The organism is Marinobacter daqiaonensis (assembly GCF_900115285.1).
Taxonomy (GTDB): domain Bacteria; phylum Pseudomonadota; class Gammaproteobacteria; order Pseudomonadales; family Oleiphilaceae; genus Marinobacter; species Marinobacter daqiaonensis.
The window spans coordinates 115,344-172,017 of sequence record NZ_FOYW01000003.1; the positions used below are offsets into that span (position 1 = coordinate 115,344).

50 protein-coding genes (1 of these 50 running past the window's edge) are annotated in these 56,674 nt (G+C 61.8%); 24 read left to right on the plus strand and 26 right to left on the minus strand.

The genetic code is table 11. The annotated features are described in order from the left end of the window. Positions 1–633 carry the 5' portion of a c-type cytochrome gene (locus tag BM346_RS15645; RefSeq protein WP_092015348.1) on the minus strand. 42 nt of this gene lie to the left of the window's left edge, so only the first 633 of its 675 coding nucleotides appear in the window; it begins with the start codon at positions 631–633; the stop codon falls past the left edge of the window. Between the two features lie 165 nt (positions 634–798). After that, positions 799–1,821: an ACR3 family arsenite efflux transporter gene (arsB, locus tag BM346_RS15650; RefSeq protein ID WP_092016021.1), complete on the minus strand. Its 1,023-nt coding sequence runs from the start codon at positions 1,819–1,821 to the stop codon at positions 799–801. Between the two features lie 173 nt (positions 1,822–1,994). Between arsB and BM346_RS15655 the strand changes: the two genes are divergently transcribed. The 3 genes from BM346_RS15655 to arsJ are packed head-to-tail and all read left to right on the plus strand — an operon-like array spanning position 1,995 to position 5,007. Further along, positions 1,995–2,759 (plus strand): metalloregulator ArsR/SmtB family transcription factor, encoded by a 765-nt coding sequence (locus tag BM346_RS15655; RefSeq protein ID WP_092015351.1) that lies wholly within the window; start codon positions 1,995–1,997, stop codon positions 2,757–2,759. 45 nt (positions 2,760–2,804) lie between these two features. Beyond that, entirely contained in the window at positions 2,805–3,809 is a 1,005-nt protein-coding gene (locus BM346_RS15660) for an ArsJ-associated glyceraldehyde-3-phosphate dehydrogenase (RefSeq protein ID WP_092015354.1), read from the plus strand. 1 nt (position 3,810) lies between these two features. After that, positions 3,811–5,007 (plus strand): organoarsenical effux MFS transporter ArsJ, encoded by a 1,197-nt coding sequence (gene arsJ, locus BM346_RS15665; RefSeq protein WP_092015357.1) that lies wholly within the window; start codon positions 3,811–3,813, stop codon positions 5,005–5,007. Between the two features lie 19 nt (positions 5,008–5,026). Here the strand turns inward: arsJ and BM346_RS15670 are convergent, their stop codons facing one another. The 3 genes from BM346_RS15670 to BM346_RS15680 form a co-directional block, all read right to left on the minus strand. Beyond that, a complete protein-coding gene (locus BM346_RS15670) occupies positions 5,027–5,362 on the minus strand; it encodes a TraR/DksA family transcriptional regulator (RefSeq protein ID WP_092015360.1) in 336 nt (111 codons plus the stop codon). 38 nt (positions 5,363–5,400) lie between these two features. Then, positions 5,401–6,369 (minus strand): arsenic resistance protein, encoded by a 969-nt coding sequence (locus BM346_RS15675; RefSeq protein WP_092015363.1) that lies wholly within the window; start codon positions 6,367–6,369, stop codon positions 5,401–5,403. A 76-nt stretch (positions 6,370–6,445) separates the two neighbouring features. Then, a complete protein-coding gene (locus tag BM346_RS15680; RefSeq protein ID WP_092015366.1) occupies positions 6,446–6,850 on the minus strand; it encodes an acyl-CoA thioesterase in 405 nt (134 codons plus the stop codon). Between the two features lie 191 nt (positions 6,851–7,041). On the opposite strand from BM346_RS15680, the gene BM346_RS15685 reads away from it, so the two are divergent. The 5 genes from BM346_RS15685 to phoU all read left to right on the plus strand — a co-directional run bounded on the left by BM346_RS15685 (position 7,042) and on the right by phoU (position 12,545). Next, a complete protein-coding gene (locus BM346_RS15685) occupies positions 7,042–8,094 on the plus strand; it encodes a substrate-binding domain-containing protein (RefSeq protein WP_092015369.1) in 1,053 nt (350 codons plus the stop codon). A gap of 138 nt (positions 8,095–8,232) precedes the next feature. After that, the gene (pstC, locus tag BM346_RS15690; RefSeq protein WP_092015372.1) at positions 8,233–9,621 is read left to right on the plus strand and encodes a phosphate ABC transporter permease subunit PstC; all 1,389 of its coding nucleotides are present in this window, start codon (positions 8,233–8,235) and stop codon (positions 9,619–9,621) included. Next, positions 9,614–10,888 carry a phosphate ABC transporter permease PstA gene (gene pstA, locus BM346_RS15695; protein ID WP_092015375.1) on the plus strand — a complete coding sequence of 425 codons (1,275 nt, stop codon included), beginning with the start codon at positions 9,614–9,616 and terminating at the stop codon, positions 10,886–10,888. The genes pstC and pstA overlap by 8 nt, the downstream gene beginning before the upstream one ends. Before the next feature lie 19 nt (positions 10,889–10,907). After that, positions 10,908–11,795 (plus strand): phosphate ABC transporter ATP-binding protein PstB, encoded by an 888-nt coding sequence (gene pstB, locus BM346_RS15700; protein ID WP_092016024.1) that lies wholly within the window; start codon positions 10,908–10,910, stop codon positions 11,793–11,795. A 27-nt stretch (positions 11,796–11,822) separates the two neighbouring features. After that, the gene (phoU, locus tag BM346_RS15705; RefSeq protein ID WP_092015378.1) at positions 11,823–12,545 is read left to right on the plus strand and encodes a phosphate signaling complex protein PhoU; all 723 of its coding nucleotides are present in this window, start codon (positions 11,823–11,825) and stop codon (positions 12,543–12,545) included. Positions 12,546–12,763: 218 nt separating this feature from the next. On the opposite strand, the gene BM346_RS15710 is transcribed toward phoU, so the two are convergent. The 5 genes from BM346_RS15710 to mnmH all read right to left on the minus strand — a co-directional run bounded on the left by BM346_RS15710 (position 12,764) and on the right by mnmH (position 17,287). Beyond that, positions 12,764–13,129 (minus strand): histidine triad nucleotide-binding protein, encoded by a 366-nt coding sequence (locus tag BM346_RS15710; RefSeq protein WP_092015382.1) that lies wholly within the window; start codon positions 13,127–13,129, stop codon positions 12,764–12,766. A 46-nt stretch (positions 13,130–13,175) separates the two neighbouring features. Then, positions 13,176–14,480 (minus strand): FAD-dependent monooxygenase, encoded by a 1,305-nt coding sequence (locus BM346_RS15715; RefSeq protein WP_092015386.1) that lies wholly within the window; start codon positions 14,478–14,480, stop codon positions 13,176–13,178. Between the two features lie 63 nt (positions 14,481–14,543). Beyond that, positions 14,544–15,107 (minus strand): aminoacyl-tRNA deacylase, encoded by a 564-nt coding sequence (locus BM346_RS15720; RefSeq protein WP_092015389.1) that lies wholly within the window; start codon positions 15,105–15,107, stop codon positions 14,544–14,546. Between the two features lie 185 nt (positions 15,108–15,292). Continuing rightward, the gene (locus tag BM346_RS15725; protein WP_092015392.1) at positions 15,293–16,141 is read right to left on the minus strand and encodes a mechanosensitive ion channel family protein; all 849 of its coding nucleotides are present in this window, start codon (positions 16,139–16,141) and stop codon (positions 15,293–15,295) included. A 54-nt stretch (positions 16,142–16,195) separates the two neighbouring features. After that, a complete protein-coding gene (mnmH, locus tag BM346_RS15730) occupies positions 16,196–17,287 on the minus strand; it encodes a tRNA 2-selenouridine(34) synthase MnmH (protein WP_092015395.1) in 1,092 nt (363 codons plus the stop codon). Between the two features lie 159 nt (positions 17,288–17,446). Between mnmH and BM346_RS15735 the strand changes: the two genes are divergently transcribed. Next, entirely contained in the window at positions 17,447–18,109 is a 663-nt protein-coding gene (locus BM346_RS15735; RefSeq protein ID WP_227662793.1) for a 50S ribosomal protein L11 methyltransferase, read from the plus strand. 474 nt (positions 18,110–18,583) lie between these two features. On the opposite strand, the gene BM346_RS15745 is transcribed toward BM346_RS15735, so the two are convergent. Then, positions 18,584–18,967: a VanZ family protein gene (locus BM346_RS15745; protein ID WP_139229948.1), complete on the minus strand. Its 384-nt coding sequence runs from the start codon at positions 18,965–18,967 to the stop codon at positions 18,584–18,586. A 79-nt stretch (positions 18,968–19,046) separates the two neighbouring features. On the opposite strand from BM346_RS15745, the gene cysZ reads away from it, so the two are divergent. The 4 genes from cysZ (at position 19,047) to crcB (ending at position 25,696) form a co-directional block, all read left to right on the plus strand. Further along, on the plus strand, positions 19,047–19,805 hold the full coding sequence (gene cysZ / locus BM346_RS15750) for a sulfate transporter CysZ (protein ID WP_092015401.1): 759 nt from the start codon (positions 19,047–19,049) through the stop codon (positions 19,803–19,805). A 63-nt stretch (positions 19,806–19,868) separates the two neighbouring features. Continuing rightward, complete coding sequence (gene rapA, locus BM346_RS15755) at positions 19,869–22,718, plus strand: RNA polymerase-associated protein RapA (RefSeq protein WP_092015404.1); 2,850 nt, start codon at positions 19,869–19,871, stop codon at positions 22,716–22,718. Between the two features lie 144 nt (positions 22,719–22,862). Continuing rightward, a complete protein-coding gene (locus tag BM346_RS15760; RefSeq protein ID WP_092015407.1) occupies positions 22,863–25,313 on the plus strand; it encodes an acyl-CoA dehydrogenase in 2,451 nt (816 codons plus the stop codon). After that, the gene (gene crcB / locus BM346_RS15765) at positions 25,313–25,696 is read left to right on the plus strand and encodes a fluoride efflux transporter CrcB (protein WP_092015410.1); all 384 of its coding nucleotides are present in this window, start codon (positions 25,313–25,315) and stop codon (positions 25,694–25,696) included. Before BM346_RS15760 ends, crcB begins: the two co-directional genes overlap by 1 nt. A gap of 99 nt (positions 25,697–25,795) precedes the next feature. Here crcB and BM346_RS15770 read toward each other — a convergent pair whose 3' ends face one another. Beyond that, the gene (locus tag BM346_RS15770; protein ID WP_092015412.1) at positions 25,796–26,002 is read right to left on the minus strand and encodes a cold-shock protein; all 207 of its coding nucleotides are present in this window, start codon (positions 26,000–26,002) and stop codon (positions 25,796–25,798) included. A 294-nt stretch (positions 26,003–26,296) separates the two neighbouring features. Beyond that, positions 26,297–27,097, minus strand: a complete 801-nt coding sequence (locus BM346_RS15775; RefSeq protein WP_092015415.1) for a dienelactone hydrolase family protein — start codon at positions 27,095–27,097, stop codon at positions 26,297–26,299. Between the two features lie 207 nt (positions 27,098–27,304). Between BM346_RS15775 and ald the strand changes: the two genes are divergently transcribed. Then, the gene (gene ald, locus BM346_RS15780) at positions 27,305–28,423 is read left to right on the plus strand and encodes an alanine dehydrogenase (RefSeq protein ID WP_092015418.1); all 1,119 of its coding nucleotides are present in this window, start codon (positions 27,305–27,307) and stop codon (positions 28,421–28,423) included. A 464-nt stretch (positions 28,424–28,887) separates the two neighbouring features. Then, on the plus strand, positions 28,888–29,460 hold the full coding sequence (locus tag BM346_RS15785) for a glutathione S-transferase family protein (RefSeq protein WP_092015420.1): 573 nt from the start codon (positions 28,888–28,890) through the stop codon (positions 29,458–29,460). 26 nt (positions 29,461–29,486) lie between these two features. Here the strand turns inward: BM346_RS15785 and BM346_RS15790 are convergent, their stop codons facing one another. Next, positions 29,487–30,482, minus strand: a complete 996-nt coding sequence (locus tag BM346_RS15790; RefSeq protein WP_092015422.1) for an LLM class flavin-dependent oxidoreductase — start codon at positions 30,480–30,482, stop codon at positions 29,487–29,489. 122 nt (positions 30,483–30,604) lie between these two features. On the opposite strand from BM346_RS15790, the gene BM346_RS15795 reads away from it, so the two are divergent. Both BM346_RS15795 and BM346_RS15800 read left to right on the plus strand, forming a co-directional pair. Then, on the plus strand, positions 30,605–32,521 hold the full coding sequence (locus tag BM346_RS15795) for a putative bifunctional diguanylate cyclase/phosphodiesterase (protein ID WP_092015425.1): 1,917 nt from the start codon (positions 30,605–30,607) through the stop codon (positions 32,519–32,521). Between the two features lie 115 nt (positions 32,522–32,636). Continuing rightward, complete coding sequence (locus tag BM346_RS15800) at positions 32,637–35,393, plus strand: HAD-IC family P-type ATPase (protein ID WP_092015428.1); 2,757 nt, start codon at positions 32,637–32,639, stop codon at positions 35,391–35,393. Here BM346_RS15800 and BM346_RS15805 read toward each other — a convergent pair. Continuing rightward, positions 35,382–37,793 carry a phosphoketolase family protein gene (locus BM346_RS15805; protein WP_092015430.1) on the minus strand — a complete coding sequence of 804 codons (2,412 nt, stop codon included), beginning with the start codon at positions 37,791–37,793 and terminating at the stop codon, positions 35,382–35,384. The two genes, BM346_RS15800 and BM346_RS15805, sit on opposite strands and share 12 nt — an antisense overlap. A 237-nt stretch (positions 37,794–38,030) precedes the next feature. Between BM346_RS15805 and BM346_RS15810 the strand changes: the two genes are divergently transcribed. Beyond that, on the plus strand, positions 38,031–38,510 hold the full coding sequence (locus BM346_RS15810) for an asparaginase domain-containing protein (protein ID WP_092015433.1): 480 nt from the start codon (positions 38,031–38,033) through the stop codon (positions 38,508–38,510). 11 nt (positions 38,511–38,521) lie between these two features. On the opposite strand, the gene BM346_RS15815 is transcribed toward BM346_RS15810, so the two are convergent. The 3 genes from BM346_RS15815 to BM346_RS15825 all read right to left on the minus strand — a co-directional run bounded on the left by BM346_RS15815 (position 38,522) and on the right by BM346_RS15825 (position 41,612). After that, entirely contained in the window at positions 38,522–39,223 is a 702-nt protein-coding gene (locus BM346_RS15815; protein ID WP_092015436.1) for a pseudouridine synthase, read from the minus strand. A 3-nt stretch (positions 39,224–39,226) separates the two neighbouring features. Then, positions 39,227–40,258 (minus strand): metal-dependent hydrolase, encoded by a 1,032-nt coding sequence (locus BM346_RS15820; RefSeq protein ID WP_092015439.1) that lies wholly within the window; start codon positions 40,256–40,258, stop codon positions 39,227–39,229. A gap of 127 nt (positions 40,259–40,385) precedes the next feature. Continuing rightward, on the minus strand, positions 40,386–41,612 hold the full coding sequence (locus BM346_RS15825) for a lytic murein transglycosylase (RefSeq protein WP_092015442.1): 1,227 nt from the start codon (positions 41,610–41,612) through the stop codon (positions 40,386–40,388). Between the two features lie 157 nt (positions 41,613–41,769). Between BM346_RS15825 and BM346_RS15830 the strand changes: the two genes are divergently transcribed. Next, entirely contained in the window at positions 41,770–42,585 is an 816-nt protein-coding gene (locus BM346_RS15830; RefSeq protein WP_092015444.1) for a response regulator, read from the plus strand. Here the strand turns inward: BM346_RS15830 and phoR are convergent. The 5 genes from phoR to BM346_RS15855 all read right to left on the minus strand — a co-directional run bounded on the left by phoR (position 42,556) and on the right by BM346_RS15855 (position 46,879). Next, positions 42,556–43,896 carry a phosphate regulon sensor histidine kinase PhoR gene (gene phoR, locus BM346_RS15835; RefSeq protein WP_092015447.1) on the minus strand — a complete coding sequence of 447 codons (1,341 nt, stop codon included), beginning with the start codon at positions 43,894–43,896 and terminating at the stop codon, positions 42,556–42,558. The two genes, BM346_RS15830 and phoR, sit on opposite strands and share 30 nt — an antisense overlap. Positions 43,897–43,956: 60 nt before the next feature. After that, on the minus strand, positions 43,957–44,649 hold the full coding sequence (gene phoB, locus BM346_RS15840) for a phosphate regulon transcriptional regulator PhoB (protein WP_092015449.1): 693 nt from the start codon (positions 44,647–44,649) through the stop codon (positions 43,957–43,959). 133 nt (positions 44,650–44,782) lie between these two features. Beyond that, positions 44,783–45,670 carry a 4-hydroxybenzoate octaprenyltransferase gene (gene ubiA / locus BM346_RS15845; RefSeq protein ID WP_092015452.1) on the minus strand — a complete coding sequence of 296 codons (888 nt, stop codon included), beginning with the start codon at positions 45,668–45,670 and terminating at the stop codon, positions 44,783–44,785. A 98-nt stretch (positions 45,671–45,768) separates the two neighbouring features. Beyond that, positions 45,769–46,341, minus strand: coding sequence for a chorismate--pyruvate lyase family protein (locus BM346_RS15850; protein ID WP_092015455.1), 573 nt, complete (start codon positions 46,339–46,341; stop codon positions 45,769–45,771). Further along, positions 46,322–46,879, minus strand: a complete 558-nt coding sequence (locus BM346_RS15855) for a hypoxanthine-guanine phosphoribosyltransferase (protein WP_092015458.1) — start codon at positions 46,877–46,879, stop codon at positions 46,322–46,324. Before BM346_RS15855 ends, BM346_RS15850 begins: the two co-directional genes overlap by 20 nt. Before the next feature lie 200 nt (positions 46,880–47,079). On the opposite strand from BM346_RS15855, the gene BM346_RS15860 reads away from it, so the two are divergent. From BM346_RS15860 to tesB, 3 genes are all read left to right on the plus strand, one after another. Continuing rightward, positions 47,080–47,247: a rubredoxin gene (locus tag BM346_RS15860; protein WP_092015461.1), complete on the plus strand. Its 168-nt coding sequence runs from the start codon at positions 47,080–47,082 to the stop codon at positions 47,245–47,247. Positions 47,248–47,259: 12 nt separating this feature from the next. Continuing rightward, positions 47,260–48,435 (plus strand): FAD-dependent oxidoreductase, encoded by a 1,176-nt coding sequence (locus BM346_RS15865; protein ID WP_092015464.1) that lies wholly within the window; start codon positions 47,260–47,262, stop codon positions 48,433–48,435. Between the two features lie 214 nt (positions 48,436–48,649). Continuing rightward, positions 48,650–49,519, plus strand: a complete 870-nt coding sequence (gene tesB / locus BM346_RS15870; RefSeq protein WP_092015467.1) for an acyl-CoA thioesterase II — start codon at positions 48,650–48,652, stop codon at positions 49,517–49,519. A 15-nt stretch (positions 49,520–49,534) separates the two neighbouring features. Here the strand turns inward: tesB and BM346_RS15875 are convergent, their stop codons facing one another. Beyond that, positions 49,535–52,087 (minus strand): EAL domain-containing protein, encoded by a 2,553-nt coding sequence (locus BM346_RS15875; RefSeq protein ID WP_092015470.1) that lies wholly within the window; start codon positions 52,085–52,087, stop codon positions 49,535–49,537. Positions 52,088–52,257: 170 nt separating this feature from the next. After that, positions 52,258–52,713, minus strand: a complete 456-nt coding sequence (locus BM346_RS15880; RefSeq protein WP_092015473.1) for a flavodoxin domain-containing protein — start codon at positions 52,711–52,713, stop codon at positions 52,258–52,260. A gap of 154 nt (positions 52,714–52,867) precedes the next feature. Here BM346_RS15880 and BM346_RS15885 point away from each other — a divergent pair, with 154 nt between their 5' ends. Together BM346_RS15885 and BM346_RS15890 are read left to right on the plus strand one after the other, a co-directional pair. Next, a complete protein-coding gene (locus BM346_RS15885) occupies positions 52,868–54,430 on the plus strand; it encodes an inorganic phosphate transporter (protein WP_092015476.1) in 1,563 nt (520 codons plus the stop codon). An 85-nt stretch (positions 54,431–54,515) separates the two neighbouring features. Continuing rightward, positions 54,516–54,782, plus strand: coding sequence for a hypothetical protein (locus tag BM346_RS15890; protein ID WP_092015479.1), 267 nt, complete (start codon positions 54,516–54,518; stop codon positions 54,780–54,782). Positions 54,783–54,794: 12 nt separating this feature from the next. Here BM346_RS15890 and panP read toward each other — a convergent pair whose 3' ends face one another. Then, on the minus strand, positions 54,795–56,465 hold the full coding sequence (gene panP / locus BM346_RS15895) for a pyridoxal-dependent aspartate 1-decarboxylase PanP (protein WP_092015482.1): 1,671 nt from the start codon (positions 56,463–56,465) through the stop codon (positions 54,795–54,797). Positions 56,466–56,674 lie beyond the last annotated feature (209 nt).

A 56,674-nucleotide genomic window follows, 5' to 3' on the forward strand; every position in this document is an offset into this window, starting at 1 on the left:
TGCGAGCCAGGCGGCAACGGCACGGATATCGTCGTCGTTCATACGCCTTGCGATCGTCCCCATGAGATCCTGAGGGTCGTTCGTCCGCTCACCGGCCTGCCAGGCTTCCAGCTGTGCCACGATGTAGCCGGCGTGCTGACCGGCAATGCCGGGAAACACCGTGCCGACCCCCTGATTGTCCGGGCCGTGGCAGCTCTGGCACGACACGATGTAGGCGGACCAGTCGCCCCGTTGAGCCAGTATCCGGCCGCGCTGAAGCACCTCCGTGCTGGCGCTTTCGCCGCCCTGCCCGGGACGGGGTGCCATCTTGCTGTAAAACTGCGCAACATCGACGATCTGCTGATCCGAGAGCATATTGGCGAAGGGTTTCATGGTGGCGTTCTGTCGCCGCCCGGACTGGTAGTCCCGCAGTTGTTTGGCAAGATAGCCGGCATCAAGACCCGCCAGCTGCGGCCAGGATTCGCCCTGTTCGTTGTGCTTGCCGGATCCATCCGCCTGATGGCAGCTGGTACAGACCGCGGCCGCCTCGGCGCCCCGTGACGCATCGCCCTCGGTTGCGGCTTGTAGCCATCCGGGCAGCGTCAGCGTACTCAAGGCGAGAATAGTGGTCGGCAAATGTTTCACAGTCAGCATCCCTCCCGGATCCTTAAATGACCATAACCATCGAACCTGGTGCCCACAGCGGGACTTTTACCGTCCTGTTGCGGGCACCAGTCACTTTGAGTATAGACGCCTGCTTACAGGCTCAAATGAAAAGGCAGTAATGCAACGGGTGGGGTGCCTTCGTGACGGCAAGCCTCAGGCCGGAAACCGGTCACGGGTCCTGTTGGCAATGCGTACCAGCACGAGCATCAGCGGCACTTCCACCAGGACCCCGACAACGGTTGCCAGGGCCGCCCCGGACTGGAGGCCAAAAAGCGCTATGGCTGCCGCTACCGCCAGTTCAAAGAAGTTACTGGCGCCTATCATGGCCCCCGGCGCCGCGATGCAGTGGCGCACCTTCCACAACCTGGCCCAGCCATAGGCCAGGAAGAAGATCAGGAAGGTCTGCACGATCAACGGCACCGCAATCAATACAATGTGCAACGGGTTATTCAGTATGACACCGCCCTGGAAGGCGAACAGCAATACCAGGGTGACAATCAGCGCCGCCGGCGTCACCGGCGCAAGCCTTTTCATGAAGACCTCGTCGAACCAGCGCTGGCCCCTGCGGGCGACGAGCACCCGGCGGGTGATGTAACCCGCAGTCAGTGGAATGACGATATACAGCACCACCGACAGGATGACGGTGTTCCAGGGCACCTGGATATCGGAAATGCCCAGCAGGAACACCACGATGGGTGCGAACGCGAATAGCATGATGATGTCGTTCAGGGACACCTGCACCAGGGTATAGGCGGCATCGCCCCGGGTCAGGTAGCTCCAGACGAAGACCATGGCGGTACAGGGGGCAGCGCCCAGCAGGATGGCCCCGGCCAGGTACTCGCTGGCCAGTTGCGGCGCGATAAGGGGTTCGAACACCACCATCAGGAAGAACCACGCAATGGCGAACATGGTGAAGGGCTTGATCAGCCAGTTCACCGCAGTGGTGATGGCCAGGCCCTTCGGTTCTTTTCTCACACCCACCACGGCACTGAAATCAATCTGGGCCATCATCGGGAAGATCATGGCCCAAATGAGAATGGCGATGGGGATGGAGACCTGGGCGTACTCAAGACGGGAGAGGGCATCCGGTACCGAAGGGGCCAGCTGGCCCAGAGCCACGCCGGCAATGATGGCCAGCGCCACCCATACGGAAAGATAGCGCTCGAAACGTCCCATGCCTTCGGAGGTGTCGATGTCCGTCATTGCCCGGTCGGCATTGCTCATTGGTGTACCCTGGATTGATGCTGGTTTTTTTCAGTGGTGTCCCTGGCGTATTTACACCATCCTGTTGCGGGTCTATTATTCACAAAATCATATATATGTCTAACCGTATATTCGGGACAAGGAATATGAAACGACGCGTCCTTTTCGTCTGTACCGCCAACAGTGCCCGCTCTCTGATGGCGGAGGCCCTGCTCCGGGATATGGCCGGGGACCGGTTTGAAGTGGCCAGTGCCGGCACCGAACCCACCCGCCCCCACCCCATGGCTCTCCAGGTGCTGTCAGAGGCGGGAATTGCCGTGGACGGCCTGCACAGCAAGCATCTGGCGGATCTCCAGGGAGAGTACTGGGATTACGTGATTACCCTTTGCGAAAAAGCCTCCAGGGAGTGTGGCGCCGTCTGCCTGCCGGCTCAACAGATTGCCTGGGATTTTCCCGACCCGGCGCCAGCGAACCGCCACGCAACCTTCGCGCTGACACTAAAGGGTCTGAAGGAGCGCATCAGCCTGTTTGCCCTCGTCCACCAGAAGGAAACCGGTCTGAAAACGGTGAACTACAACCCGGTTACGGTATTCAAGGCATTGTCGGACGAATTGCGGCTGGCGGCCCTGCTGCTGATCCGTGAACAGGAAAAACTGTGTGTCTGCGAGCTGACCGAGGCTCTCGATGTCTCCCAGCCCAAGGTCAGTCGTCACCTGGCGACCTTCCGCGAGATCGGGTTGCTGGAAACTGAACGCCAGGGTCAATGGGTCTATTATTACCTCAACCCCCGCTTGCCCGGCTGGTTGACACAGGTGCTTACGGAAACGGCGGCCGGCAACGCCACGCTGATCGATACGCCGCTGGCGCGCTTGCGGGCCATGGTGGACCGTCCCGGTGTCCCGTGCCCCTGATGGGCGGTCAGTCCACGAGTTTGATTCAACGGTCAGGAGAGCAATATGAGCAAGATCAAGGTAGGCATCAACGGATTCGGGCGTATTGGTCGCCTCGCCCTGCGGGCGGCCTGGGAATGGCCGGACATGGAGTTCGTCGCCATCAATGACCCGGGCGCGGACGCCGCGACCTTCGCGCACCTGCTCAACTTCGACAGTGTCCATGGCCGCTGGAGCCACGAAGCGGGTGCCGAGGGTGATGCCATTGTCATTGAGGGAAGGCGCATCCGCGTCACTGGCAACAAGACCATCGGCGACACCGACTGGTCGAACTGTGACCTGGTGATCGAGGCCAGTGGCGTGAACAAGAAAGTGGATGTGCTGCAGGCCTATCTGGAGCAGGGGGTAAAGCGGGTCGTCGTCAGTGCTCCGGTCAAGGAAAAAGGCGCGAAGAACATCGTGATGGGTGTGAATGAGCACATCTTCGATCCGGCGCATGACCGGATCGTCACTGCCGCCTCCTGCACCACCAACTGCCTGGCACCGGTGGTGAAGGTGATCCACGAGAAGCTGGGCATCCGGCACGGTTCCATCACCACCATCCACAGCCTGACCAATACCCAGACCATCCTCGATGCGCCTCTCAAGGACCTGCGCCGGGCCCGGGCCTGTGGCAGCTCGTTGATCCCCACTACGACCGGATCGGCCACAGCCATCATCGAGATCTTCCCGGAACTGAAGGGGCGGATTGACGGCCACGCGGTGCGGGTGCCGCTGACCAACGCTTCCCTCACCGATTGCGTGTTCGAGGTGGAGAAACCCACCGACCGGGATACCGTGAACCGGTTGCTGAAGGAAGCGGCAGAAGGCGAGCTGAAGGACATCCTGGGCTATGAGGAACGCCCGCTGGTGTCCATCGACTACCGGACTGACCCCCGCTCTTCCATCGTCGACGCCCTGTCCACCATGGTGGTCAACGGCACCCAGGTGAAGATCTACGCCTGGTACGACAACGAGTGGGGCTACGCCAACCGCACCGTGGAACTGGCCCGCAAGGTGGGTTCCGCCTGACATGAGCGCCGCCATCCGGCAGTACCTGGTCATCACCGGCAACTACTGGGCCTTTACCCTCACGGATGGCGCCCTGCGGATGCTGGTGGTGCTCCATTTCCATCAGCTGGGTTATTCGCCGCTGGAAATCGCGCTGCTGTTCATCTTCTACGAGTTCTTCGGGGTGGTGACCAACCTGGTGGGTGGCTACCTGGGTGCCCGTATGGGGCTGAACCGGACCATGAACATCGGTCTGTTCCTGCAGATTGTGGCGCTAGGCATGCTGGCGGTGCCGGCGGCCATGCTAACCGTGCCCTGGGTGATGGCGGCCCAGGCGCTTTCCGGCATTGCCAAGGATCTCAACAAGATGTCCGCCAAGAGCGGCATCAAGCTGCTGGTGCCCGATTCAGAACAGGGCAGGCTCTACAAGTGGGTGGCCATCCTCACCGGTTCCAAGAACACCCTCAAGGGTGTGGGTTTCTTCCTTGGCGGCGTGCTGCTGATGGCAGCCGGCTTCACGGGCGCGGTGATTATCATGGGCATGGCCCTGGCGCTGGTGTGGCTGGCCAGCCTGTTCCTGCTGAAACAGGAGCTGGGCAAGAGCAAGGCCAAACCGAAGTTCAGCGAAATCCTGTCCAAGAGCCGTGCGATTAACGTGCTTTCGGCAGCGCGAATGTTCCTGTTCGGCGCTCGGGATGTGTGGTTTGTGGTGGCCCTGCCGGTCTACCTGTCCACTGTGTTTGGCTGGGATCACTGGCGGGTGGGCGGCTTCATGGCCAGCTGGATTATCGGCTACGGCTTTATCCAGACCATTGCGCCGCGCATCACCGGCAATATGGAAGGCAAACAGCCCGCCGTACTCTGGGCCACGGCCCTGGCACTCATTCCGGCCGCCATTGCCATCGGCCTGATGGCGGGATGGTCTCCCCAGGTGATTGTGGTCGGTGGCCTGCTGCTGTTCGGCGTGCTGTTCGCCATTAATTCCTCCCTGCACAGCTACCTGATTGTCAGCTTTGCCCGGGGCGACGGCGTGTCCCTGGATGTGGGTTTCTATTACATGTCCAACGCCGCCGGCCGGCTGCTGGGGACCATGCTGTCCGGTTGGGTGTACCAGGTCTATGGGCTGGTAGCCTGCCTGTGGATTTCCGCGGGGCTGGTGGCAACGGCGGCGCTGCTGTCCCTGATGCTTCCCGAAAGGCGGTACGCGACCGTAACGTGATCATTAAGGGACATTGGCGCTACTGGGCGCACTCGATGCAATACAGGGTGGTGGGGTCGATTTCCAGGCGCTTCGGATTGATGGTCTCGCCGCATTCCACGCATTCGCCGAACTCCCCCTGATCAATGCGCTTCAGGGCTGCGTCAATCATCAGGAGCTGGCGCTCGGCCCGCTCCTTGCCCGCTTTGGCCAGTGCCTGGCTCTGCAGTGCATCCATCCGGGAAAGCCTGCCGACACTCTGCTGGTCCAGCTGGACCGTGCTGCTGGTTTCATCACGAACGGCGGCGGTGGAAAGCAGATCTTCACGAAAATCTTCCAGAAGCTTCCGGAATCGGTCCAGATCCTGTTGTGTCATGGCTGCTCTCCCAAAAGGGATAAGGTGGTCATTCGATGTTAGTGGATGTGGCGATCCGTGCCAACGATCAGTCCTGGCAGCCACTTGAGATACGCCGTCATACCAAACAGTTCCACCAGGGACTGGAATACGATTACCACCACGGCCGACGCCCACAAGTCCGGCAGGGCGATAGCCAGGGGCAGCACGACGAAGGAATTGCGGGTGCCAAAGCTGAACGCCAGGGTCTTTCCCCGTTGGCCAGGTAACCGGAAGACACTGCTCAGTAGCCTGGCCACCAGCACGGCAGCGACCAGGTAGAGTGAAAAAATCACGAGCAACATGGGCAGCATGCTCCCGGTCTCCAGCACCAGGCTGATCTGCGATGCCGCGATCATGAAAACCACCAAAGCCAATATGGGCACCGGTAGCCAGCCAAGCGCCCGGATCTGGCCTGTAAGGGCGGGCCTCCTTTCGACGGCCTTCTCGGTCAGCCAGGCCAGCACCAGGGGAGCCAGGATCAGGCCGAAGAATACCGGAAGAAAATGCCCGCCAAGACTCGTGATAACCACGTCCTCCCCGAATAATAGCCAGAGATAGAGTGGCAGCATCACGATCTGCAGAATCAGCAGGATCGGGCTGGCGGCAATGGCCCGGGCGCTGTCGCCACCGCCAAGATGGGTAAAACTGATAAACCAGTCGGTGCAGGGCACAAGCAGCACGAGCGCGATGCCCAGCCGGATGGCCGGGTCCGCGGGTGCCAGGAGCAACAACAGCCAGACGACCAGGGGCATGATCACGAAATTGCCCAGCACCAGGGCGACGTTGAAGCGCATGTCACGGAAGGCGGTGGCCAGGTGGGTGAGGGGAACCTGGGTGAAGGTGGCGTACAGCAGCAACCCCAGTACCGGCCACAGCAGGTACTCGAGGAGGGCTGTCACTTCCGGCCTGGCCCAGCCGATGGCCATTCCCGCCGCGATGGCCAGCAGGTAAAGCCAGACCTGATGCTTTTCCAGGGTGGCTCTCATGAGGCCCCTTGGCATTTCACGATGAGAGGGTGTCTCGGCGCGGCTCAGCAGCTCAGTGAATTAACCGGGCGGGAGACTAGGACAACTGCTCCGGCACCGACCGGATGCGGCCGTGCTCGTCGATGGCCACATAAACGAACAGTCCCTCGGTCACCTTGCGGGGCGGCTTGTTGTTGCGATCCCGGGTCCAGACCTCCACGTTGATCTTCATGGAGCTGCGGCCGATGTCCACCAGTTCGCAGTAGCAGCCCACCTGGGCTCCGATCCTGAGGGGCGAGAGAAACTCCATCCGGTCCATGGCAACCGTGGCATTACGGCCCTCGGAAATACGACCCGCCAGGATGCCTGCAGCCAGGTCCATCTGCTGGACCAGCCAGCCGGCGTAGACGTCGCCGTTGGCGTTGGTGTCGCCGGGCAGGGGCACGATCTGGAGTATCAGTTCACCACGAGGGCTGGGTCTGTCATCGTCGAGTTCGGTCACGGGGCGCTACCTGTGTTTTTATTGGAAGTGTTTATTTGCTGAGCATGGTAATCATCGCGCGGGCGGGTGCAAGTGAAATTGCCCGTTAAAGTGGAAATTATTTCTGCGGGTGTCACAAACCTGTCATAGACTGTCCGTAGTCTTCCAACCATCGGACAACCCGAGCCAATAAACGGAAGGAGACTCAACGTATGAAACTGAGAGCAGCACTTGCTACCGTAGCACTGGCAGGCACAATCGCCGCCGTATCAACCCCGGCCATGGCACGGGATACCATCAGCATTGTCGGTTCCTCCACAGTTTACCCGTTCGCCACCGTGGTGGCCGAGCGCTTTGGTTCCAACACCGACTTCCCCACGCCCAAGCTTGAGTCCACCGGCTCCGGTGGAGGCCTGAAGCTTTTCTGCCAGGGCATCGGCACCCAGCATCCCGACATCACCAATGCTTCCCGTCGAATGAAGCCCTCCGAGTTCGACCTGTGCCAGAGCAACGGTGTTAAAGACATTACCGAGTTCCGTATTGGCTCTGACGGTATCGTCATTGCCAGCTCAAAGAACGCCGAGAATCTGGAGCTGACCCTGGAGCACCTGTTCCTGGCCCTGGCGGAGAAAGTGCCTCAGGACGGCGAGTGGGTCAAGAATCCCCACAAGAACTGGAGTGATGTGGATTCCAGCCTGCCCAACAAGCCGATCCGCGTAATGGGCCCGCCCCCGACGTCCGGTACCCGTGATTCCTTCAACGAGCTGGCGCTGGCCGGTGGCTGCAAGAAACTTCCTGAGCTGGAAGGGGTCGACAAGGCAACCTACAAGGCTGAATACCGCTCACGGTGTGAAAGCATCCGCGAGGACGGTGCCTTTATCGAAGCCGGTGAAAATGACAACCTCATTGTCCAGAAGCTTATTGATGACACCAGCATGTACGGCGTGTTCGGCTACGGCTTCCTTGAGGAGAATGCGGACCGTCTGCAAGCGGCGACCCTGAATGGTGTTGAGCCCACCGCCGAAGCCATTTCTGCCGACGAGTACCCGGTTGCCCGCTCGCTGTTCTTCTACGTGAAGAAGGCCCACGTTGGTGTGGTCCCCGGCATCCAGGAATATGTTCAGGAGTTTGTCAGCCCGGCGGCCATGGGCCCGAACGGCTACCTGAAGAGTGTTGGTCTGATCGTTCCGCCGCGTCCTGCCCTGATGGACCTCCAGGACAAGGCCGAGAACATGCCCAATCTGTCCAGGGACGAGCTGAAGTAATCCCGACACCGTCGGAGTCAAGAAGGGTGCGGGTCCGTGAGGGCCTGCACCTTTTGGTGTTTGTCGGGGCCGCCGGTGCAGGTACCGGCCAAAGACTCTACAATGCCGCTTTTTTGTAACGTGTAAACAGGAAACGTCATGCAACCGGCTAATCTGTTTCTGGTGACTATCGTTCTGGTGCTGGTCGCGTACGGGCTCGGTTATACCCGCTCCCGGTCGCTGGCCATGCCTCTGGGCGGTATCCGTCATCTCAAGTCGCTTCCCTTCTACTACGGTGCCCGGGCGGCACTCTGGTGCGGGATACCCGCACTGATCGTGCTGGCCCTGTGGGCAATGTTCCAGGGCAAAGTGATCCAGCTGCTGGTTATCGGTTCGCTGCCCCCGGAGATGATGCCTGCCTCGGAAGGCGAGGCCAGCCTCCTGCTCAGCAAGATCAGCAACGTGGCAAGCGGTGCGCTGCCTCCCGGGTTCGCCGAGCCGCCTGTGGTGGAGGCGGCGGAGCGTCTTACCGCCCTGCGCCAGCAGAGCCGGTGGTACATGACGGTTCTGGTGGTGGCGGTGGCCGTCCTTGCCGGCTTTTTCGGCTGGGTGCGCATTCGGCCAAGGCTGAACGCCAGGGCACAGGTGGAATCGACCCTAAAGTGGATTTTCTTTGCCTGTGCGGCTCTGGCCGTGCTCACTACGGCCGGCATCATTTTCTCGGTGGCATTCGAGACCATCCGCTTTTTTGGCAAGGTCTCGTTCTTTGAGTTCTTCTTTGGCACCTCCTGGAGCCCCCAGACTGCCCTGCGGGCGGACCAGGTGGCTGCGGAAGGTGCTTTTGGCATGGTGCCCCTGTTCACCGGCACCCTGCTTATTTCGGCCATCGCCATGCTCGTGGCGGTACCGGTGGGGCTGCTCTCCGCCATCTACCTTTCCGAGTACGCCAGCAAACGGGTCCGGGGTGTGGTAAAGCCGCTCCTGGAAATGCTTGCCGGCATTCCCACGGTGGTTTACGGCTTCTTCGCCGCCCTGACGGTGGCGCCTTTTATCAGCAACCTTGCCGCCTCTCTCGGAATCGACGCTTCGTCCCAGAGCGCGCTCGCCGCCGGCGGCGTCATGGGCATCATGATCATTCCGTTCGTTTCGTCCCTGTCGGATGACGTCATCAATGCCGTACCCCAGACCCTGAGGGACGGCTCCCTGGCATTGGGCGCGACACAGTCCGAAACCATGAAGAAGGTGATCTTCCCGGCGGCCCTGCCCGGAATCATGGGGGGTATCCTGCTGGCGGTTTCCCGGGCCATTGGTGAGACCATGATCGTGGTCATGGCGGCTGGCCTGGCGGCAAACCTGACAGCCAACCCGCTGGAGTCGGTAACCACGGTGACGGTGCAGATCGTGACCCTGCTGACCGGTGACCAGGAGTTCGACAGTGCCAAGACCCTGGCGGCCTTCGCCCTGGGCGCAATGCTCTTCCTGGCGACGCTGATTCTTAACGTGATTGCCCTTCACATCGTACGCAAATATCGGGAACAGTATGACTGATCGCAATACACAGGCGGAGATCATCCGTCAGTCCCTGAAGCGCCGCTATCGGAAGGAGCGCCGCTTCCGGGCCTATGGCATTCTCGCCATAGCCATCGCCCTGAGCGCGCTGGTGGTGTTGTTTGTGGACATTATCGGCAAAGGTCACACAGCATTCATCAAGACAACCGTGACCCTGGAAGTGGATATCGACCCCGAGATGATGTATCTGGACGACGCCACGGACGAGCGTCAGCTGCGCATGGCGGATTTCGTGGAACCGCTGGTGCAGGCGCTGCTCCGGGAAGTCCCCGGGGCCACGGAGGCCAATCGGGACGCAGTTCGGGACCTGCTCAATCCGTACGCCTCCAACCAGCTGCGGGATGCTCTCAAGGAGAACCCCGAGCTTCTGGGTACCACCCAGACCATGACATTCCTGACCCATACCAATGTGGACGTCTACGTCAAACACGCCGGGGACGAGGATTACTCCATCAAACTCAGTGATCGTCAGCAGGCCTGGGTGGACCAGTTGTTGGACAAGGGGGTGATTGAGACCTCCTTCAACGATGTCCTGTTCAGCCGGGGCGATTCCCGGGATCCCTCCCGGGCCGGCATCCTGGGCGCTATCGTGGGGTCCCTTCTGACCATGTTCGTAACCCTGATCCTGTCCTTCCCCATTGGTGTTGCGGCAGCCATCTATCTCGAGGAATTTGCTCCCCAGAATCGGTTCACGGACTTTATCGAGGTCAACATCAACAACCTGGCGGCGGTGCCGTCGATCATCTTCGGTCTGCTGGGCCTGGCGGTATTCATCAACCTCTTCGGCATGCCCCGGTCCGTTCCCCTGGTGGGTGGTCTGGTGCTGACCCTGATGACCCTGCCTACCATCATTATCTCGAGCCGGGCGGCCATCAAGAGTGTGCCGCCGTCGATCCGCGAAGCGGCGGAAGGCATCGGCGCGTCCAAAATGCAGGTGGTGCTGCATCACGTGCTGCCGCTGGCACTGCCGGGCATGCTGACGGGTTCCATCATCGGCATGGCTCAGGCCCTGGGCGAGACGGCGCCCCTCCTGCTGATCGGGATGGTGGCGTTTATTGTGGATGTTCCGGATGGCTTCCTGGACTCGGCCACGGTGCTGCCCGTACAGGTGTTCCTGTGGGCGGGCAGTCCGGAACTGGCCTTTATCGAACGGGCGTCAGCCGCCATTATGGTGCTGCTGGCCTTCCTGATCAGTATGAATGCACTGGCCATCTGGCTGCGAAAGCGGCTCGAGCGGCGGTGGTGAGGAGAGCGTTATGAGTACCATGAATACCCTGAAGCCCGCGGTCGACAAAGAGGTTGGCGCATCCCGCGATACGGTCGTTCCCGCCCATGAGGAGCGGCCCGAGTCGGCGGTGATCGAGGAGGCGAAAACGGTCGGGAAACCGTTTTCCGATGACCCGAAGTTCAAACTCCGCAACGTGGAAGTGTTCTATGGCCAGGACCGGGCTATCAAGAACATCAGCCTGGACATTGCCCGCAATGAAGTCATCGCCTTTATCGGCCCGTCCGGCTGTGGCAAGTCGACCTTCCTGCGCTGCCTGAACCGGATGAACGACAGTATCGACATCTGTCGGGTAAGGGGTTCGCTGCTGCTGGACGACCAGAATATCTACGACTCCAAGCGCGACGTGGTGGAGTTGCGGGCACGGGTGGGCATGGTCTTCCAGAAGCCCAACCCGTTCCCCAAGTCGATCTACGACAACGTGGCTTACGGCCCCCGTATCCACGGCCTGGCCAACCGCAAGTCGGATCTGGACGACATCGTGGAGAACAGCCTGCGCAAGGCGGGCCTGTGGGATGAGGCCAAAGATCGGCTGGATGCCACGGCCACCGGCATGTCCGGCGGTCAGCAGCAGCGCCTTTGCATCGCCCGGGCCATCGCCATCAGTCCGGAAGTTATCCTGATGGACGAGCCCTGTTCGGCCCTCGACCCGATTGCCACCGCCAAGGTGGAAGAGCTGATCGCCGAGATGTCAGAGAGCTATACTATCGTTATCGTTACTCATTCCATGCAGCAGGCCGCGCGTGTTTCCCACCGCACTGCCTACTTCCATCTGGGCCACCTGGTCGAGGTCAATGAGACCAACAAGGTGTTCACAGCCCCGGAGCACGAGTTAACAGAATCCTACATTACCGGGCGTTTCGGTTAAGCCGGGCTGAAGCTTCAGGAGCATATGATGCCGACGAAAAAAGAAGATATGTATGGGGATCACATTTCCCACCAGTTCAACGATGATCTGTCCCAGCTGAAGAGCGACTTCCTGGATATGGGCGGCCTGGTGGAGCAGCAGACCATCGATGCCGTCAATGCGCTGATTGATGGTGACAGCGACGCGGCGGACGAGATCCGTGCCCGGGACAAGGTGGTTGACCGGATGGAGATGACCCTGGATGAAGAGGCCACCCGCCTGATCGCCCGCCGTCAGCCCGCCGCCCGGGATCTCCGTTTTGTGATTTCGGTGATCAAGATGGTGTCCGACCTGGAGCGGGTAGGGGACGAGGCCAAGAAGATCGCCAAGTTCGCCCTGACCCTGGCCGAGGAGGGTCAGGCGCCCCGTGGGTACGTGGAGGTCCGTCATATCGGCAACCACGTGACCACCATGCTGCATGATGCGCTCGACGCCTTTTCAAGGCTGGATGCCCATCAGGCCCTGAAGATCATGAGGGAAGACAAGCGGGTGGACGAGGAGTATCAGGCAGCGACCCGGACACTGTTGACCTTCATGATGGAGGATACCCGCAATATCTCGCGGTGCATGTCTGTCCTGTGGGTGCTGCGGGCACTGGAGCGGGTGGGGGACCATGCCTGCAATATCGCCGAGAATGTCATCTACATGGTGGAAGGCGAGGATGTGCGGCATACGCCGGTTGAGGAAGCCGAGAAGGTTGTTGGCCGGTAATTTTTTGACAGGCCTGTTGTTCTGGGTGCGAACGAAGCCAGGTCGATGGCTTTTTCTCGGACATGCCACGCAAGTACATCCATGTAGGGCTCGACGAACGCCATCCCTGGCGTTCGTCGGTCCGAGAAAAAGCCCTCAACCTGGCTCCGCCCCGGCAAATGTGCCTAACGCCCCGCCTCCTGCACAAAAACCAGAAGTCTGGGGGCCAAACCGCCACATCAGGCAGTCTTCTTCCTGTCCGTATAGGGCGGCCAGCCAAAGGGTTTACCGGCAAGCACGTGCAGATGGATGTGGAACACCGTCTGGCCGGAATTCTCGCCGCAGTTCATGACCGTGCGATAGCCATCGTCGGCAAAGCCCATTTCCTTCGCCAGTTTGGCCGCTACCCAGTACAGGTGGCCCACCAGCTCCCGGTCATCTTCAGTCATATCGTTGATGGTGGCAATCTGCTTCTTAGGGATAACCAGCAGGTGCACCGGGGCCTGAGGGTTGATGTCCTTGAAGGCCAGGCTGATGTCGTCTTCGTGGACGATGTCCGCGGGAATCTCACGATTGATGATCTTGTCGAAGATCGTTTCCGCCATGTCGAAGTCCTTAGTATTGAAGTGAATGATGGGCCGGGCCGGACAGTCAGAGCTGACCAACCAGCCGCTTCAGGCCCGGTGCCCGGCTTAGCAGGGTCTCAAGGGGCTTTGGCAGGCCCTCGTCGATGCCCATGGCGTAGCGTGCTACGCGGTTGCGGGCAAACGGCAGGCCCTGGGCCAGCCCCAGGCCCAGGTTGCGGGCGGCCCAGACCGGCGTTACGGAATTGCTGAACAGATGATAGAACACATCCATGGTGGCCATCATCCGGCCGTTGGCCGGGCGCCGCTGCTGCTGGTAACGCTCGAGCAGTTCCGGATCCGACGGGTCCCGGCCCAGACGACGGGCCTCGTCCAGCAGCGCCTGCAGGCACTGTGCATCCTGGAAACCCAGGTTGACGCCCTGGCCCGCCAGGGGATTGATGGTGTGGGCCGAATCGCCCGCCAATACTGTCCGGCCCTGGAAATACTGGTGTGCATGCTGGCGGGCAATGGGGAAGCTGGCCCGGGCGGAAACTCCGGTCAGGGTTGGCAGTTCCTGCGGAAAGGCCTCCCGTACCCTGGCAAGAAAATCCTCCGCTGGCAGGGCTTTCAATTCAGATAGCACCTCTGGTGCGTCATACCACACCAGTGAGGCCCAGCTTTCGCCAACGTACTCCGGGCTGGCGTGCAGGGGCAGAAAGGCCCTCGGGCCACTGCTGTGGAAAGCCTGCCAGGTGATGTCCTCGGGCTCACCACGGTAACGCACGCTGGCCACCAGAGCCTGCTGGCCGTACTGGTTGCGGGTTACACCAATGCCCGCCAGTTGCCGGACCCTGGACTGGGCCCCGTCTGCGCCGATCAGCAGTCGTCCCGTCAATGCCTCGCCGGTGTCGAGGGTTACCGTCACCGACTGGTCATCCTCCTGCAGGGAGTCTACACCGGAGCCGGCGAACAGTGTCACTTCCTCATGGTCGGTGGCCCTGTCCCACAGGGCCTTCTGGGTAACGGGATTTTCCACGATATGGCCGAGGTGCCGGGTTCCGAGATCGGCAGCGGAGAACGTGGTTCTGGGTGGCCCGCCGGGTAGCAGCCGGCTGACGGGGTGTTCAGGTGCCTCCCATACTGCCAGGCGGGCGTAGGGCGTGGCGCGCATGGCGAGGATGTCCTCCCAGACACCGAGGGAGCGCAGATAGCGCTCGGTGCCCGCGCTCAGTGCCGACACCCGGATATCCGGGTCCTGGCCCGGGTCGAATGCCGGCTCGCTGCCCTGGTCAATCAGCGCAACGGTGTGATGGTGTTGGGCAAGGCCATTGGCAATGGCGGCGCCCACCATGCCGGCGCCAACCACAATAAAATCGAAGGTCTGAGTCATAAGTGTTTCCCCAGTCAGACCTCCAGTTTACCCACGCTGCCGTCCCAGGCAAGCTGCTCCGGATCAATAACCTGCCAGTTCCCAGCTCTCGATCTGCCGCTCGGAAGAGGCGATATCCGTGGCGGGCTTGCGCTTCAGCCAGGCCGGCCTGCCCGACCGGGGCCGGATGAAGCCCTGCTCAATCACCACCGGCTGGACCAGTTGCAGGAAGTCGGCGGTCTTCATATGGATGGACTCTTCATGGGAGCCGGCGGCGAAAGCGATATCCGGTTGCCGGGTGAGGGCTTCGCTGCAGTAGACCGCCATATCGAACAGATTGCCAAAAGGGGGCATGGCTCCCACTTCGCAGTCGGGAAAACGGTCCTTGAAGTCCATTTCGTCCGCCAGTTCCACGAAATCGGTTTCCAGTACATGGCTGAGGCGGTCCCAGTGGATACGCCAGGTGGCGGGCATGACCAGCATGGCCATCTTCCCGTCCAGCTCGATGATGACAGTCTTGGCGACACGGTCTCCGGCGATGTGGCCATGATGGGCCAGTTGTTGGGCAGTGTAGGCGGGGGGGTGGGTCATGGAGAGATAGTCGACCCCTGACTTATCAAGGAAAGCTTTCAGCTGTCTTCCCGGCATCGTTCGACCTCCTGCCAGTGCGGCGTGTCCGGGGCTGGCCGTTTTGCCGATTCGCCCCCTCTGTTACTGCCTAGCTTAGCGGAGTGTACGGGGAATGCGAGCCGATGGATTCCGGGAGTGTGACCAAGGCCGCGAAGCAATCCGGGCATAAAGAAAAAGGCCGCCCGGAGGCGGCTTTTTGGGAGTTATTTCTCCGGGTTTCCGGGCTGCTGGTAAACGTGAATATCCCGCTGGGGGAAAGGAATGGTGATGCCCTCCTTGTCGAAGGCTTTCTTGATCTTCTCGTGCATGTCCCAGTAGACCGGCCAGAGGTCGTCGGTCTTTGTCCATGGACGAACAATGATGTTCACCGAGTTATCACCCAGGGAACCGACGGAAATACGCGGTTCGGGTTCCGGGAGAATGCGGTCGTCCTCGTCGAGGCAGCGTTTGATAACCGCCCTCGCCTTGTCGATATCGTCGTCGTAGTGAATGCCGAAAGTCATGTCGCAACGACGGGTGTCGTAGATGCTGACGTTCACCAAGGTGGCGTTCGACAGGTTCCCGTTGGGAACGACCACGCGGCGGTTATCGAAAGTGTTGACGATGGTGTAGAGAATATTGATTTCGGCCACTGCCCCCAGGAAGCCCTCGGCCTCAATGGTGTCGCCGACCCTGAAGGGTTTGAAGATCAGGATCAGCACGCCACCGGCGAAATTGGCGAGGCTGCCCTGCAGGGCCAGGCCGATCGCCAGGCCGGCGGCACCGATGACGGCAATGAAGGAGGTGGTGGCGATACCCACCATGGAAGCCACGGAAATCAGCAGCATGATCTTGAGGATGATGCTGATCAGGCCGCAGAGGAACTTGTTCAGGCTGGGATCTTTGGGCCCCAGTTTGACGTCCATAATGTGGACCAGACGCTTGATCAGCCAGAGGCCGACCACCAGTGTGACGATGGCCAGGACCACCTTGGGTGCGTAGGCCATGACCATTTCTACGGCCATATCGATCCATTCACTGGCTCTGCCGCTGGCGCCAAACAGGTCTTCCATACAAACTCCTGATTTTCAGAAAAGTGAATTCAGTATTCGCCGGAGTGCCGCCTGCTACACGGACCTGGCCCAGTCGATCAATGTCTCTGGTCCACCAGTGATCGCGACACGCCCCGATTTCTGACTGAGCTGGTAGTCATACATAGGATCATAATAGTCAGTCAATAACGTTTTGATCCAGTCGTCGTGGCCCGAGAGGTCTCCATTACTGGCCTGACGGGCCAGTGCCTGCTCCATGATCCCCCGGAGGCGCTGATACCGTTCGCCTCCCAGTCGCTTGCGGATGCGGTCCAGAGCGCTGAGCAGGTAGTCACAGAAGTTCTCCCAGCCTGCGGCCTCACCGTCCCGGGCCTGATAGTCACGGACCATTTGCTCGATATAGTCTTCCCGGATGATGGCAATACGTTCGTAAAGCGGACGCTCAAGGATCACCAGTGGAGCCGAAATCATCCTCTCGCGCAGCTCAAGTGGAAGGCTGCACCGACCGACCAGGCGGCTTTCATCCTCCAGCTGGATGGGGCCGCCCCGCTCGGCGGCCTTCAGCAGGGTAACTGCCAGGGCATTCTCGAAATCAATCTGGGAGGGCTGCGGAGTGACCCTGCGGCCAAAGCTGGAGCCCCGATGATTGGCCAGGCCTTCCAGGTCAACCGGGTTCGGCATTTGCCGCAGAACCCGCGTCTTGCCGGTCCCGGTACGACCGCTGACGATGTGGAAGGTCGCCTCCTGAACTATCTGATCCATGGTATCGATCAGGTAGCGCCTGAGTGCCTTGTAGCCGCCTTTGACCAGTGGGTAGTCGATACCTGCCTCCCTCAGCCACTGCTGGGTCAGGCGTGAGCGCAGCCCGCCGCGGAAGCAGTACAGGTAGCCATGGGGGTTTTCGAGGGCGAACCGCCTCCAGGCCTCGATCCGGTCGGCCTTCGTATCCCCCGCTACCAGCTGGTGGCCGAGGCGGATCGCTTCATCCTGGCCCTTTTCCTTGTAGCAGATGCCCACGCGGTGCCGCTCGTCATCGTTCATCAGGGGGGCATTGATCGCACCTGGGAAACTGCCGTGGTTGTATTCAACCGGTGCACGGACGTCCATCAGGGGCGTGTCGGCAAGGAAAATCTGGCGGTAGTCGTCGGTGTCGGGGCGTATGGTCATGATTGCGGTTATGGTCGCCTGGTATTCGAAGGCAGCCAGTATAGCGGAAGAGGCGTCGGTCTGTCGTGACGGGGAGGGAGCGCTCCAGCCCGGGCGGAGGATCGCATATGGAGGGGGAGCGTGTAGAATGCTCCGGTCATTCCCGTCAAGAGCCCTGCAATGACCACAGAGCAGCCAATGCCGGAGTCGCTCCGGCAAGCGATCCAGCGAACCCTGTCGCGGGGGCGCCTGGCCGTGACCCGGCCAGGCGGATGCCCCGCCCTGGCACTGTACCTGTTTGATCCGACTGTCCTTGAAGGTCCGCTGAGTCATGAGGAAGCGCAGGCGGTGGTGGCTGAGCCGGCCTACTGGTCATTCTGCTGGGCCAGCGGTCAGGTGCTGGCCCAGTGGATTCTGGATCATCCGGAGCTGGTGCGGGGCAAGCGGGTGCTGGATTTCGGTTCAGGCTCCGGCGTCGTGGCGGTCGCCGCTGCCCTGGCGGGGGCCGCAGAGGTATATGCCTGTGACCTGGACCCGGACGCCCTTGCCGCGGCCCGGGCCAATGCCGGCCTTAACGGTGTCCCGGTGCTGACCTGCGACGCCTGGGAGGACCGGCCAGGGGAGCTCGATCTGATTACTGCCGCGGATGTTCTTTACGACCGCGACAATCGCCCGTTCCTGCAGGCGTTCAGGGCGGCGGCGACGGAGGTTCTGATGGCGGATTCCCGGGTACGGGACCTGAACGAGCCGGGCTACAATCTGCAGGCGACGGTTGAGGCGCGGACGTGGCCGGATCTGAACGAGTTCGAGGAATTCAACCGGGTGCGGATCTTCAGGGCGTGAGTGCCAGACCCAAAAAAGAAAAGGGCAACCCAATGGATTGCCCTCGTCGGAACAGGTCGTCGCATCCGTACGCTGTCGCAACATCCTGTTGCAGTGTTGTCCTGGCCATCTCCCTGGCGCCAGCTTCCTGGCCAGCGATCCAATTCAGAAATTCGGTCGTGTTTGGGTTGTCCCTTAAGCCACTTTCCATGACTTCCTTGCTTCCCTTCACGCCCCTGTGAAGGTCATCCATGTGTCGTCCTTTTCCCTGTCATCCTTGACAGTTCCCACTATACCCCCCTGAGATCCTCTAAGGTGTGACAGAACCATGACGTTTTGCCCATGAATCAGTATCATGTTATATAACGCTTTTTATAACAGAGGGTTAAGCTCACTGTTTTAGATTTTTTATCATCGGAGTACATGATCTTGCAGCCGATTCTCACGTCAATGTAGGAAATATCTCACACGAGGAATGGTTAATATCTCAGTTGCTCACTCCGGGCGTCCCGGCATCAACCGGAGAACCGCCGCGACCAGTCCGAAGCCGGCAAGAATCCCCATCATGTCAGCACCCAGATCATAAAGGGAAAACTGGCGCCAGGGGGTCATCGCCTGGCCCAGTTCCAGGGCCAGACCAAAACCCGTCAGCACCACGAAGGGAACCCGCAGTCCGATGGTTGGCCAGCCCAGGCGGGCCAGAAACGCCAGTTCGGCAAACGCCAGAAAATGATTGACCTTGTCACTGGCGGAGGAGGGGATGGGGTAGGGCTGACTGGTGAATCCCAGCCAGGCGATAAGCATCAGGGAGGCAGTGAACAGCACTCGCCACAGAAGCTGATTATCCAGAAGGATGTTGAGGGTTCTGTGTAATCGCATATCCTGCCCGGCTGTGGTGAAAGTGGCATCATGATATGCTTTGCGCCCCGTCATCGCCACGCGTCATGAGGCTGCGAGCATGTTGCAAGGTAACTTTTTCAAGGGCCTGGGCTACCTGGGAGAGGGGTTTGGCCTGATTCGCCAGCCGGGTTTGCGCCTCTTCGTGATTGTTCCCCTCATTCTTAACATCCTGTTATTTGTGGCGCTGTTCTGGTTGCTGGCGGAGGTTTTTGCGCTGATGATCGCAGGCCTGATGGCATGGCTGCCGGACTGGACCTGGCTGCAGGCCATGGACTGGCTGTTCTGGATACTCTATGGCGCAGTTGTCCTGCTGCTGTTTGCCTATGGCTTCGTGATCATGGCCAACCTGATCGGCTCCCCCTTCTATGGCTTTCTCTCCGAACAGACCGAGAGGTACCTGACGGGTCAGGAAGTCAGTGAGGAAGGTGGCTGGATGCTCATCCTCAAGGACGTTCCCCGGGCCCTCTGGCGGGAAGTCCAGAAAATCGCCTATTACCTGCCCCGGGCCCTGGTGCTGTTTGCCATCGGCCTGATTCCGGTGGTCAACCTGGTGGCGGCGGTGCTCTGGTTCATCTTTAATTGCTGGATGATGTCGCTGCAGTACGTGGACTACCCCGCCGACAATCACCGGGTCAGCTTTCCGGCGTTGCGTCGGCGCCTGGGCGCACGCAGGCTCAGCGCCCTGGGATTCGGTCTGCCGGTTGCGCTGCTGGCCATGGTGCCGGTGGTCAACCTGTTTGTGGTGCCGGCGGCGGTTTGCGGGGCCACCGCCTTCTGGGTGAAGGAGCCCGACCCCACGGCGCTGGTCCGCCATTGATGACAGTAAACCCTGTCACTGACGTTATCTGTTCTGTCTTGATCTGATTCATTGGGAGGATTCTTGGAAACACCTGCATTTGCCGTTGGCCAGCGATGGGTCAGCCATTCCGATGCCGGCCTCGGGCTGGGTATTGTCACGGACGTGTCCGGTCGCACTGTTACCCTGGGGTTTCCTGCGGCCGACGAGGAACGCACCTATGCCAGCGACAGTGCGCCGCTGTCCCGGATCGCCTTCCAGATGGGAGACGAGATCGAAACCTTCGACGGCCAGGTACTGACGGTACAGGCCGTGGACGAAATGGGTGGCGTGCTGGTCTACCACGCGGTGGATGAGACGGGTAACCTTCAGGAAATCTCGGAAGTCCGGCTGGCGAGCCAGGTGAGTTTCTCGGCCCCCCACCAGCGTCTGTTTGCCGGCCAGTTTGACCGTAATGGCGCTTTCCGCCTCCGGCTCGCCACACTTGAACATCAGGACCGTCTGGCCCGATCCACGGTCCAGGGATTGCTGGGCGCGCGCACCCAGCACCTGCCTCATCAGCTCTATATTGCCCATGAGGTGGCCCGCCGCTTCGCGCCCCGGGTGCTGCTGGCGGACGAGGTGGGCCTTGGCAAGACCATCGAGGCGGGACTTATCCTGCATTACCAGTTGCATACCGGTCTTGCCAGGCGGGTATTGATTGTAGTGCCGGAATCCCTTATCCACCAGTGGCTGGTGGAAATGCTCAGGCGCTTCAATCTTCGCTTCAGTATCGTGGATCACAGCAACTATCAGGCCCTGGCGGAATCCGGATCCGACATGGATCTCGACCAGGACCCGGGCAATCCCTTCGAGGACAGCCAGCTGGTGCTGTGCAGCCTGGATTTTCTCACTGGGCACACCCTGGCACAGCGGGACGCCGTGGCGGCGGGTTGGGACCTGATGGTGGTGGACGAGGCCCACCACCTGGGCTGGAGCCCTGAAAGGGCCAGCCGGGAATACGTTACCGTGGAAAGTCTGGCGGAAGAAACGCGGGGCCTGCTGTTGCTGACGGCAACCCCGGAGCAGGCGGGCGAGGAAAGCCATTTTGCCCGCCTGAGGCTGCTGGACCCGCACCGTTTCCATGACCTGGAGGCCTTCCGGCAGCAGGAAGCGGATTACCAGAGGGTAAACGGGGTGGTCCGGGACCTGCTGGACGCCGGTGAAGTGCCCACGGACCATCGCCGCCAGGTGCTGCGTGACTGGCTCGGCGATGATCTGGAGCGCCTCGAGGCCGACCCCGACCCGGTCCGGGCGATTGTCGACGCACTTCTGGATCGTCACGGCACTGGTCGGGTGCTGTTCCGCAATACCCGGGCATCGGTGGAAGGGTTTTCCGGGCGACGCCTCCATACTTATCCGCTACCGTGCCCCGAACTGTACCGTGAGCAGGGGCAGATTACCGGCGAGGACGGCCTTACCCCGGAGCAGAGTTTTACCGACGAAACCTGGCTGGCGGAAGATCCCCGCGTCGGTTGGCTTGAGAAGACCCTCAAGGGGCTGAAAAAGGAAAAGGTCGTGGTTATCTGTGCCCATGCGGAAACCGCCATGGCCCTTGAGGTCCACTTGCAGCTCAGGGCAGGCATCCGTAGTGCCGCCTTCCATGAACACCTGAGCCTGATCGAACGCGACCGTGCCGCGGCCTACTTTGCTGAGGACGAGCAGGGAGCACAGGCCCTGATATGTTCCGAGATCGGCAGCGAGGGTCGAAACTTCCAGTTTGCCCATCACCTGGTGCTGTTCGACCTGCCCGCCAACCCCGACCTGCTGGAACAGCGTATCGGTCGTCTCGACCGTATCGGCCAGGGCGATGTCATCGAGCTGCACGTGCCCTGGCTTGAGGGTACCGCCACTGAGGTGCAGCTTGCCTGGTTCCACGACGGGCTGAACGCCTTCGAGAAGAGTTGCGCCATCGGGGTGCCGGTGCAGGAGCAGGTGCGTGAACAGTGGCAGCGGGCCATCGAGGGTGTCAGCGGTGAGATGGCGCCGCTGGTGGAGCAGACCCGGGCACTGGCCAGTGAATTGCGCCAGCGCCTGGAAGAGGGCCGCGATGCCCTCATTGAGCTCAATTCCTGCCGTCGCGACGTTGCGGAGGAGCTGATTGCCGGGATTGAGCAGGAAGAGGACGATGACCGGGTGCGGGAATATGTCCATACCGCCTGTGATATTTTTGGTGTCGACGTGGAGGAACATTCCACCGACGCTGATATTCTCAAGCCCAGTGAACAGCGCCATTCAGGCCAGCTGGAGCTGGTGCCGGACGATGGCATCACGGTCACCTGGAGTCGGGAAAAGGCCCTGCAGCGAGAGGATATGGCCTTCATGAGCTGGGAGCACCCCCTGGTGACCGGTGTGATGGACTCGGTGCTGGGCAGCGGTCTGGGCAAGGCGGCGCTGGCCACCATGTCGGTAAAGGGACTGCAGCCGGGCACACTGATGCTGGAGGCAGTGTTCGTGGTGCATTGCCCGGCACCGGAACACCTGCAGCTTTCCCGCTACCTGCCGCTGTCTCCACGACGGTTGCTGGTGGACGTCAATGGCCGTGATCTGACCAATGTACTGCCCCACGACCGTCTCAACGGAATGTGCTCGAACATCCCGCGCCGCACGGCGCAGACAGTCGTGCCCCGGATTCGGGCGGAAGTGGAAACCATGGTGGATCATGCCAGGGCCCTGGCGGAACCGGAGTTCGAGCCCACCCGCAAAGCGGCTCTTGACCAGGTACGCCGGATGCTGGAGCCGGAAATCCGCCGGCTGGAGGCCCTGCAGCGATACAACCCGGCAATCCGGGAGGAGGAAGTGGCTTTCTTCCGTGATCAGCTGGCGGCTGCGGAAACCGCAATCAGTCGGGCCGAGCTTGCCCTTGAGGGCATCCGGGTGGTGATAACCGCCTGATGGCGAAGATCGTTCTGGCCAGTCCACATCTGTTGCGGTAGCTTTGACGTAAGCTTTCCGGAAACATTCTATCAACGGCAGACCATCGAGGCTTCCTCCATGGTCTGATCCGATGTCCTGAGGACGAAAAGGAAGAAAGTGCCTATGACAACCCTGATACTGTTTGTTCTGGCCATTGCGGCCCTGCTCACGGTGATGCGTCGCGAGGCGGGGGCCAAACCCGCCATTATCGTCATGGTGGTGTTCGGCCTGCTGTCATGGATCTTCGCATCGGGCTGGTTGACCCTGCTGCTGTTCCTTGGCGCCATTGCCACGGCCGCCATCGGGCTGCCGCAGTTCCGTCGGAGCTGGCTGACGCCGAGGGCATTCGCCCTGTTCAAGAAAGTGGCTCCGAAGGTATCGGCCACCGAGCAGGTGGCCCTGGATGCCGGCACCGTGGGCTGGGACGGCGATATCTTCACCGGTCGCCCGGACTGGCATAATCTGCTGATCAACCGCAACACCGGCCTGACCGAGGAAGAACAGGCGTTTGTCGATAACCAGTGCGTCAAGGCGGTGTCCATGTGCAACTCCTGGGACGTGGCGGTTGAACGGGCTGACCTTCCTGCGGAGCTCTGGGAGTTCCTCAAGAAGGAGAAATTCCTGGGCATGATCATCCCCAGAAAATACGGTGGCCTGGAGTTTTCCGCGAAGGCGCAATCCGCTGTCCTCCAGCGTCTGGCAGCCAACGAGATGCTGATGGTGTCGGTGGGTGTCCCCAACTCCCTGGGTCCGGGGGAGCTGCTGGTGAAGTATGGCACTGACCAGCAGAAGGACCACTATCTGCCCCGCCTGGCCGATGGCCGGGAGGTCCCCTGCTTCGGTCTGACCGGGCCAAGGGCGGGCTCCGATGCCACCTCCCTGCCGGATACCGGTATCGTCTGCAAGGGCGAATACAACGGCGAGGAAGTGCTGGGTCTCAAACTCAATTTCGAGAAGCGCTGGATCACCCTGGCCCCCATTGCAACCGTGGTGGGCCTGGCCTTTCGGATGTTCGATCCGGATGGCCTCCTTGGCGAAGAGAAGGATCTGGGCATCACCTGTGCCCTGATTCCGCGGGACACCGATGGCATGGAAGTCGGCCGTCGCCACTGGCCCATCGGTACTCCGTTCATGAACGGGCCCATCAAGGGCAAGGACGTCTTTATCCCACTGGACTTCATTATCGGCGGCAAGGAAATGGCCGGCCAGGGCTGGCGCATGCTGGTTGAGTGCCTGTCCGTGGGCCGCTGTATCACGCTGCCGTCCGGTGCGGCGGGCGCGGCGGCTGCGGCGGTCGGCATGGCCGGTGGTTTCACCCGGGTACGCCGCCAGTTCAACACTCCTGTTGCGGAAATGGAGGGGGTGCAGGAGCCCCTGGCCAGAATTGCCGCCCAGTGCTACATCGCCCAGTCCGCAGTGCTGCAGACCGCCAACATGGTGGACAATGGCGAGAAGCCGGCGGTGCCCTCGGCCATCCTCAAATACCAGCTGACGGAAATGCAGCGGGCGGCACTGACAGACGCCATGGACGTGCACGGCGGCAAGACCGTCACCCTGGGGCCCCGCAACTATCTGGGCATCGGCTATTCCGGCTCGGCGGTGTCCATCACCGTGGAAGGGGCCAATATCATGACCCGCAGCCTGATGATCTTCGGGCAGGGGGCGATCCGCTGCCATCCCTATGTGCTCAAGGAGCTGGCTGCCAAGGATAACAACGACGAAAAGGCGTTCGACGACGTTTTCTTCCGCCATGCCGGACTGGTCTTCGGTAACGCCGCCCGGGCCTTTACCCAGGCCCTGGGTGTTGGCAGGGCAGACGTGCCCTTTGACAGTACCGCCCGCAGGTATGCCCAGGGCGTGGCCAGGTTCAGTGCCGCCTTCGGCCTCTGTGCCGATGCCGCCATGACCACGCTTGGTTCCAAGCTCAAGATGCGGGAGCTGGTATCGGCTCGTCTGGGGGACATGCTGGCAAACCTGTACATGGCCTCCATGGTGCTCAAGCACTGGCACGAGTCGCAGCCGGTGGAGGGCGAGTCGGAGGTGTTCGAATACAGCCTGACCCTGTTGCTACATCGCACAGAACACGCCCTGGACGAGCTGCTGCAGAACCTGCCCAACCGGCCGGTTGCCATGGCCCTGAGAGCCATTACCCTGCCCCTTGGGCGCCACTGGCACAAACCTCAGGATGAACTGACCCGGCGCCTGGCGCGGGCCATGTCCACCGACACGCCGCTGCGGGCCAAGCTGATCAGGCCGACGTGGCATAGTGAAGGGGACGGGCCGCAAGAGAACCCGATCGCACGATATAATACGTTGCTCAAGGATTATGAGCGGGCCGAGGGTATCTACCGCAAGGTAGGCAAGGCTGCGGCGAAAGGCGAGCTGCCCATGGAAGCGCTGCATCCGGAAGAGCAGTTCGAGGCGGCCTATAAGGCGGAGATCCTTGATGAGGAGGAAATCACCTTTATGCGGAAGTACGAGGAAGATGTGCTTGATATGCTGACAGTGGACGACTTCCCGTTTGACGCCCTGGCCAGGGACAAGTCCACACTCGTTGATCATAATCCCGCGTGATGGGCTGGTCATTACTGGCGGTGAGTGTTGGCGCAGTGGTCGGCGCCAACCTGCGCTGGGCCATGAGCCTCTGGCTTAACGGCCCCGGTGCTGTCATCCAGCCAGGCACGCTGATGGCCAATCTGGTTGGTGCGGGCCTTGCCGGCTTCTGCATCAGCTGGTTCAGTCACAGCGACCTGTCACCGGAATGGCGTCTCCTGCTGATTACCGGGCTGTGCGGTGCGCTCACCACCTTCTCCACCTTCTCGTTGGAACTGGTGGCGGCTCTACAGGCGGGCAAATGGGCGATCATGCTGGTCAGCGTGGTGGTACACGTACTCGGTTCGCTGGCGATGGTGGCGGTCGGCATGTGGCTGTTCGGGGTGCTACGCGCCCCGGCCTGATGAGAAGCGGGACCACAACAAAAAAGGCAGCCCGGGGGCTGCCTTTCTTCTGGATGGTGCCCGCTACAGGAGCGGGTGCCACCTTCGTTGATTCCTGCTTTACAGAGGAACAACGTTCTCCGCCTGAGGACCCTTCTGGCCCTGAGTTACGGTGAACTCGACCTGCTGGCCTTCAGCCAGGGTCTTGAAGCCGCTGCCTTGAATGGCACTGTAGTGAACGAACACGTCCGGGCCGGACTCGCGGGTGATGAAGCCAAAGCCTTTCGCTTCGTTGAAGAACTTAACAGTGCCGGTATCAGTTGCCATATTCGAAATTCCTGTAATCTTAAACACTTTCTTTGATTGTCCTCGTGCCGGTCGGATAGCTGCCAGGCCGGTCAGGGACGTTTGAGGAAACACAGAACTTGCGGATTCAAAAACAGGACGGATTCAATACTGCGGAACAGAGATACGTCTTGATTCATGAAGTGCTTTACTGATCTTTCCTGAATTTGACTTTACTCCTGCTTTTTACGGAATGCCAGCCCTAATTATCCGCGCTTTCCCGTACTCGTACCTTCGCCCTGTTCCGGGGGGAGCCCCCGGAACAGGGCCGGGACACTAGCGGTCGAAGATCTGCTGGTAGAACCGCATGGTGCCGTCCCAGGCCCGCTTGGCGGCCTCCGCATCATAGCCCACGGGCATGCCGTACTCCTCGGCGATGGCATCGGCCCCGGGGTTCATGAATGAGTGCTGCACCCCCGGAAAGCTCGTCACGGAAAAGTCCGCTCCAGCCTCCTGCATATTGGTGGTGAACGTGCCCACCTGCGCGGCGGACACCATCTGATCGGCGCCACCGGTATACACCTGAATGCGTGCCGTAATATCGCCGGTTTCCGGTTCAATGGGGCTGCCCAGGGAGCCGTGATAACTCACCACGCCATCCAGGTCCATGCCCAGTCGGGCCATGTTCAGTACAACCGCGCCACCAAAGCAGTAGCCCTGAGCGGCAATGTGGTCGTCGTCCACGGTTTCGTGTTTTTTGAGCTGCTCCATCGCGGCACTGAAACGCGCCTGCAGTGCATCGATATCACCCGTGGCCTCCTCCATGAACTGCTGGGCCTCTTTCGGGTGGTCGGTGACCTTGCCGGAGCCGTACATGTCCAGCGCGAAGGCGGTGTAACCGGCTTCCGCCAGCTTTTCGGCCTGGTCCCTTGCAAACTCATTGTGGCCCCACCACTCATGGACCACCAGGACACCGGGGCGCTTGCCCTCGTAATTGTCGTCCCAGGCCAGGTAACCGGTGAAGTCGGTGCCGTTGACGGTGTAATTGACGGTTCTGGTCTGCAGTTCCGCAGCTACATGGCCGGCAGCGATACTCAGTGCGATGCCGGCAGCGAGAGGGGTCAGCTTGGAGATCATTGTCGAATCCTTATGTCGTCAGTGACTGGTCGGAGGGTCGGGCCAGTGGTCCCGTGGCCCGGTGCACGCCAGTTCGGTCCGCAGCTCAGTGCACCAGTCCATAATAGGTTATTTTTATTCTACGCTGCCATCGCGGTGGCGGATGGTCAGTGCCGCCGGCGCTGCTAGACTCTTGATGAACAATCGGCTATCGGCGGGAGACAAACCATGAAAATCGGCGTACCCAGGGAAATAAAGAACCATGAGTACCGTGTCGGAATGACGCCCGCTTCCGTGCGGGAACTGACCGGTTCCGGTCATCAGGTCCTGGTTGAGGTGGGTGCCGGCGCGGCCATCGGTTTTACCGACGACAGCTATCGCGATGCCGGTGCGCGGCTGGTGGAGTCCGCTGAAGAGGTTTTTCGGGAGGCCGGGCTGATCGTCAAGGTAAAGGAGCCCCAGAAACAGGAACGGCAACTGCTGCAGGCCCACCATACCCTGTTCACCTATCTCCATCTGGCGCCGGATGAACCCCAGACCCGGGACCTGGTGGCCTCCGGAGCCACCTGCATCGCCTATGAAACGGTAACTGACAGTCACGGTCACCTGCCGTTGCTGGCGCCCATGTCCGAGGTGGCGGGAAGAATGTCGGTTCAGGCCGGCGCCCACTGTCTGGAACGGTTCATGGGGGGGCGCGGTGTTCTGCTGGGGGGCGTCCCCGGGGTAAACCCGGCCAGGGTCACCATCATCGGCGCGGGCATGGTGGGGCAGAACGCCCTGGCCATGGCCGTGGGTCTCGGCGCGGACGTCAGTATTCTTGATGTGAATGTGGAGGTTCTGAGGGAGCTGGACCAGCGCTACGGCAACCGTATCCGCACGGTATTTTCAAGCGGAGAGCAACTGGAGCAGTGTGTCACGGAATCGGACCTGGTTATTGGCGCCGTTCTTATACCGGGCGCCTCCGCGCCCAAGCTGGTCACCCGGGACATGCTCAGGCGCATGCCGGAAGGCAGCGTCATCGTGGATGTGGCCATTGACCAGGGCGGCTGTGTGGAAACCTCACGCCCAACCACACATGACGATCCGGTGTTCACAGAGGAAGGGGTGGTGCATTATTGCGTTGCCAACATGCCGGGCGCCGTGGCCCGCACCTCTACTCTGGCCCTCAACAATGCCACCCTGCCGTTCATCCGGCAGCTGGCGGACAAGGGGCCGGTTGAGGCCATGGCAGCCAACCCGCACCTGCTGGATGGGCTGAACGTACACGACGGCAAGGTTACCTATCGGGAAGTGGCCGAGGCCCATGGCTACGACTTTACCGAGCCGGAGAAGGCGCTTGCTGGCTAGTGTCTCGGCCGGTTAATTCGCTGACCTACTGAGCCCCTGAAAGCCTTGAGAGCAAGGCGCGGTGTCGAAGATTTGGTGGTTCCAAATCGAGGCGCCGCAACACAGCTCTCAAGGCTTTCAGGGGCTCCCGGAGGGCTTGCCGCTGGCGACTCTGGACCTGTGTTGTCAGCCCTTGATGTGGAACCACCACACCTGCGGACTGACGCCTTGGCCAGAGTCGCCAGCGGCAAGCAATAGGTCAGCGAATTAACCGGCCGGGACACTAGCCCGTGCGGGGCCAGCTCCTGCAGGGTGAAGACCGACGGCTGTAGAGCCCGCCTGGCCCTGTAGGAGCCAGCCTGCTGGCGAAGACCCGGTCCGCGAGCTTTTGGGGCCCCTCCTCGCTGGCGGGCCAGCTCCTACAGGGGGGGTGCGAATCGGGTTGCAGTGGCCAACACTTTCATAAACACAACAATGGAGTCTTCATGAAACTCATCGGTTCCAATACCTCGCCCTACGTTCGCCGAATCCGCCTGCTGCTGGTGGACACGCCCCACGACTTTGTTCATCTGGATATCTACGGGGAGGGGAGGGACGAGTTGCGTCGGAACAACCCGACCCTGAAGATTCCGGTTCTCAAGGACGGAGACCAGGAGATTTTCGACTCCCGGGTCATTGCCCGTTACCTCGGGGAAAAGCTTGATCACCCGCCACTGACCTGGGAGCAGGAGAATCAGCTAACCCTTATTGATGGCGCAAACGACTCCTGCGTGACCCTGCTGCTTGCCAAGAAATCCGGGCTGGACGTGGATGCGGACGTGATGTTCTGGAACCTGCAGCGGGAGCGCATCATGACAACCCTGCGCACTCTGAACGCCATGGTGGAGTCAGGCCAGTTCGCACAATGGAACTATCCCGCCATCTGCCTTTACTGCCTGGTGGACTGGGTGCAGTTCCGGGAGCTGGTGGATTTCACCGGCGTGGAAAGCCTGATCGCCTTCCGCGACCAGCACAGGGCGCATCCGATGGTGGCGGAAACCGATCCTCGCAACGCCTGACATCACCGACCCGAGGGCGGGCCGCCTCAAAGGCTGTCCCGCACCCGGGCGAGGATGTCCAGGGCATGGCGACGTTTTTCGGGCTGATAGAGATCTACCGTGAACATCAGCTCATCCACCTCCACGGTGGCCAGGATCTGTTCCAGTCGGGAGCGGATGGCCTGCTCATCTCCCAGGACCTGCAGCGCCAGAAAGTCTTTCACGCCGGCTTCTTCAGCCGGGCTCCAGAGACCTTCCATGGAATCCACCGGAGGCTTCATCCACAACGGCTGGCCGCGGAACAGGGACAGGATTCGCTGATAGCTGGTGGTAGTGAGAACGCGGGCTTCCTCAACGGTGTCCGCCGGCACCGCTGGCAGTGCCAGGATCGCATAGGGGCTTTCCATCTGCTCCGAAGGCCGGAAATAATCCCGGTAGGTTCGAAGCGCTTCCCGGTAGAGTCGTGGTGCAAAGTGGCCGGCAAAGGCGTAAGGCAGCCCCAGGTGGGCGGCAAGCTGGGCGCTGAACAGGGACGAACCCAGCAGCCATATGGGCACCTCGGTGCCGGCGCCGGGAATGGCCTTGACCTGCTGGCCCGGCCGCAATGGCCCCAGCAGTTGCTGAAGTTGCCGGACATCTTCCGGGAACTGCTCCGCTCCGATACCGTCCCGGCGCAGGGCGCGGCTGGTGATGGGGTCAGTGCCGGGAGCCCGGCCCAGGCCCAGGTCGATCCTGCCGGGGTAGAGGCATTCGAGGGTGCCGAACTGCTCGGCAATCACCAGGGGAGGATGGTTAGGCAGCATCACGCCGCCAGAGCCAACCCGGATACGCTCGGTCTTACCGGCAATATGGCCAATCAAGACCGAGGTTGCCGAGCTGCTGATGCCCTCCATGTTGTGATGCTCGGCCAGCCAAAAACGCTCAAAATCAAGGCTTTCAGCGTGCTGCGCATACGCTACACTATTGGCAAGCGTCCGGGATACGGAGTCGCCTTCCCGAACCGATGCCAGCTCGAGCAGTGAAAATCGACGTCTGGATGACATGAGAGCTCCCAAATCTGCGATGATGCCAGAAACGTACCTTACCATGGCGCGACAACGTTCAGCGCCAGTCGCGACAGGAAGTTTTTGAACCGGGGATAACCGTGCCTTTACCCGAACTCAGAATGTCACCCCTGAAGATTGCTGCGATATACCTGCTGCTCGGTTGTGTCTGGATCCTGTTCTCCGATCAGCTGGTGTCGTGGTTATTTGCCGATGCTCCCCCCGAAGTGCTGGCAAGAGCCCAGACCCTAAAGGGGTGGGCGTTCGTCATTGTCAGTGCGGTGATTATCGGCGTGCTGGTGCACGTGTCCATACGCCGTATGGAGCACGCCAGCAGCTTCATGGATCTGCAGAGCTCCATGATCAGGCACGCCCATACTGGCATCCTGGCGGCGGATCGGGACAAGAAGGTCATTTACGCCAATCCGGCGATTTCACGGATGTCCAGCACCCCGCTCAAGCTCATCCTCGGACGATCCATGAAGGAGTTTCGCTCCGGCGCCCATGAGGAGCCTTTCTACGAGGAGCTCTGGCGCGAGGTGGATGAAACCGGACTCTGGCAGGGGGAGGTGATCGCCCGTCGTCGGGACGGCTCCCTGTATACACAGTGGGTTACGGTGACGCGGGTCGATGACCGCGAGGGTGAGGTGGCGTACTACGTGATGTTTGCCACTGACATTTCCCAGGAAAAAGCCGATAAGGAGCGTCTGCGTTACCTCGCTTTCTATGATCCGCTGACCGATCTTCCGAACCGGGCGCTGATCTCGGAACATCTGAAAAACGCCCTGCGTCAGACCCCCGCCGAAGGCAGCGGGCAGGTGGCGGTCATGTTCGTCGATCTGGACGATTTCAAGACCATCAACGAGTCCTATGGTCATCAGGCGGGAGACCAGTTGCTGAGGCTGGCGGCAGACCGGATCCTGGGAATTCTCGTGGATGGCAGTCAGCTGGGGCGATTTGGTGGCGACGAATTCGTGGTGCTGATGACCGGCGTCACCGACCAGAAACAGGTGGAGCAGATGGCCAGCCGCTTGCTGGACGCCCTGGGGGAAGGCTTTCAGCTGGACGATGATACACGGGTGATGGTGCGGGCCAGTATTGGCATCTGCCTGAGCCGGGGCAGCCGTGGTGGTGATTCAGACGATACCCGCCGCCTGTTCAGTCAGGCCGATTCGGCCCTCAGTGAGGCCAAGGCCGCCGGCAAGAACATCTTTGCGTTCTATCATACTGAAATGACCCGTCAGGCCCGCCGTCGCCTGGAGCTTGAGGAGGCGCTGACCACCGCCCTGGCCAGGAAGGAGTTCGTGCTCTATTACCAGCCAGTCCATGATGTTGCTTCCGGTCGGCTCATCGGGGCCGAGGCTCTGGTTCGCTGGCAACATCCGGAATGGGGGCTGGTGTCCCCCAATGAGTTCATTCCCCTGGCGGAGGAAACCGGCCAGATCGTCGAAATCGGCGCCAGGGTCGCAAGCGAGGCTGCCCGGCAAATCCGGGCCTGGACCGAGCTTGGCCTTGAGCCTGGCGTGGTGGCCATCAATGTCTCGTCCCGGCAGCTGGCCCGGGGGCATTTCCCGGCCTTTCTCCGCAGCGTGATCGAGGAAAACGGCATTGAGGGCCATAGGCTTGAGGTGGAGCTGACCGAAAGCAGTCTGCTGGCACTGGGTGAGCGCACCACCGATCTGCTGCGGGAGATACGTGAAACCGGGGTCCAGCTGGCCATTGATGATTTTGGCACCGGCTATTCCTCCCTCAGCTACCTGCGGCGTTTCCGCGTGGACAAACTGAAGATCGATCGCAGTTTTGTTAACGAGCTTCAGGTCGATGGCGGCAGCCTGGGTATCGTCAAGGCGGTCATCGCCATGGGCCAGGCCATGGGGCTTCAGGTGCAGGCCGAGGGTGTGGAGCTGGACAGTCAGCTGGATACCCTGGCCCGGCTCGGTTGCGACAGCTTCCAGGGCTATCTGCGGGCGGCCCCCATGCCCGCGGAGCAGTTCCAGAAACTGCTCGGTGCGAGTCAGTCACAACAATCCGAAGGTTGATCTGGAACAAGACGCTGGCGTAGGCCAGACGTTTCAATACTGGCTGGTGTTTCAATCTGGGAAAGGGTTCCTGGCGCAACGTAATGCCGGGCATTCTTGTGAGGGAGTAACAGCAATGGCCCCGGTAACGTCTGATTCGTCTGCCCATCGGCCGCCCGGAGCAAATGGTTTAACTGCCCCGGGCTGGCATGAGGCCTCGGTGGCGGATGTCCGAAGCCGGCTGGGCGCGCCTGGCCCCCTGGATGTCGACGAGTCGGCCCGGCGCCTGAAAACCGTCGGACCAAACCGGTTGCCGGAGGCAAACCGCAGTGGCCCCCTGGCCCGGCTGGGGCGCCAGCTGAAGAACCTGCTGCTCCTTATCCTGCTGGCAGCCGCCGGTATCACCGCGCTGCTGGGGCACTGGGTGGATACCACCGTCATCCTGGCCGTGGTGGTCATCCAGACCCTGGTGGGCTTCCTTCAGGAAGGCAAGGCGGAGGAAGCCCTCGCCTCCATCCGGCACATGCTCGCGCCCAATGCCGTGGTGTTGCGCCAGGATGGGCGCCACACCATTCCCGCGGAACTACTGGTGCCGGGTGATACCGTCCTGCTGGAATCCGGTGACCGGGTGCCGGCGGATCTGCGTCTGGAAAAGGTCCATGGCCTGCAGCTGGATGAAGCCATCCTGACCGGTGAGTCCATGGCGGTGGACAAGACCGTCGACGCCCAGCCCGGGAGCGCCGCTCTGGGAGACCAGCGCAATATGGCCTTCTCCGGAACCATGGTCACCACCGGGACCGCCCAGGGGGTGGTTGTCAGGACCGGGACGGAGACTGAGATCGGCCGGATCTCCGGGTTGCTGCGGCGCACAGACACCCTGAAGACACCGTTGCTGGCCCAGATGGACCGGTTTGCCCGTTATCTGTCCATCATCATCGTCGTGGTGGGGATACTGATTTTTGTGGCCGGGACCTGGTTCAGTGGGCTGGCGGCGGATGAGTTGTTCATGGCAGTGGTGGGGCTGACCGTTGCCGCTATCCCGGAGGGACTGCCGGCCATCCTCACCATCACTCTGGCCATTGGCGTGCGGAGGATGGCCATGCGCAGCGCGGTGGTACGGAGAATGCCGGTGATTGAAACCCTGGGGGCGGTATCGGTGATCTGCTCCGACAAGACCGGCACCCTTACCCGCAATGAAATGACGGTGACCGCCCTGGTGGCAGGGGGCGAACGCTACCGGATTTCCGGCAGCGGCTACCTTCCCGACGGCTCGGTCTCACGTGAGAGGGGAGACGAAGGCGCAACAGAAGCGGCTTTGGAGCTGGCCCTGGCGGGCACGCTCTGTAACGACGCCGAGCTGAAGCTGGGGGAGGATCCGGTCCGGGTGGTGGGCGATCCCATGGAGGGAGCTCTCAAGGTGCTGGCGCTCAAGGCCGACAATACCCTGGCGGATGCCCACGCCCGGTGGCCCAGGCTGGACGAAATTCCCTTCGACGCCGAATACCGGTTCATGGCCACCCTGAACCATGACCACCATGGCCACACCATGGTGTATCTCAAGGGGGCGCCGGAACGGGTCATGGCAATGTGCGCCACCGAACTGGCTGCCGATGGCAGCCCGATCCCCCTTGATGAGGTAGCCTGGCAGCAGGCCGTGGATGCAATGGCCGGAGAGGGACTGCGGGTTCTTGCTTTCGCCCGCCGTCCCATGCCCCGGGGCACGACTTCCCTGAGCATCGATGATGTGGGCCAGGAACTTGAGCTGCTGGGTATTGCCGGCTTCATGGACCCCCCGCGACCGGAGGTGATTCAGGCCATTGCCGAGTGTCGGCAGGCGGGCATCCGGGTGAAGATGATAACCGGTGATCACGCCGGAACCGCCGGGGCGATTGCCGCGACACTCGGTCTGGGTGCGGGTCAGGGTGCCAGGGTGCTGACCGGCGCCGAGCTCGATCAGGCGGGGGACGAGGCGCTGGCAGGACTGGCGAGGGATGTGGATGTCTTTGCCCGCACCAGTCCGGAGCACAAGCTGCGGCTGGTGCGGGCCCTTCAGGCACAGCACGAGGTGGTGGCAATGACCGGCGACGGTGTTAACGATGCACCTGCCCTCAAGCGCGCCGACGTGGGCGTCGCCATGGGAGTGAAGGGCTCCGAGGCCGCGCGGGAGGCTTCCTCGGTGGTATTGCTCGATGACAACTTCACCAGTATCGTCGCCGCGGTCCGTGAAGGCCGCACGGTCTATCAGAATCTCCGCAAGGCCATCGCCTTCATGCTGCCGATCAACGGTGGCGAGTCCATAAGCCTTGTAGCCGCGCTCCTGCTGGGCCTGACCCTGCCCATCACCGCCCTGCAGATTCTGTGGGTGAACATGGTCGGTTCCGTGGTGCTGGCCATGACCCTGGCTTTCGAGCCACCGGAGCCCGGCATAATGGCACGGCCGCCCCGCCCGCGCTCGGAGTCCCTGCTTGAGGGATTCGTCCTGTGGCGGGTAGTGCTGGTGTCGTTGCTTTTCCTGACGGGCATTTTCGCGGCCTGGGCATGGGGCATGGCCCGCAGTGGCGATACCGAATTCGCTCGGACCATGGCAGTAAACACCCTGGTGGCAATGGAAGTGTTCTACCTGTTTGCGGTCCGCTATCTGGACAGCGCTTCCATGACCCTGCGTGGTGTTCTGGGTACTCCCATTGTGCTGGGAGCCCTGGCGGCGGTTGTCGTGCTGCAGGCGCTCTTTACCTGGCTTCCGCTGTTCAACGCTATCTTTGGCTCGGCCCCCGTCGACCTGGCCGGGCTGACATTCTCGGTGGCGGCGGGGGTAACCGTCCTGATGCTGCTGGAGCTGGAAACCTGGCTGCGCACCAGGCTCATCGGTTCCGGCTCGCGCCTACTCCACTAACACCTCCGGCGAGCCGTGGCCCTCCACCGCCGCCAGTTCATCGTCGCTGAGGAAGTCGCTGGCGGGGCGGCCAAGCAGATCCGCGCTCTGGTACAGGGCATGGGCCCAGGTGCACTGGTTGGCGAACAGCATGCCGGCTTCGTTGAGGGTGCCGCCCCGGTTAATGTAACCCAGAACCCGGGTGCGCCGGAGATCACCGCAGATGCCGGTGGCGTGGCCGCGAAAGACTTCCGGGCGCATGTGGGTCAGTACCACCCGGTATGAATAGTCGCGGGGAAACAGATGCTCCTGCTCCGGCCCGGACAGGCAGGCGGCAGCCTCGAAGCGGTCCCGGGGCGTGCGAAACCGTCCTGGCTCCTGGACGTACACCAGTCGGAATGGCGTACTGGTATCCCTCAGCCGCTCGCAGGCGTGAATCAGCTCGGAGAGCTGGTAGGCACCATTGGCCACCAGCAGCAGGGGAGTGCCTTCCGACAGGTCCTCATCCACCACCTGGGCCCCGGTGCGCGCAAGATTGCGGGCTTCGTCGGCCGTGAACACACAGGGGCGGTCCCGCTTGGGGATTACCATGCAGGCGATCTGACCCCGGCTGGTGTAGATTTCCGGCAACAGCGCCTGGGTACTGTTGTAGTCAGCAGGAAACAGTACCCGTACCATGTCGTTCATTTCCCCCAGCAGGGCTTCGCAGAAGGTGGTGTCCTGGTGGGACTGCTCATTCTTGCCGTTTTCCCAGCTGTGGGATGTGGCGATGACGGGAAAACCGAGCCATTGGGCGGGCCGGTCCAGCTCCTTCTGGTGCCGGGCGAAAATCAGCTCCTGGCGGATCGCTCCCAGCATCTTCACACAGAAAGCCTCGTAGCTGGCCACAAGGTTCAGGCCGCCCTTGTTGGCGAGGCAGGCGGAAACCACCGCTTCCTCGTTCAGGGCGGTGATGATATTGCCATGCACCGATTCCTGGTCGTTCTCTGGTTCGTTAACCCGGTGACGCAGGGCGCAGAGCACGCCGGAAAGCTTGTTGCTGCCCAGTTCATCCGGGTTGCCGACCCTCGGTCGCAGCCGCGGGTTGCTGGCGACCAGGGCCTGGAAGAAATCGTCCACCGCCAGCATGGGCGAGCAGGTATCGCTGCGGGCTGACAGTTCGGGGAGGGCGGGCGCCTCCGGGTTTCTTGTCGCCAGCGGATGATCCTTCTCTAGGGGGCGCTGCTGCCGGCGGTGATTGGCCAGCAGTTCCAGGGCCTGTTTCAGCTCCTTCTCGGGCACGTGCAGTCGCCCGGCATGGTGATTGAACAGTTCCCTCGCCTGGGCATCCCGGCGGGGATTTCCCGGCAGGGGCAGATTGTGGGCGGCATTGCGGCCGGCCCCGTAGAAGCCGTAGCCCTTTTCGGTCTCGGCGATACCGTAGGGGACCGGTAGCGGGTACTGACGGAGGCCCTGGCTGTGTTCCCTTGCCGCTTTCTTAAGCCGCCGTTCCATGGTGAACAGGGTGCAAACGAATGCGGCGGGGTCCCGGCCGTCGAAGCGTATCGGGTCAAAGCCGCAACGGGACAGATGCAGCATGAATCCGTCCAGGCCCTCACGGGTACCCAGCTCGGTACGCTGCTCGATCCGGCGACCATTGGCGATCATCACCGGCAGGGAGTAGCCGCAGTCTTCCGCCCGCCACCAGCGGGGCGCCCAGTCGCTGCCCCGCTGCTCTTCGGCGGCGCCGTCCGACAGGAAGGCCACCAGTGATTCTCCTGGCAGAGGCATATGGACGTACTGGAGCTCGGCAAAGCCCAGATAACCTCCCTCCAGTATACCGCCGGCGGTGTGGGGGTTCACATGACTGCCAAGGGGGGCCTCGGTGCGGCCGTCCGGCCGTTGCCGAAAGCTGTAGAAATCCGCCACCAGATGATCAAGACCACCGGCACTGCCATATCGCTCGGCCTGTTCCGGCTGCAGGTTGCCCAGCAGTACATTGACTGCGTCAATGGCGGCCACGCAATGGCCCTGGCCCATAAGCCAGCTCCTGGTATCGCCGGTCAGCGCATTCAGGGCCATGTAGGCGGCGTAGCCGGGCACCATGTTCAGGGCGCCACCGGTATGGCCCTCGGGGTGGGTCTTGAAGTCACAGGCTTCCAGGGGCGACCCGTCAGTGCGGACCCGGTTAGTGTAGGTCATATGGGCGACGAGCCAGAGCCCGGCACTGGTGAGCCGGTCGAGTGCCGACAGGGTGCGATAGACCGCGTCGGTGTCCGGTTGCAGTCTCTCCGCCACCAGTTGCTCCGCCAGCTGGACCACCCGCTCCTGGGTTTCCGGCAGGTGTCGGATAACACCGTAGCCCTGACGCCAGCGATCAAACATTGGCTGGTCGTCGGCCAGCGCATCCAGCATGTGAAGGTCGGCATAGGGTCTGCTCATCTTTGCCCTCCGGTGCACCGGTCTGTTTCCGGGTTCTGGTCCATGGTGATGTGTCAGTGTGTCCGCTTAAACACCGGCTGTTTCGAATCTCCGGCATTCTGTTTACATGATTATGTGATGTGTTGAGTGTAGCCGGCGAAAATCAACCCTGGGTTGACCTGGGTCAGGGGCGGGTGGTGCCGCACCGGATTCGCTATGATGTCGGTTCAGACCTACCCATCAGAGGACCCGTGAATCATGATCCACCTGTTCACAACCGGCGGTACCATCGACAAGATCTACCACGATGCCAACAGCGAGTTTGCGGTGGGGGACAGCCTGTTGCCAGAATTGCTGGAAGAGGCCAACGTGGCTGCTCAGTGGCAGCTGACGGAGCTGTGTCGCAAGGACAGTCTGGAGCTGACCGATGATGATCGGGAGCGGGTGCGCCAGGCGGTTATCAACTGTCCGGAGGATCGGATTCTCATTACCCATGGCACTGATACCATGGCGGAGACCGCGCGGGCGTTGACGGGCATTGCGGGCAAGACAGTGGTGCTGTTCGGCGCGATGCAGCCGGCCCGGATGCGGCGCAGTGACGCGGTGTTCAATCTCGGCTTTGCGATGGCAGCGGTGGGCCTGCTGGCTCCGGGAGTCTACATCGCGATGAATGGAGAGGTGTTCGAGGCTGGCCGGGTGCAAAAGAATCTCCGGGCTGGGCGCTTCGAGCGTACCTGAAGGACGGGATACTAATCGGTTTTCGCAAGCTGGCGGATTTCGTCGCCGGTGAGGTGACGGAACTCCCCTGGCGCCAGCGCCGGATCCAGGACAACGGAGCCGATACGATGCCGGTGCAGCGCTGTGACATGGTTTCCGACGGCCGCCAGCATGCGTTTGACCTGATGGTATCTGCCCTCGGAGATGGTCAGGTCGATAACCCGGCTGTCCAGCTGCGTGACTGTCGCGGGTCGGGTTGGTGTGGACTCTCCGGCCAGCATCACGCCTGACTCGAGCACTCCTGCTGCATCCCCCCTGAGGGGCTCGGCGAGGGTCACCCGGTATGTTTTCGGGCACCGGTGGCGGGGCGAGGTGATCCGGTGGGACCACTGGCCATCGGATGTGAGCAGCAGGAGTCCGGTGGTGTCCAGGTCGAGGCGGCCGGCTGGATGGACGCGCCGGCCAATGTCTTCCGGCAGCAGGTCGGTGACCACTGGCTGGGCGGCGTCCGTGGTTGCGCTCAGGACTCCGGGAGGTTTGTGGAGCATGAGATAGAGCTCGCCCGGGGGGCTGACCGGCGTCGAATCCAGGGTGACCTCGGCCGCGGCGGGCAGACTGGCGGATGCCTTTCTCACGGCTTTGCCGTTAACCCGAACCCGTCCTGCGGAAATGGCCCGCCTGGCATCCTTGCGGGAGAGATCCGTACATTGGCAGAGGTAGCCGTCCAGTCTCATATATCAGGAACAGTTGCTGCCGCCGGGCAGGGCCTTGAACGTTGCCAGACAGAGCACCTCGGCTTCGCCACTGAGCCGGGACCAGAAGGCCTGAATCGCGTCCCTGCTCACCGTGGGCCGTGAGGTCTTGGTGCTGTCGACGGGCTTCCAGTCGTCGGCGGTTCTCTCGGCGACGACAAAGGTAAAGGGGTGGGCGCCGGGTACGCCCAGGCGGATGTCGGTGGCCAGCAGCCTGTCGTCGCGGGCCCGCACATCCAGGAAGCCATCGGTGAACCAGATCAGTCGCTGTCCTTCCGGCAGCGCCGCCAGCTGGAGCAACAACGTCCGGTTCACCGGGAACCGCTCCACCACCAGGGGCCGGTCATCTTCAAAAGGGCCGGTCACCATTTCCAGGCGCTCCATTTCCCCCATCACGGTAACCCGCCATAGCAGGGTGTTGAATGGCATGGGCTGGACCATCATGGGTGCGTCATCGAGGCCCTGCCTGGCGAGTTCGGGAGTCACCCGCTGCTCTACCAGGGTCTGGGCCGTGACTGCCCATACCAGGTACAGCGATGAGAGCGCCAGAGCCGTGGCCTGGAACTTCAGGGCCGGGGGGCGAACAAGGCCATAGATGAACGCAGCCAGCAGTGGCAGGGTGTAGAGGGGATCGATGATGAAAATGCTGGTGGTGCCCAGGGGCGGCCCAATGGGCCAGAACAACTGGGTTCCGTAGGTGGTCAGCACGTCCAGCAGGGGGTGCGTTACCAGGATCAGGAGCGTGAAGGCAAGGCATCGCCCGAGGGGAACGGCCGGTTTCCAGCGATGCAGCGCGAAGCCAAGCGCCAGGGCCAGTGGCACCAGCACGAACAGTGAGTGGCTGAAACCGCGGTGCTGGGTGAAGTTGGCAATGGCCGTGCCGTAGTCAATTACCACGTCCAGATCTGGCAGGGTACCCAGCAGAGCACCACCAACGAGGGCCGTGCGCCCCAGGAATTTTCCGGCAACGGCGCCGCCGATGGACGCACCGAGAACGGCTTGTGTCAATGAATCCATGTCATAACCTGGCTATGGGCTTCCCCGGGGGACAGCCAACAGGCCGTCGAACTGTCAGGGTATAGGGCGACAATCCTCTGACGGATCATTCTACCCCTACCGGCACGGGTCGGGGTACAGTCAGGGGTCAGGAAGATGGCTGACCGATGCCCAGCTGGCGGAGCAACTCCCGGTCCGGGAATCCGTCCGCAATCATCCCTTTGCCTGACTGGTAACGGCGCAGGGCAGCCCGGGTGTCTGGCCCGAGAATGCCGTCCGGCCGGCCGGCGTCGAAGCCCTTTTCGTTCAGGGTCGACTGCAGTTGCTCGACGTCCTCCCGCGACAGAGCCGGAGCATCCTCAGGTGGGGGGTTCTTCAACGGGCCGGCGCCGGCGATCCGGTCGGCCAGATGGCCCACGGCAATGGCGTAAAACTCCGAACGGTTCCACCCCATGATCACGCGGAAATTGTCGTAGGCAAGGAACTTGGGGCCCTCATGGCCGGCGGGCACCACCAGGCCGGCGTCAATGGGCTCCTCTGCAACCGGATTGCCGTGGACATCGGTTACGCCCATCGCCCGCCACTCCGGCAGCGGGCGACGGCCCTTGCCTGCAAGGGCATAGTCAAAACCCTCGGGCAGCAGGACTTCCCGCCCCCAGCGGTAGTCCTGATCCCAGCCCATGCTTTCCAGGAACCGGCCCGCGGACATCATGGCGTCGGGAATGCTGTTCCAGAGATCGCGGCGGCCATCGCCATCGGCATCGGTGGCGTGCTGCAGGAAAACGGAGGGCATGAACTGGACATGGCCCATGGCGCCGGCCCAGGAGCCTTCCATCTTCTCAGCACTGATGGCGCCCTCGTCCACAATCTTCAGGGCCGATACCAGTTCCCCGGAGAAGTAGCTGCCGCGTCGCGGATCACAGGCGAGGGTTGCCAGTGCGCTGGGTACGGACATCTTGCCGAAATAGCTACCGTAGTTGGTTTCCAGGCCCCAGAAAGAGACCAGGTAGGCCGCCGGAACACCGGTTTCGCGGGTTACCCGGTTCAGCAGGTCACGGTGCTCCTCGAGCATCTCACGGCCACGCTCGATGCGGGCTTCATTGACGCGGCGGCCGAGGTAGTCGGCGAAGGTCGTGGTAAACTCCGGCTGGCGCCGGTCCAGTTCGATGACCCTGGGCAGGAACTCCGCCCGTGCCAGCACAGCATCCGCGGTGCGCCGGGAAACGCCTTCGGACGTCGCCCTGTCCCCGATCCTGATCAGGCACTCGTCAAAATCCGCCGGTTTCTCCGGCGGCACCGGGTCGGCGGAGGCGGAGACATAACCTAGGGCAAGGCTCGCGACCAGCAGTGGTCCAAAGGTGGTTCTCAATGACATCCACTGCCGGCATTTCTGGGTATTAACCACACAAACCTCTCTCTGACCTGATAAATTGGGGTTATGGTAGCGCGTTTCGGAGCGTGATAAACAGTTACCGCGACATCCCACGATAACAGACCGGTGGGGTCGGGAAAGGTTTCAGGAAGGCAATGATATGGCAGCAATAAAAGCGCTGGTGGTCGACGACGCCAGTTTTGTCCGGGATCTGGTGAAGCGTACTCTGCGTCAGCGTTTCCCGGTAATTGAACTGGCGGAGGCCCAGAACGGCCGCCGGGCCCAGTCGCTGATGTCCCGCAACCGGTTTGATCTGATCCTGTGTGACTGGGAGATGCCAGAAATGTCCGGGCTGGAGCTGCTGCAGTGGATGCGCGGCGAGGAGCATTACCGCAAGGTGCCCTTCATCATGATTACCAGTCGGGGCGACAAGAGCCACGTGGTTGAGGCGATCCAGCAGGGCGTATCGGAGTATCTGGGCAAACCCTTCAGCCCCGAGGGTCTGACCAGGAAAGTCATCAAGGTCATGGGGCCGACGCTGCAGAAGGCCATGGTGGAGGAGGGGCGTGGAGGATCGCCGACCGCGGATGCCTTCCGGGAATCCGCCGATGTGCTTACCCGCAAGCCGGTGCCGCAGCAGGCTCCGGCAAGATCCGATCGTTCCGGTCGCCTGTCTGTGGCGGCCATCCGGTTCGCAGGCCATACCCTGAAGTGCGTGATCAAGGACGTTACCCTGTCGGAAGTCCGCGTGATTGCCAAGCGGGACCAGGATTTTCCGGGCATCCTCGACCAGGCGGTGGTGGACATTGAAGTGGCGGAAGGCCGGGTGGCCAGGCTGAATGGCTATGTCTACCAGTTGCAGGCAGTGGACAAGCGTCAGGATACCGATTTTGTCAGTGTCGGTGTCCGTTTTGTGGACGAAGACCCGAAGAAGCTTGAGGACCTGTCACATTTCATCGCCGATTTCCGGGGCTGAGACTTCGGCGGGGACGGGCTCGGCCAGCCGGATTCTGGGGAAATGGCAGATAAACTCGCTGCCGCCGCCGATCTCGCTGCGAATCTCCAGTGTGCCGTCATGGTTCAGCAGTACATGCTTGACGATGGCCAGGCCCAGACCGGTACCGCCGGTTTCCTTGTGGCGACTGGGGTCGGCACGGTAGAACCGCTCCGTGAGCCGGGGGATGTGTACCGGGTCGATACCAATGCCGGTGTCCTTCACCGACAGGTGGGCCCCGTCGCGGTTGGTACTCCAGTGGATGCTTATGCGACCGCCGGCGGGTGTATACTTCACCGCGTTGAACACCAGGTTCGAGAAGGCGCTGCGAAGCTGGTCCTCGTCGCCGCGCAGGTAGTGCCGCTCCCCGATATCCAGCTGGAACTGGTGGCCCGAATCGCCGCTCAGAGCTCTGGCGTCGTTACAGATCTGCCGGCAAAGGGCCTGGATATCCACCACCGTTTCCGGACCGTGCTGTTCCCCCGTTTCCAGTTTCGACAGCATCAGCAGGTCGGTGATCAGTGCCTCCATCCTCGTGGACTGCTGGGCCATGGTGTTCAGGGCCCGGCGCCAGCGGGCCGGCAGCTCGTCGGCACTCTCCACCATGGTTTCCAGGTAACCACTGATCACCGTCAGCGGCGTACGCATCTCATGGGACACATTGCTGACGAAGTCCCGGCGCATCTGCTCCAGCTGGAACAGTCGGGTGACGTCTTTCACCACAATCAGCCGCTCGTCTTCACCGAACAGGCTGATCTGGATATGCAGGTGCAGGTGAGGACGGGCCGGCGAGTTCATTTCCAGGGGGTCGCGATAGTCCCGCTGGCTGAAGTAGCGCTTGAAGGCCGGGGCCCGGATCAGGTTTTGAATGGGCTGGCCCCGGTCGGTCCGGCGCTTGAGCCCCAGAAGGTACTCGGCTGAGTCGTTCCACCACTCCAGCACGCCATTGGCGTCGGTCATCACGACGCCGTCGCGCATGGCGTTGGTGGACTCCTGGATGCGGTTGAACTGGGACAGCAGCCGGTCTTGGGTGGCCAGGTGACCGCGGTGCAACTTATGCAGGCCATCAAAGATGTCTCCCCACAGGCCGATGCTTTCCGGCGCCTCCTGGCCCGCTCCGGGATTGCTCAGCCAGCGATAGAGCTTGCGGGCCTGGGCAAGGGTCCAGGCAAGATAGACCAGCAGACCCGCCAGCAGTCCTTCCAGCGGATAGCCCACAACCAGGCCAGCCAGGAAGGCGGCGGCCAGGAAAAGCAGGATCATCCGCAGGTATCGGGACCACTTGTAATTCATCCGAATCAGACCTGTTCCGGTTCTGTCGCTGGCGATGCGATCAAGTGCTGGCGGTTGCCATCAGGCGGCGCGGGTGGAAAAGCGGTACCCGGTGCCGCGTACTGTCTGTATCAGATGATCGTATTGCTCACCGAGGGCTTTACGCAAGCGCCGGATGTGGACATCCACTGTGCGTTCCTCCACATAGACATTGCCGCCCCACACCTGGTCGAGCAGTTGCGACCGGGTGTAGACCCGCTCCTGGTGGGTCATGAAAAACTGAAGCAGCCGGTATTCCGTGGGTCCCATGCTGATGGGGCCCTGTGGGCCGGTCACCCGATGCCCGACCGGGTCCAGGGTCAGTCCCTCCACCTCGATGGGGGATTCGATTCCGGCCGGCGTGGTGCGGCGCAGCACGGCTTTCAGACGTGCAACCAGCTCGCGGGGCGAAAAGGGTTTGGTGATATAGTCATCCGCGCCTACCTCCAGCCCCTGAATCTTGTTGTCTTCCTCCACCTTGGCGGTCAGCATAATGATGGGAATCTCGGCGGTCGTCTCTTCCCTTTTGAGGCGACGGGCCAGCTCGACACCGCTGGTGCCGGGCAGCATCCAGTCCAGCAGCACCAGGTCGGGCTGCCGGTCCACGATCAGGGCATGGGCCTCCTTGGCGTCCGCTGCCTCCAGGCAGTTGTAGTCGGCCATCTCAAGTGCCACCGCAATCATTTCGCGAATGGGCGCCTCATCGTCAACAATCAGGACGGTTTTTCCAGACATGGGCGTTTACCTGCGTTCCATTGTTTGTTGCTGCCTCATTACAACGGGAAACTGTGACAAGTATATGACAGAGGCTGCAATGGATACGAAAAACTCCCGGTAGACCGTCAGGGCTTTATGTGGTGGGGCCTGGTCAGAAGAGTTTGTCCAGCGCAAGGCCGGCAAACACCACAAAGCCCGCCCAGTTGTTGTTCAGAAAGGCCTCGAAGCAGCCCTCTCTGCTGCGGTGGCGGGCCAGGTACTGGTGCCAGCCGAACAGGGCAGCCATCAGCGTTACCCCCAGGTACCAGAAAAAGCCCAGCCCGGCCTGCACGCCCACCATCAGCAAGGTGATAACCACCAGGCCCTGCAGGCAGCCGATGATCAGCCGGTCGGCATCGCCGAACAGGATGGCGGTGGACTTGATGCCGACCTTGAGGTCGTCATCCCGGTCCACCATGGCATAAAGAGTGTCGTAGGCGATGGTCCAGAGCACGTTGGCTGTAAACAGCAGCCAGGTCAGGCGGCTGAGTTCGCCCGCTTCCGCCGCCCAGGCCATGGGAATGGCCCAGGAGAAAGCCGCTCCCAGGAACAGCTGGGGCAGGTGGGTATAGCGCTTCATGAAGGGATAGACGAAGGCCAGGACCAGACCGCCAAAGGAAAGGTAGAGCGTCAGGGTGTTGGTGAACAGCACCACCAGCAGGAAGGAGGCGAGTACCAGCGCAAGAAAAAGGGCAACGGCCTCCCCTGGCTGGATGCGGCCAGAGGTCAGGGGGCGGTCTTTGGTGCGTTTGACGTGCCGGTCCACTTTTCGGTCGGCGAAGTCGTTGATGGCGCAACCGGCGGCCCTCATGAAGAAAACACCCAGCGTAAAGACCACCAGGTTGCTCAGGGTCGGGTAGGAGCCTTCGGCCGCCAGCCATAGTGCCCACCAGGTGGGCCAGAGCAGGAGGAGAGAGCCAATGGGCCGGTCGATCCGCAGCAGGCGGGCGTAATCCATGAGGCGATTGCGCAGGCTGGGTGACAGGACATCCGGGGTCATCAAGACGGTTACTCCCTAAGGCTGGGCTGGCGACGGGCCTGGGTGCCCGTCCGGGACACCGAAGTTTAACATCTCTGGCAGCCAGTGGGAGACCGGTGTCAGGGAGCCTGGTCCAGTAGTGCTGGCAGGAAGTATTCACCCACCAGCAGCTGCCGCGGGCCACTGGCGAAAACCGAGCGCCGGGCGCACCAGGGCTGACGCCCGTCGGCGGGCTCGCAAAGCCCCGCCTGAAGTGGGCCCCGGGTCCACTCCCGGTGACTGAACAGCCAGGCGCCCAGCGGGGTGCGGCCCAGGTGGCGCAGGCGCCTGCCCCGGCCGGCGAGGGTGTGCAGGGGGATGATGGTGCGGGCCAACACCCAAGGCTCATTGTCACCACACAGGCGAACCTCCCGGATCCAGGCAAGCTGCCGTTCGGGAATGTCGAGCGTGGCGGCCTCCTCGGAGGCCGGAACCGCGAAGCCCTCAGCGGCCACCTCGACATGGAAGCCGTGCTGGCAGCGCAACTGGAGATGGCGGGTCAGGGAACCCTCCACCTGCAGCCAGTAGGCGGCATTTCCCCGTAAAGCCGGCTCCCGGAGGCAGGCCTGGCGGAAGGAGCTGTACCAGCGGGTTGGCGGTACGATGGAGCGGCGGCGCTCCGGGAACGGGCGGTCAGAGGCCTTTGACGGCATAAATGCCCGGAGCGTTGCGCCAGTAGCCCTTGTAGTCCATGCCGAAACCGAACAGGAAGCGGTCTTCCACTTCGAGGCCGGTAAAGTCCGCCTTGAGCCCTGGTTTCGCCTTGCGGTCGTGCTGCTTGTCCACCAGTACCGCCGTCAGTACCCTCTCGGCGCCGTGGGCGAGACAGTAGTCGGCGATGGCGTTGAGCGTGGTGCCTTCATCGAGAATGTCATCGACGATCAGAACGGTGCGGTCTTTCATGTCCGCCTCGGGGCGCAGCTTCCATTCCAGAATGCCGCCGGTGGTCTCCTGACGGTAGCGGGTGGCGTGCAGGTATTCGGCCTGTACCGGGAACTTCAGCCGGGGAAGCAGCTGGCCGGTAAGGATCAGGCCGCCGTTCATGACGCAGAACAACAGCGGATTGCTGTCCCGCAGAGCCGCGGTAATCTCTTCCGCCATGGTATCGATGGCCTGGTAGACCTGCTGTTCGCTCACCAGGCAATCTGCTTCCGCGATTACCTGGTTCAGCTCGTCGACGCTGTCGGTCATGGGAGTCGGGTCCTGTCGTAAAACGCGCAAGTATAGCGAAAGTGATCCGCTTAAGGGAGGGGCCGAAGATACCATCCGGGTACGGAAAAGACGAAGCGATCCTTTGGCCCCGCCGCCGGTGCGGGTATCATGGGCCTGAATTTCCAGGGGTGCCATGGATACTCAGGGCCCGATGCCGGACGACTGACAGGAGGACATGCGTGAAAAAGTGGCAGTGTGTCGTATGCGGATTCATCTATGACGAGGCTGAAGGCTGGCCGGAGGACGGCATCGCGCCCGGGACCGCCTGGGACGATGTCCCGGAGGACTGGGAGTGCCCGGACTGCGGCGTCGGCAAGGAAGACTTTGAAATGATCGAGATCGGCTGAGGCGATGACATTATGAGATCCAAGGATCCTGGTGCTCCGCCGGTGATTATCATTGGCAGCGGCCTTGCCGGCTACTCCCTGGCCAGGGAGTTTCGGAAGGCGGACAGGGACACCCCGCTGATGATGATCACCGCCGATGACGGCGTCAGCTATTCCAAACCCATGCTTTCCACTGGTTTCACCAAGGACAAGACCGCCCGGGAGCTTGCCCAGGCGGATGCCGGCGCCATGGCGGAACAGCTCGACATGGACATCCGGACCCGGACCCGGGTGACCGCCCTTGATCCCGACGCCCATGAAATCCTGATCGGCGCTGAGCGGCTGGCCTACCGCAAGCTGGTACTGGCCTGGGGCGCTGAGGTAATCCGGCTACCCCCGGCGATCAGCGGCTCGGCCCGGGTGGTATCAATCAACGACCTGGAGGATTATCGGCTATTCCGGGAGCGGCTGGAGCCAGGGCACCGGGTGGTCATCCTGGGCGCTGGCCTGATCGGCTGTGAATACGCCAACGATCTGCGCAACGGTGGTTACGACGTCACTGTGGTGGCGCCCTCCGTCCAGGTGATGCCCGGCTTGCTGCCGGAGGCCGCAGCCACAGCGGTCCAGCAGTCGCTCGAAACGGAGGGTGTGCGCTTCCATCTGGGCGTCGCCGCCGAATCGGTGATCGATGAGGACGGGAAGGCGGTCGTGTGGCTCTCGGATGGCGCCAGTATTCAGGGTGAGGTGGTGATTTCCGCCGTGGGCCTGCGGCCAAGAACGGCATTGGCGGCCGAGGCCGGCCTGCAGGTGGGGCATGGCATCAAGGTGGACCGGACCCTGGCGACCAGTGCCCCGGATGTCTACGCCCTGGGGGACTGCGCAGAAGTGGAAGGCCAGGTGCTGATGTATGTGTTGCCGTTGATGGCATCGGCGCGGGCGCTGGCGAAGACCCTGGCGGGCGAGGAAACGCCGGTCAGCTGGGGAGCCATGCCGGTGATGGTCAAGACCCCCTGTTGCCCCACCGCGGTGTGCCCGCCCATGGCGCATGCGGAGGGGCACTGGGACGTACAGGTGGACGGCACCAGTGTCAGGGCCCTTTACCGGGCCGCGGATGGCCAGCTGCTGGGATTTGCGGTGACCGGAGACTACGCTATGGAAAAGCAGGCCCTCTCCCGGGAGGTCCCCCCGGTGCTGTCTCCCCAGCCATAGGCCCGGGGTCGGGTTCGCGGCTGGCCGGTCCCTGCACAGCGCCCGGGTTGCCCCGTGCCTGCCAAAGGAATGGTTGCGCGGGCCGCGGTGTTTCGGTAGAAATAACCGCTTCGTAAGCTAAGGATCCGGAAGGTCGCCGTGCCACTGCCACCGCGATGTTCAGTGGTCCGGTATCGGATTGGCCCTGGGGGTCGACCAAACTCTAGGAGTAGGCATGCTGGAGATTACCAGAAAACTGGTTGAGCTGATGGACCTCGCCCCGATTGGCGATGACCATTTTCAGGGTGAGAGTGAGGACCTGGGCTTTCCCAACCTCTTTGGCGGACATGTTCTCGGGCAGGCCCTGATGGCCACCACCCGCACCATTGAAGATCGCATGCCCCATTCCATGCACGCCTACTTCCTGCGCCCCGGCAATGGCAGTGCACCCATCGACTATGAGGTGCAGCGGGTGCGTGACGGCGGCAGCTTTTCCGTACGCCGGGTAATCGCGCGACAGGATGGCAAGGAAATCCTTACGGGATCGGTGTCGTTCCATGTCGAGGAGGACGGTTTTGATCATCAGTTGGACATGCCCGAGGCTCCGGCACCGGAATCCCTGAAAACCGAGCAGGAACTGAACCAGGACCTGCTCGCGCGGGTGCCCGAAAAGTTCCATCACCAGCTGATGCGCAACCGTCCCATCGAGATCCGCCCAGTGGACCCGGTCAATCCCCTGAACCCCGAGATCAAACCGCCCCACAAGCAAAGCTGGCTCCGGACCCAGGGCGAGCTGCCGGACGATCCCATCCTGCACCGTTGCCTGCTGGCGTATGCTTCCGACTTCGCCTTCCTGGGCACTTCCCTGAATCCCCATGGCGTGGCTTTCATGACTCCGAACATGCAGGTGGCGAGTCTGGATCACGCCATCTGGTTCCATCGCGACCTGCGCATGGACGACTGGCTGCTGTACGACAAGGACAGTCCCAGCGCGGCAGGCGGCCGCGGTTTCAATCGCGGCAATGTATTCAGTCGGGATGGCCGGCTGGTGGCCTCCACCGCCCAGGAAGCGCTGATCCGCCGCCGCCGGCCCAAGGCCGGGTAGTGCCGGGTTGCGGACTCAGCCGGTAGTGCCGGCGGGCGTGTCCGTTTGCTGGTCCGTGAGCTGACGGATCAGATCCCCCAGCGGCTGCGGCCTTGCCAGCACATATCCCTGAATCATGTCGCAGCCCATTTCCCTCAGCAGTTCGATGGTTTCCTCGTCCTCAACCCCCTCCGCCACAACCTGGTAACCCAGGCTGTGGCACATGTCGATGGTGGTCTTCACGATAATCCGGTCGTCGGGGTGGGTGCGCAGGTCAGTGATCAGGGAGCGGTCGATCTTTACCTCACAGGCGGGCAGCTGCTTGATGTAGGACAGGGACGAGTAGCCGGACCCGAAGTCGTCGATGGCCAGGGGGATGCCGGCGTAGTCCAGTGAACGAAGCGTGCGCATGGAATTGGCCGGGTCCTGCATCATGGAGGTCTCGGTCACCTCCAGAATCAGCCTGCCCCGGTGCTGGTGGTGGCTGGTCATCAGACGCTGGACAAACAGCGGGAAGTCCTTTTCCCGCAGATTGTTGGGAGAAATATTGATGGAAACGGTCAGGTCGAGGCCCGCCTCGAGGAGCAGTGCCCGTGCCGCCAGGGCCTGCTCCATGACCCAGCGGGTAATGGGCCGGATCAGGCCGCTCTGTTCCGCCAGCTGAATCAGTTGATCCGCCCGAATGGCCGGCTGGCGTCCGGGCCACCGGATCAGCGCCTCCACCCCTACCATGCGTCCGTCCCGGAGGCTGAGCTTGGGCTGGTACCAGAGTGCCAGTTCGCCTTCGTGCAGGGCATGCTTCAGGTCCGTGACCTGGGTCAACCGCTCCGGGCTGTAGGGGTCCTTCGCGGGCTTGTAGTAGGCAATGCCCTTTTCCCTGGCCGCGCTTGACTCCTGGGCCACATAAGCCTGGCGTACCAAAGTGTTGAGGTCCGTGGAGTGATCGGGGCACAGGGCAACGCCGACGCAGGAGTCCAGGCTCAGCTGCATCCCCAGGTAGTCAATGGGCTCGCGGAGCTGTTCGATACTGTCGGTGACCCGGGAGGACGCCTGCGCAGCCTGGCGGGCATCCAGCAGGTAAGCGAAGGTGGCGGGCTCCAGAACCGCCAGGCAGTCACGGTCCTGGGCACCGATACGCTGGATACCCGGCAGACTGGCGGCGATCTGGTTCATGCGCAGGCTAACCAGTTCAAGCAGGCGATCGGAGTTGCGATGGCCGAGGGTCTTGGTAATGGCTGCCAGGTTTTCGAGTCGGACCACGCAGATGGCCCAGCGCTTGCCGGGAGAGAGGCTGAGGCACTCGGCGGCGTTGACTTCGAAGCAGGTGCGGTTGGGTAATTGGGTGAGCGGGTCCCTCATGGCCTGATCCATGACCCGGTGCTCCGCCCGGCGCTGGGCAGACAGCGCTGCCAACTCCGCCTGCTGCGAGCGGACCCGCGACTCCCTTTCCCGATAGACCCGGTTGGCCAGCGCCATGGTGAGTACGAGGGCCTGGATGGTCGAGCCCAGCTGAATGCCGTAGGTGGTGGCAAAACTGTTGGGCAGCAGGCCATAGGCATTGGCGCCGGTGGCCAGGCCGCCGATGGTGAGCGCGCCCCAGGCCAGAGTGTAGATCCCCGCCTGGGGGTGGCCGCGGATCCAGAGTACCGGGCCTATGATGGCGAGCAGCAGGCAGGTAATCAGGCCAACGGAGACCGACAACCAGATGGAAAGGTTGTAATCCAGCAGGAAAATTCCCGCCAGCGACACCAGGTTAATGGCCAGGGCAGCCCGCAGACAGTGGTCAGCCCAGTTACGAAGCCGGTTCAGCTGCAGAAATTTCCGGGAAAACAGGACCATCGAGAGGACAGCCAGGGGTATGGCCACGAGGATACTGTAATTCTGAAGGGCCGGGCTGGCTGGCCAGAGCAGGGGGTAGGTGATGCCCCTAAGGGATGCCAGCAGCAACAGGAAGCTGACCGTGGTAAAGAGGTAATAGAGATAGATTTTTTCCCTCAGCCCCAGAAAGACCATCAGGCTGAACAAGGATATGGTGATGAGTATGCCGTAATAGAGCGAGTGGAGCTGGTCCTCCCGGGACAATTGCGGTAACAGCTCCCGCGGTCGCCACAATTCAAGGGGGACGTGGTGTGCGCCCCGGGTCTGAACTCTCAGCAGAATGCCGTTTTCAGCCTCCCCCCGAAGCTCCCAGGGGAACAGGAAGTTGGAATGCCTGAGTGGTCGCTGCTGGAAAGGCAGCCGGTCGCCCGTATGGAACCGCTCGACAGGTTTGCCGTTGGCCAGGGGCCAGAAGCGTATATCGTCGAGATGGGGATAGGAGATTTCGAGAATGCGGCGGCCGTCTGCCTCTGGTACCCCCGCCCGGTACCAGAACACATCCCTCGTGTAACCAAAGTTGGGTGTCTTTCCGGGCAGGGGGTTCCAGTCCTCCCGCGCAAGTGCCTCCCCAGGTGATAATAGCGGCTGGTCGGGGGACAGGCGCAGATACTGGATGTCCCCAAGCGTTTCCCTTTCAGCGCTGGTCCCCTGGCAGGGGATCAGTAAGGAAGCGAGAATCAGTAGGGATGTCAGGACTGCAGTTCGCTGCACGGGATGCCTGTTTGATTTTCATTATTTGGAAAGCAATGCACCCGGTTGAGTATCAACATTAAATCCCGGTTACTCAAGGGCCGGGTCCCGCAAGTGTGTGTCCAAATCCGCACATCTTGTAACTGTTTGTTATCCTGCCCGGCCCTCGCACTGCACCGGCCGATGCGTCTTCACTGATCGGACACCCTGGACAGCCAGCTTCTCGCCCAGGGCAGGGCCTCGGCTTCCGGTTCCATGGTTTCGAGGGCGTCAATACACAGGGTCTCGCCTACCTTTCGGGCAGCGACCTCAAGCAATGCCTCCTCCATCAGCTCCCCCGCACCACAAAAGGTGTCCCCGTAGGAGCTGTCCCCAAGCACGATCACGCCGAAGGGGCGTCCGTCCTGGAGGGGCAGGGTCTCTCGCAGTTCCAGGTAGAAAGGCAGCAGGTTCGCCGGAATTTCCCCCTGGCCGGTGGTGGAGGTACAGACCAGCACCGGTCCGGATGTCTCGGTCAGGCTGGCAAGTGTCGGATTTTCGTGGACATGGATGGAAATACTGTCGGAAGACAGTTCGTCGCGGATCTTGCGGGCGGTCAGCAGTGCGCCACCATAGACACTGCCTGTCAGAATCTGAATCTCCGTCATGAATACTTCCACCTGTGGGAGCGGTTTGTGAGGTCGTCAATGGTAGCGGCGAGACCCGGGTACCTCAACTACACTGGCAGCCAGTGCTTTGTTTCAATTCTGTTGCAAAGATTTTATAGTGCCGCCCATTCATTTGCTGCATGAGATCGTTGTTATGGCAAAGTCGATCAGTTTTCTGGACCAGGTTCTTACCAGCCCTGAAACGGAACGGTATCGAATAGGCATCAGCCTGATTTTCCTGGTCATCATCGGACTTGCGGTCGGTCAGCTGGCAGGAGACCTTCCCAACAAGTCCCTGCTGGTGGCCGCTGCGGTCATCGCCGGCTACATGGCGATCAATATTGGCGCCAACGATGTCGCCAACAACGTGGGTCCCGCCGTGGGCTCGGGCGCCATTTCACTGTTTGCGGCGGTGATGCTGGCCGCTGTTTTCGAGGCGGCCGGGGCATTGATTGCCGGCGGCGACGTGGTCTCGACCATCAAGGGTGGCATCATCGCTCCGGAGCGGCTGGATGACGTCAGGTCCTTTATCTGGCTGATGACCGCGGCACTGTTGGCGGGTGCCCTGTGGCTTAACCTGGCAACCTGGATGAGCGCGCCGGTCTCCACCACCCACTCCATTGTGGGCGGTGTGCTGGGCGCCGGCATTGCCGCCGGCGGCTGGGGTATCGCGGACTGGGGTGTGATGGCCAAGATCGTGGCCAGCTGGGTCATTTCCCCCGCCCTTGGCGGCATCATCGCGGCCCTGTTCCTGCTGGCCATCAAGAAATCAATTCTCTACCAGAGTGACCTGGTTGCCAGTGCCCGCAAGTTCGTGCCCTGGCTGGTTGCCATCATGGCGTGGGCCTTTGGCACCTACCTGATGATCAAGGGGGTCAAGAAGATCATCGCGGTGGACTTCCTCGGTGCCTCCCTGGTGGGTCTGGCCGTGGCCGTGGCCGTATTCTTCCTCATGCGTCGGATGGTGGGTCGCCGGGCCGCCACCATGGAAAATAACGCGGATGGGGTTAATGCCCTGTTTGTCTGGCCGTTGATCTTTGCCGCCGGCCTGCTGAGTTTCGCCCACGGTGCCAATGATGTGGCCAACGCCATCGGTCCGCTGGCGGCCATAAACGATGCCCTGGCTGCTTCCGCCATCGTCTCCGATGCCACCATCCCGTTATGGGTGATGCTGGTGGGTGCCCTGGGTCTTTCGGTGGGCCTGCTGCTTTTCGGGCCCCGGGTGATCAAGGTGGTGGGCTCGGAGATCACCGAGCTGGACAAGACCCGGGCGTTCTGCGTTGCGCTTTCTGCCGCACTCACTGTGATCCTGGCTTCCCAGTTGGGGCTGCCGGTGAGCTCGACGCACATCGCCATCGGCGGCGTGTTCGGCGTGGGTTTCCTGCGGGAGTACCTCAAGCGGAGTTACGCCACCCAGATCCACCAGATTCTGGATCGGCACGATGAAGACGAGCGTGAAAGGCTGCAGCCGTTCCTGGACGACTTCCGCAACGCCTCCGTGGAGGAAATGGAAGCGCTGCTGAAAGAGGCACGCAAGCACAAGCAGGATATCCCGCTATCCAAGAAGGAGCGCAAGCGTCTGAAGAAGATCTACCGGGAGGAGCTGGTGAAGCGCTCTCACCTGATCCGCATCGCGGCAGCGTGGGTCATCACCGTGCCGGTGTCGGCGATTCTGGCCGCTATCCTGTACTTCACCATTCGCGGGCTTCTGATCTGATCCACCACTGGCCGTCAGGGCAGGGAATCCGGCATACTCGAGTCTGTTCCCTGCCCTGTATAGCAACCCTGGAGAGTTCCCGGTTATGAGTACAGCAAGTGAAAGCCGTCAGGCGAAAGTTATTGCCGAGCTGCGGGTGTTCATCAAGAAAGTGCTGAGCGACCCGACGGTGGCCGTCAAATGCGTGGAGATCGCCCGCAAGCACCGGGGCAAGCCCAATGCCCATCAGTTGATGGCCGATGAGATCAGTGCTTCCACCACGGTGCGCATTCCCGAGCAGTGGAGCGAGGCCGACAAGATGTTTCTCGATATTCTTGACGACGTCCTGGACGACGAGGAAGCCCTTTACTGACGCGGCGGGCCTTCAGGCCCGCTTCGCGGGAGCATCCGCCAGCGCCGCTTCGGCATGCTGGTGCAGTATTTCCATTTCGTCCGCCAGGCGGGGATCCTTCGCCAGCTCCTTCTGTTCTTCCAGTATGTCCTGCAGTATTTCCTTCGTGGTCAGCGGGTTGGCCAGCACCACCCGGAACACGATGCAGGGAAACTTGCTGTAACGTGCGGGCTCGAGGCGGGTCCGAGACACAAATGCCTTGCCCCGCTCTCGCTGGGCCTTCTGGATGAACTTGGTTGTGCGGTTCAGGCTCATGTTGATGCGCTCCGCCTGCAGCGGGTCAGCAGCGGCGAGTGCCTGCTGGACCCGTTCCGGGCAGTAGCGGTAGGTAAGGATATTCAGCTCGGGTTCGGTGACCAGTTCGAAGTCCGGGTCGTCGCTGATCATCGCAGCGAAGGTCTTCGCCTTCTCGATGCCCTGGTTGATCAGGATCTCGTAGCCCTCCCGGGCCAGAATCTTGAGGCCCGAGTGAATCAGCATCGCCATGCCCGGCCGGGAGCCCTCCAGGGTGGTGCTGCCCAGGTCCCTGGAGCCCTTGCGGATGATGTACTGGGCGTGGTGCTCCACGGCGCTGGCCATGGTGGGGTCTCGAAAGACCACCAGTCCCACGCCCATGGGTACATAAAGTTGCTTGTGGGCATCGAAGGTGACCGAGTCGGCTTTCTCTATGCCGCGCATGAGATGGCCGTACTGGCGCGAAAACAGCGTCGGGCCGCCCCAGGCGGCATCCACGTGAAAGTGGGCGCCAAATTCCCGGGCGACATCGGCCATGGCATCCAGGGGGTCCACATTTCCGGTTTCTGTGGTGCCGGCGATGCCGCAGATGGCCATGATCTTGACCTTCTGGCGCTGAAGCTCCAGGCATTTGTCCCGGAGGGCGTCGATCTGGATACGGTTCTCGTCATCGGTGTCGATGGGGATGAGGGAATCGCGGCCCAGACCCAGCACATCCGCCGCCTTGCGCAGGGAGTAGTGCCCCCGCCGGGACACCAGGATTGCGGCCCCGTCGTGGCCATAGTACTTCAGTGCCCGGAACAGGCCCTCCTGATGCAGGCCCCGGAAGCTGCCTTCCGCCGGGAAGGCCCGATTTCGGGCAACCCAGAGAGCGGTGAGGTTCGCCACCGTGCCACCGGAACACATGGCCCCAAGGGCGTGGCGGGGGTCGTGCATCCACTTGCGATAGTAGGCGCCATCCTGCTGGTAAACCAGACGATGAATCATTCCCAGTACCTGCCGTTCCATGGGCGTGAACGCCTTGGAGGTCTCTGTCTTTACCAGGTTCTGGTTGAGGGCGATCATGATCTTCGACAGCGGCAGCATGAAGTAGGGCAGTGCCGAGGTCATATGGCCAATAAAGCTGGGGGAGGCGGTATGAACCGAATTGGCCACCAGTTTGTCCAGCAGGAACTGGGCCTGCTCGGACACGAAGATGGGCTTTTCGGGAACGGCGGAGTCGGAGAAGTTCTTCTCCACGTCGCTCAGGTCGCGCTCGATCGCAACAATATGTTCCTGCAGGAAACCGGCAAGGTTACCCGAGATATTCTGGTCAATCCGGCTCAGGGTGGATTCCGGGGCCTCGGGTACGGTGAATACCCGGTACATGGCCTCTATGGACGCCTGGGCTGACTTTTTCTTACCGGTCATACGCGCCACGCACTCTGTGGTATCTCCGGGGCGTTCCTGTTACCCGGCGACTTCAGCGGAACTTTAACCAGGGGGTTGTGTCCTCAACCTCCTGTCGGGGTCCGGGGCTGGTTCCCAGAGGGTTCCGGCTACCGGACGGGTCGGTTGCGGTCCTGTCGGGCTGGACGCCAGACCGTGGTCAGGGCCGCGTAGTATACGGCGTCATGGTG

Coding starts and splice junctions, on each gene's coding strand:
- phoR (WP_092015447.1), bottom strand. CDS start 43,896: ATGAATTACAAGTGGTCCCGATACCTGCGGATGATCCTGCTTTTCCTG.
- BM346_RS15880 (WP_092015473.1), bottom strand. CDS start 52,713: ATGACGGAGATTCAGATTCTGACAGGCAGTGTCTATGGTGGCGCACTG.
- BM346_RS15885 (WP_092015476.1), top strand. CDS start 52,868: ATGGCAAAGTCGATCAGTTTTCTGGACCAGGTTCTTACCAGCCCTGAA.
- BM346_RS15770 (WP_092015412.1), bottom strand. CDS start 26,002: ATGGCAACTGATACCGGCACTGTTAAGTTCTTCAACGAAGCGAAAGGC.
- pstB (WP_092016024.1), top strand. CDS start 10,908: ATGAATACCCTGAAGCCCGCGGTCGACAAAGAGGTTGGCGCATCCCGC.
- BM346_RS15710 (WP_092015382.1), bottom strand. CDS start 13,129: ATGGCGGAAACGATCTTCGACAAGATCATCAATCGTGAGATTCCCGCG.
- BM346_RS15810 (WP_092015433.1), top strand. CDS start 38,031: ATGATCCACCTGTTCACAACCGGCGGTACCATCGACAAGATCTACCAC.
- arsB (WP_092016021.1), bottom strand. CDS start 1,821: ATGGGACGTTTCGAGCGCTATCTTTCCGTATGGGTGGCGCTGGCCATC.
- BM346_RS15655 (WP_092015351.1), top strand. CDS start 1,995: ATGAAACGACGCGTCCTTTTCGTCTGTACCGCCAACAGTGCCCGCTCT.
- BM346_RS15685 (WP_092015369.1), top strand. CDS start 7,042: ATGAAACTGAGAGCAGCACTTGCTACCGTAGCACTGGCAGGCACAATC.
- pstC (WP_092015372.1), top strand. CDS start 8,233: ATGCAACCGGCTAATCTGTTTCTGGTGACTATCGTTCTGGTGCTGGTC.
- panP (WP_092015482.1), bottom strand. CDS start 56,465: ATGACCGGTAAGAAAAAGTCAGCCCAGGCGTCCATAGAGGCCATGTAC.
- BM346_RS15720 (WP_092015389.1), bottom strand. CDS start 15,107: ATGCCGGGAAGACAGCTGAAAGCTTTCCTTGATAAGTCAGGGGTCGAC.
- BM346_RS15805 (WP_092015430.1), bottom strand. CDS start 37,793: ATGAGCAGACCCTATGCCGACCTTCACATGCTGGATGCGCTGGCCGAC.
- BM346_RS15855 (WP_092015458.1), bottom strand. CDS start 46,879: ATGACCGACAGCGTCGACGAGCTGAACCAGGTAATCGCGGAAGCAGAT.
- BM346_RS15745 (WP_139229948.1), bottom strand. CDS start 18,967: ATGCGATTACACAGAACCCTCAACATCCTTCTGGATAATCAGCTTCTG.
- BM346_RS15725 (WP_092015392.1), bottom strand. CDS start 16,141: ATGGAAGACCTGTTTGGCGCCAGCGGCAGAGCCAGTGAATGGATCGAT.
- BM346_RS15830 (WP_092015444.1), top strand. CDS start 41,770: ATGGCAGCAATAAAAGCGCTGGTGGTCGACGACGCCAGTTTTGTCCGG.
- BM346_RS15790 (WP_092015422.1), bottom strand. CDS start 30,482: ATGTCATCCAGACGTCGATTTTCACTGCTCGAGCTGGCATCGGTTCGG.
- BM346_RS15775 (WP_092015415.1), bottom strand. CDS start 27,097: ATGATCTCCAAGCTGACCCCTCTCGCTGCCGGCATCGCACTGAGTATC.
- ald (WP_092015418.1), top strand. CDS start 27,305: ATGAAAATCGGCGTACCCAGGGAAATAAAGAACCATGAGTACCGTGTC.
- phoU (WP_092015378.1), top strand. CDS start 11,823: ATGCCGACGAAAAAAGAAGATATGTATGGGGATCACATTTCCCACCAG.
- BM346_RS15675 (WP_092015363.1), bottom strand. CDS start 6,369: ATGAGAGCCACCCTGGAAAAGCATCAGGTCTGGCTTTACCTGCTGGCC.
- crcB (WP_092015410.1), top strand. CDS start 25,313: ATGGGCTGGTCATTACTGGCGGTGAGTGTTGGCGCAGTGGTCGGCGCC.
- BM346_RS15815 (WP_092015436.1), bottom strand. CDS start 39,223: ATGAGACTGGACGGCTACCTCTGCCAATGTACGGATCTCTCCCGCAAG.
- BM346_RS15865 (WP_092015464.1), top strand. CDS start 47,260: ATGAGATCCAAGGATCCTGGTGCTCCGCCGGTGATTATCATTGGCAGC.
- mnmH (WP_092015395.1), bottom strand. CDS start 17,287: ATGACCATACGCCCCGACACCGACGACTACCGCCAGATTTTCCTTGCC.
- BM346_RS15820 (WP_092015439.1), bottom strand. CDS start 40,258: ATGGATTCATTGACACAAGCCGTTCTCGGTGCGTCCATCGGCGGCGCC.
- pstA (WP_092015375.1), top strand. CDS start 9,614: ATGACTGATCGCAATACACAGGCGGAGATCATCCGTCAGTCCCTGAAG.
- BM346_RS15890 (WP_092015479.1), top strand. CDS start 54,516: ATGAGTACAGCAAGTGAAAGCCGTCAGGCGAAAGTTATTGCCGAGCTG.
- BM346_RS15735 (WP_227662793.1), top strand. CDS start 17,447: ATGACCACAGAGCAGCCAATGCCGGAGTCGCTCCGGCAAGCGATCCAG.
- BM346_RS15795 (WP_092015425.1), top strand. CDS start 30,605: ATGTCACCCCTGAAGATTGCTGCGATATACCTGCTGCTCGGTTGTGTC.
- BM346_RS15760 (WP_092015407.1), top strand. CDS start 22,863: ATGACAACCCTGATACTGTTTGTTCTGGCCATTGCGGCCCTGCTCACG.
- tesB (WP_092015467.1), top strand. CDS start 48,650: ATGCTGGAGATTACCAGAAAACTGGTTGAGCTGATGGACCTCGCCCCG.
- BM346_RS15715 (WP_092015386.1), bottom strand. CDS start 14,480: ATGACTCAGACCTTCGATTTTATTGTGGTTGGCGCCGGCATGGTGGGC.
- BM346_RS15800 (WP_092015428.1), top strand. CDS start 32,637: ATGGCCCCGGTAACGTCTGATTCGTCTGCCCATCGGCCGCCCGGAGCA.
- phoB (WP_092015449.1), bottom strand. CDS start 44,649: ATGTCTGGAAAAACCGTCCTGATTGTTGACGATGAGGCGCCCATTCGC.
- cysZ (WP_092015401.1), top strand. CDS start 19,047: ATGTTGCAAGGTAACTTTTTCAAGGGCCTGGGCTACCTGGGAGAGGGG.
- ubiA (WP_092015452.1), bottom strand. CDS start 45,670: ATGACCCCGGATGTCCTGTCACCCAGCCTGCGCAATCGCCTCATGGAT.
- arsJ (WP_092015357.1), top strand. CDS start 3,811: ATGAGCGCCGCCATCCGGCAGTACCTGGTCATCACCGGCAACTACTGG.
- BM346_RS15850 (WP_092015455.1), bottom strand. CDS start 46,341: ATGCCGTCAAAGGCCTCTGACCGCCCGTTCCCGGAGCGCCGCCGCTCC.
- BM346_RS15660 (WP_092015354.1), top strand. CDS start 2,805: ATGAGCAAGATCAAGGTAGGCATCAACGGATTCGGGCGTATTGGTCGC.
- BM346_RS15670 (WP_092015360.1), bottom strand. CDS start 5,362: ATGACACAACAGGATCTGGACCGATTCCGGAAGCTTCTGGAAGATTTT.
- BM346_RS15785 (WP_092015420.1), top strand. CDS start 28,888: ATGAAACTCATCGGTTCCAATACCTCGCCCTACGTTCGCCGAATCCGC.
- BM346_RS15825 (WP_092015442.1), bottom strand. CDS start 41,612: ATGTCATTGAGAACCACCTTTGGACCACTGCTGGTCGCGAGCCTTGCC.